This window comes from Leisingera coralii (assembly GCF_049056525.1).
GTDB classification, from domain to species: Bacteria; Pseudomonadota; Alphaproteobacteria; order Rhodobacterales; family Rhodobacteraceae; genus Leisingera; species Leisingera coralii.
This window is the reverse complement of record NZ_JBHUPT010000011.1, coordinates 56,184-107,274: the sequence shown is the minus strand read 5'-3', so window position 1 is coordinate 107,274 and position 51,091 is coordinate 56,184. Positions and strand designations below refer to the sequence as shown.

General features: G+C 64.9%; 49 protein-coding genes (1 of these 49 running past the window's edge). 29 read left to right on the top strand and 20 right to left on the bottom strand.

Translation table 11 applies throughout. The features are described from left to right. Nucleotides 1-21: 21 nt before the first annotated feature. The 8 genes from ACFMBG_RS04560 to ACFMBG_RS04525 form a co-directional block, all read right to left on the bottom strand. Complete coding sequence (locus ACFMBG_RS04560; protein WP_421053543.1) at nucleotides 22-2,385, bottom strand: xanthine dehydrogenase family protein molybdopterin-binding subunit; 2,364 nt, start codon at nucleotides 2,383-2,385, stop codon at nucleotides 22-24. Between the two features lie 99 nt (nucleotides 2,386-2,484). Continuing rightward, on the bottom strand, nucleotides 2,485-2,970 hold the full coding sequence (locus ACFMBG_RS04555) for a (2Fe-2S)-binding protein (protein ID WP_421053542.1): 486 nt from the start codon (nucleotides 2,968-2,970) through the stop codon (nucleotides 2,485-2,487). A 162-nt stretch (nucleotides 2,971-3,132) separates the two neighbouring features. Beyond that, the gene (locus ACFMBG_RS04550) at nucleotides 3,133-4,134 is read right to left on the bottom strand and encodes a molybdopterin-binding protein (RefSeq protein ID WP_421053541.1); all 1,002 of its coding nucleotides are present in this window, start codon (nucleotides 4,132-4,134) and stop codon (nucleotides 3,133-3,135) included. Continuing rightward, entirely contained in the window at nucleotides 4,131-5,111 is a 981-nt protein-coding gene (locus tag ACFMBG_RS04545) for an XdhC family protein (protein WP_421053540.1), read from the bottom strand. The genes ACFMBG_RS04550 and ACFMBG_RS04545 overlap by 4 nt, the downstream gene beginning before the upstream one ends. 148 nt (nucleotides 5,112-5,259) lie before the next feature. Beyond that, the gene (locus tag ACFMBG_RS04540) at nucleotides 5,260-5,850 is read right to left on the bottom strand and encodes a DUF6691 family protein (protein WP_421053539.1); all 591 of its coding nucleotides are present in this window, start codon (nucleotides 5,848-5,850) and stop codon (nucleotides 5,260-5,262) included. Between the two features lie 3 nt (nucleotides 5,851-5,853). Then, on the bottom strand, nucleotides 5,854-6,405 hold the full coding sequence (locus tag ACFMBG_RS04535) for a YeeE/YedE thiosulfate transporter family protein (RefSeq protein WP_421053538.1): 552 nt from the start codon (nucleotides 6,403-6,405) through the stop codon (nucleotides 5,854-5,856). Between the two features lie 110 nt (nucleotides 6,406-6,515). Further along, nucleotides 6,516-7,766, bottom strand: coding sequence for a vWA domain-containing protein (locus ACFMBG_RS04530; RefSeq protein ID WP_421053537.1), 1,251 nt, complete (start codon nucleotides 7,764-7,766; stop codon nucleotides 6,516-6,518). 61 nt (nucleotides 7,767-7,827) lie between these two features. Then, nucleotides 7,828-8,748 carry an AAA family ATPase gene (locus ACFMBG_RS04525; RefSeq protein WP_421053536.1) on the bottom strand — a complete coding sequence of 307 codons (921 nt, stop codon included), beginning with the start codon at nucleotides 8,746-8,748 and terminating at the stop codon, nucleotides 7,828-7,830. Between the two features lie 290 nt (nucleotides 8,749-9,038). Between ACFMBG_RS04525 and ACFMBG_RS04520 the strand changes: the two genes are divergently transcribed. From ACFMBG_RS04520 to pyrC, 3 genes are all read left to right on the top strand, one after another. Next, nucleotides 9,039-10,103, top strand: coding sequence for a glycosyltransferase family 2 protein (locus ACFMBG_RS04520; RefSeq protein WP_421053535.1), 1,065 nt, complete (start codon nucleotides 9,039-9,041; stop codon nucleotides 10,101-10,103). Nucleotides 10,104-10,250: 147 nt separating this feature from the next. After that, the gene (locus ACFMBG_RS04515) at nucleotides 10,251-11,207 is read left to right on the top strand and encodes a phosphoadenosine phosphosulfate reductase (RefSeq protein ID WP_421053534.1); all 957 of its coding nucleotides are present in this window, start codon (nucleotides 10,251-10,253) and stop codon (nucleotides 11,205-11,207) included. Between the two features lie 65 nt (nucleotides 11,208-11,272). Further along, on the top strand, nucleotides 11,273-12,313 hold the full coding sequence (gene pyrC / locus ACFMBG_RS04510) for a dihydroorotase (protein ID WP_421053533.1): 1,041 nt from the start codon (nucleotides 11,273-11,275) through the stop codon (nucleotides 12,311-12,313). 21 nt (nucleotides 12,314-12,334) lie between these two features. On the opposite strand, the gene ACFMBG_RS04505 is transcribed toward pyrC, so the two are convergent. Further along, entirely contained in the window at nucleotides 12,335-13,435 is a 1,101-nt protein-coding gene (locus ACFMBG_RS04505; RefSeq protein ID WP_421053532.1) for a putative phage abortive infection protein, read from the bottom strand. On the opposite strand from ACFMBG_RS04505, the gene ACFMBG_RS04500 reads away from it, so the two are divergent. The 20 genes from ACFMBG_RS04500 to ACFMBG_RS04405 all read left to right on the top strand — a co-directional run bounded on the left by ACFMBG_RS04500 (nucleotide 13,434) and on the right by ACFMBG_RS04405 (nucleotide 33,812). Further along, the gene (locus tag ACFMBG_RS04500) at nucleotides 13,434-14,111 is read left to right on the top strand and encodes an orotate phosphoribosyltransferase (RefSeq protein ID WP_421053531.1); all 678 of its coding nucleotides are present in this window, start codon (nucleotides 13,434-13,436) and stop codon (nucleotides 14,109-14,111) included. The genes ACFMBG_RS04505 and ACFMBG_RS04500 overlap by 2 nt on opposite strands. A gap of 335 nt (nucleotides 14,112-14,446) precedes the next feature. Further along, nucleotides 14,447-15,970, top strand: a complete 1,524-nt coding sequence (locus ACFMBG_RS04495) for a replicative DNA helicase (protein ID WP_421053530.1) — start codon at nucleotides 14,447-14,449, stop codon at nucleotides 15,968-15,970. A gap of 202 nt (nucleotides 15,971-16,172) precedes the next feature. Further along, a complete protein-coding gene (gene alr, locus ACFMBG_RS04490; protein WP_421053529.1) occupies nucleotides 16,173-17,210 on the top strand; it encodes an alanine racemase in 1,038 nt (345 codons plus the stop codon). Then, complete coding sequence (locus tag ACFMBG_RS04485; protein ID WP_421053528.1) at nucleotides 17,207-17,989, top strand: MlaE family ABC transporter permease; 783 nt, start codon at nucleotides 17,207-17,209, stop codon at nucleotides 17,987-17,989. Before alr ends, ACFMBG_RS04485 begins: the two co-directional genes overlap by 4 nt. Then, nucleotides 17,986-18,732, top strand: a complete 747-nt coding sequence (locus tag ACFMBG_RS04480) for an ABC transporter ATP-binding protein (RefSeq protein ID WP_421053527.1) — start codon at nucleotides 17,986-17,988, stop codon at nucleotides 18,730-18,732. Before ACFMBG_RS04485 ends, ACFMBG_RS04480 begins: the two co-directional genes overlap by 4 nt. Before the next feature lie 137 nt (nucleotides 18,733-18,869). Continuing rightward, on the top strand, nucleotides 18,870-19,322 hold the full coding sequence (locus ACFMBG_RS04475) for a paraquat-inducible protein A (protein ID WP_421053526.1): 453 nt from the start codon (nucleotides 18,870-18,872) through the stop codon (nucleotides 19,320-19,322). 151 nt (nucleotides 19,323-19,473) lie between these two features. Beyond that, complete coding sequence (locus ACFMBG_RS04470; protein ID WP_421053525.1) at nucleotides 19,474-20,256, top strand: DNA repair protein; 783 nt, start codon at nucleotides 19,474-19,476, stop codon at nucleotides 20,254-20,256. Between the two features lie 207 nt (nucleotides 20,257-20,463). Beyond that, a complete protein-coding gene (gene radA / locus ACFMBG_RS04465; protein ID WP_421053524.1) occupies nucleotides 20,464-21,825 on the top strand; it encodes a DNA repair protein RadA in 1,362 nt (453 codons plus the stop codon). Between the two features lie 42 nt (nucleotides 21,826-21,867). Continuing rightward, nucleotides 21,868-22,422 (top strand): CvpA family protein, encoded by a 555-nt coding sequence (locus ACFMBG_RS04460; RefSeq protein ID WP_421053523.1) that lies wholly within the window; start codon nucleotides 21,868-21,870, stop codon nucleotides 22,420-22,422. Between the two features lie 386 nt (nucleotides 22,423-22,808). Then, nucleotides 22,809-23,489 carry a Hint domain-containing protein gene (locus ACFMBG_RS04455; protein ID WP_421053522.1) on the top strand — a complete coding sequence of 227 codons (681 nt, stop codon included), beginning with the start codon at nucleotides 22,809-22,811 and terminating at the stop codon, nucleotides 23,487-23,489. A gap of 275 nt (nucleotides 23,490-23,764) precedes the next feature. Beyond that, nucleotides 23,765-25,165: a selenium-binding protein SBP56-related protein gene (locus tag ACFMBG_RS04450; RefSeq protein ID WP_421053521.1), complete on the top strand. Its 1,401-nt coding sequence runs from the start codon at nucleotides 23,765-23,767 to the stop codon at nucleotides 25,163-25,165. Nucleotides 25,166-25,168: 3 nt separating this feature from the next. Next, nucleotides 25,169-25,828, top strand: coding sequence for a hypothetical protein (locus ACFMBG_RS04445; protein WP_421053520.1), 660 nt, complete (start codon nucleotides 25,169-25,171; stop codon nucleotides 25,826-25,828). Nucleotides 25,829-25,977: 149 nt separating this feature from the next. Next, a complete protein-coding gene (locus tag ACFMBG_RS04440) occupies nucleotides 25,978-27,051 on the top strand; it encodes a DMT family transporter (protein WP_421053519.1) in 1,074 nt (357 codons plus the stop codon). Nucleotides 27,052-27,308: 257 nt separating this feature from the next. Then, nucleotides 27,309-28,829: an amidophosphoribosyltransferase gene (gene purF / locus ACFMBG_RS04435; RefSeq protein ID WP_421053518.1), complete on the top strand. Its 1,521-nt coding sequence runs from the start codon at nucleotides 27,309-27,311 to the stop codon at nucleotides 28,827-28,829. A 159-nt stretch (nucleotides 28,830-28,988) separates the two neighbouring features. Next, complete coding sequence (locus tag ACFMBG_RS04430) at nucleotides 28,989-29,531, top strand: DUF2199 domain-containing protein (RefSeq protein WP_421053517.1); 543 nt, start codon at nucleotides 28,989-28,991, stop codon at nucleotides 29,529-29,531. 170 nt (nucleotides 29,532-29,701) lie between these two features. Next, nucleotides 29,702-29,977: a hypothetical protein gene (locus ACFMBG_RS04425; RefSeq protein WP_421053516.1), complete on the top strand. Its 276-nt coding sequence runs from the start codon at nucleotides 29,702-29,704 to the stop codon at nucleotides 29,975-29,977. A gap of 113 nt (nucleotides 29,978-30,090) precedes the next feature. Continuing rightward, complete coding sequence (locus ACFMBG_RS04420) at nucleotides 30,091-30,738, top strand: SDR family NAD(P)-dependent oxidoreductase (protein WP_421053515.1); 648 nt, start codon at nucleotides 30,091-30,093, stop codon at nucleotides 30,736-30,738. A 226-nt stretch (nucleotides 30,739-30,964) separates the two neighbouring features. After that, the gene (gene surE / locus ACFMBG_RS04415; RefSeq protein ID WP_421053514.1) at nucleotides 30,965-31,759 is read left to right on the top strand and encodes a 5'/3'-nucleotidase SurE; all 795 of its coding nucleotides are present in this window, start codon (nucleotides 30,965-30,967) and stop codon (nucleotides 31,757-31,759) included. Then, nucleotides 31,756-32,403, top strand: a complete 648-nt coding sequence (locus tag ACFMBG_RS04410; RefSeq protein WP_421053513.1) for a protein-L-isoaspartate(D-aspartate) O-methyltransferase — start codon at nucleotides 31,756-31,758, stop codon at nucleotides 32,401-32,403. Before surE ends, ACFMBG_RS04410 begins: the two co-directional genes overlap by 4 nt. A gap of 158 nt (nucleotides 32,404-32,561) precedes the next feature. After that, complete coding sequence (locus ACFMBG_RS04405; RefSeq protein ID WP_421053512.1) at nucleotides 32,562-33,812, top strand: peptidoglycan DD-metalloendopeptidase family protein; 1,251 nt, start codon at nucleotides 32,562-32,564, stop codon at nucleotides 33,810-33,812. Nucleotides 33,813-33,993: 181 nt separating this feature from the next. Here ACFMBG_RS04405 and ACFMBG_RS04400 read toward each other — a convergent pair whose 3' ends face one another. The 5 genes from ACFMBG_RS04400 to ACFMBG_RS04380 form a co-directional block, all read right to left on the bottom strand. Further along, nucleotides 33,994-34,836, bottom strand: coding sequence for an ATP-binding protein (locus tag ACFMBG_RS04400; RefSeq protein ID WP_421053511.1), 843 nt, complete (start codon nucleotides 34,834-34,836; stop codon nucleotides 33,994-33,996). Nucleotides 34,837-34,939: 103 nt separating this feature from the next. Continuing rightward, nucleotides 34,940-36,061, bottom strand: coding sequence for an adenylate/guanylate cyclase domain-containing protein (locus ACFMBG_RS04395; RefSeq protein WP_421053510.1), 1,122 nt, complete (start codon nucleotides 36,059-36,061; stop codon nucleotides 34,940-34,942). Between the two features lie 197 nt (nucleotides 36,062-36,258). Then, nucleotides 36,259-37,161, bottom strand: a complete 903-nt coding sequence (gene tatC, locus ACFMBG_RS04390) for a twin-arginine translocase subunit TatC (RefSeq protein WP_421053509.1) — start codon at nucleotides 37,159-37,161, stop codon at nucleotides 36,259-36,261. Next, nucleotides 37,158-37,634, bottom strand: coding sequence for a Sec-independent protein translocase protein TatB (tatB, locus tag ACFMBG_RS04385; protein WP_421053508.1), 477 nt, complete (start codon nucleotides 37,632-37,634; stop codon nucleotides 37,158-37,160). The genes tatC and tatB overlap by 4 nt, the downstream gene beginning before the upstream one ends. Nucleotides 37,635-37,640: 6 nt before the next feature. Further along, the gene (locus ACFMBG_RS04380) at nucleotides 37,641-37,856 is read right to left on the bottom strand and encodes a twin-arginine translocase TatA/TatE family subunit (protein ID WP_174144998.1); all 216 of its coding nucleotides are present in this window, start codon (nucleotides 37,854-37,856) and stop codon (nucleotides 37,641-37,643) included. 226 nt (nucleotides 37,857-38,082) lie between these two features. Between ACFMBG_RS04380 and ACFMBG_RS04375 the strand changes: the two genes are divergently transcribed. Together ACFMBG_RS04375 and ACFMBG_RS04370 are read left to right on the top strand one after the other, a co-directional pair. Continuing rightward, nucleotides 38,083-38,391 carry a hypothetical protein gene (locus tag ACFMBG_RS04375; RefSeq protein WP_421053507.1) on the top strand — a complete coding sequence of 103 codons (309 nt, stop codon included), beginning with the start codon at nucleotides 38,083-38,085 and terminating at the stop codon, nucleotides 38,389-38,391. Nucleotides 38,392-38,472: 81 nt separating this feature from the next. Beyond that, a complete protein-coding gene (locus ACFMBG_RS04370) occupies nucleotides 38,473-39,147 on the top strand; it encodes a helix-turn-helix transcriptional regulator (protein ID WP_421053506.1) in 675 nt (224 codons plus the stop codon). Between the two features lie 125 nt (nucleotides 39,148-39,272). On the opposite strand, the gene ACFMBG_RS04365 is transcribed toward ACFMBG_RS04370, so the two are convergent. The 5 genes from ACFMBG_RS04365 to ACFMBG_RS04345 all read right to left on the bottom strand — a co-directional run bounded on the left by ACFMBG_RS04365 (nucleotide 39,273) and on the right by ACFMBG_RS04345 (nucleotide 44,713). Then, entirely contained in the window at nucleotides 39,273-40,124 is an 852-nt protein-coding gene (locus ACFMBG_RS04365) for a GNAT family N-acetyltransferase (RefSeq protein ID WP_421053505.1), read from the bottom strand. A gap of 42 nt (nucleotides 40,125-40,166) precedes the next feature. Further along, the gene (locus ACFMBG_RS04360; protein WP_421053504.1) at nucleotides 40,167-41,273 is read right to left on the bottom strand and encodes an ABC transporter ATP-binding protein; all 1,107 of its coding nucleotides are present in this window, start codon (nucleotides 41,271-41,273) and stop codon (nucleotides 40,167-40,169) included. 225 nt (nucleotides 41,274-41,498) lie between these two features. Then, nucleotides 41,499-42,548, bottom strand: a complete 1,050-nt coding sequence (locus ACFMBG_RS04355) for a methyltransferase domain-containing protein (RefSeq protein WP_421053503.1) — start codon at nucleotides 42,546-42,548, stop codon at nucleotides 41,499-41,501. Nucleotides 42,549-42,801: 253 nt separating this feature from the next. Further along, nucleotides 42,802-43,923, bottom strand: coding sequence for a hypothetical protein (locus ACFMBG_RS04350; protein ID WP_421053502.1), 1,122 nt, complete (start codon nucleotides 43,921-43,923; stop codon nucleotides 42,802-42,804). 10 nt (nucleotides 43,924-43,933) lie between these two features. Then, nucleotides 43,934-44,713: an SDR family oxidoreductase gene (locus ACFMBG_RS04345; RefSeq protein ID WP_421053501.1), complete on the bottom strand. Its 780-nt coding sequence runs from the start codon at nucleotides 44,711-44,713 to the stop codon at nucleotides 43,934-43,936. 186 nt (nucleotides 44,714-44,899) lie between these two features. On the opposite strand from ACFMBG_RS04345, the gene ACFMBG_RS04340 reads away from it, so the two are divergent. Together ACFMBG_RS04340 and ACFMBG_RS04335 are read left to right on the top strand one after the other, a co-directional pair. Then, complete coding sequence (locus ACFMBG_RS04340) at nucleotides 44,900-45,943, top strand: Hint domain-containing protein (RefSeq protein ID WP_421053500.1); 1,044 nt, start codon at nucleotides 44,900-44,902, stop codon at nucleotides 45,941-45,943. Between the two features lie 125 nt (nucleotides 45,944-46,068). Further along, entirely contained in the window at nucleotides 46,069-47,544 is a 1,476-nt protein-coding gene (locus ACFMBG_RS04335) for a hypothetical protein (RefSeq protein ID WP_421053499.1), read from the top strand. A 226-nt stretch (nucleotides 47,545-47,770) separates the two neighbouring features. On the opposite strand, the gene ACFMBG_RS04330 is transcribed toward ACFMBG_RS04335, so the two are convergent. Further along, entirely contained in the window at nucleotides 47,771-48,133 is a 363-nt protein-coding gene (locus ACFMBG_RS04330) for a BrnA antitoxin family protein (protein ID WP_421053498.1), read from the bottom strand. 343 nt (nucleotides 48,134-48,476) lie between these two features. Between ACFMBG_RS04330 and ACFMBG_RS04325 the strand changes: the two genes are divergently transcribed. Together ACFMBG_RS04325 and ACFMBG_RS04320 are read left to right on the top strand one after the other, a co-directional pair. Next, entirely contained in the window at nucleotides 48,477-50,084 is a 1,608-nt protein-coding gene (locus ACFMBG_RS04325) for a peptide chain release factor 3 (protein WP_421053497.1), read from the top strand. Between the two features lie 297 nt (nucleotides 50,085-50,381). Then, nucleotides 50,382-51,091, top strand: the 5' portion of a protein-coding gene (locus tag ACFMBG_RS04320) for a DEAD/DEAH box helicase (RefSeq protein ID WP_421053496.1). It continues 679 nt past the right edge of the window; the window shows 710 of its 1,389 coding nt (coding positions 1-710); the start codon lies at nucleotides 50,382-50,384; the stop codon falls past the right edge of the window.

Sequence of the window (51,091 nt, the reverse complement as noted above, 5' to 3'; positions counted from 1 at the left end):
CCCCCCCCCCCCCCGAACACCTCATCCATTCATCGCCGCCCAGACCCGCGCGGGCGACAGCGGCATGTCGATATGGGTGACATTCTTGCCGCCCGACTGCAGCGCGTCGATCACCGCGTTGACCACCGCAGGCGGCGACCCGATCGCCCCGGCCTCGCCGCAGCCCTTCACGCCCAGCGGGTTGTGGGTGCAGGGCGTCTGGCAGGAATGGTCCACCTGATAGAACGGCACGTCATCGGCCCTTGGCATGGCGTAGTCCATGTAGGAGGCCGACAGCAGCTGGCCATCCGCGTCATAGGCCGCGTTTTCCAGCAATGCCTGGCCGATGCCCTGCCCCAGCCCGCCATGAACCTGACCGTCGACGATCATCGGGTTGATGATGTTGCCGAAGTCATCGGCGGCCGAGAACCGCTCGATGGTGACCTTGCCGGTGTCCGGGTCCACCTCCACCTCGCAGGCATAGGCTCCGGCCGGATAGGTAAAGTTCGCGGGATCATAGAACGCGGTTTCCTCCAGCCCCGGCTCCAGCTCCTCCAGCGGGTAGTTGTGGGGGACATAGGCGGTCAGGCAGACATCGCCCCAGGCCACCGACTTGTCTGTGCCCGCAACGGTGAACTGGCCGTCCTTCAGCTCGATATCGGCGTCAGAGGCCTCCATCAGATGGGCGGCGATCTTCTTGGCCTTGTTGATGATCTTCTCGGTCGCGCGCACCATGGCGGAGCCGCAGACCGCGATGGAGCGCGAGCCGTAGGTGCCCATGCCGAACGGCACCCGTCCGGTGTCGCCATGCACGATGTCGACCATGCTCTCGTCGATGCCGATCATGTCGGCGACGACCTGCGGGAAGGTGGTTTCGTGCCCCTGCCCGTGCGCATGCGCCCCGACCATCACGCTGATGGAGCCGGTGGCGTTGACCCGCACCGTGGCGGCATCATACAGCCCCGCACGGGCGCCCAGCATGCCGACGATGTTGGAGGGTGCGATACCGCAGGCCTCGATATAGCAGTTGATGCCAAAGCCGCGCAGTTTGCCGTTCTTCTCGCTTTCGGCGCGGCGGGCGGCAAAGCCTGCCACGTCGGCGACCTGCTCCAGCTTGTCCATGGTCGCCACGTAATCGCCGGTGTCATAGGTCAGCGCCACCGGGGTTTCATAGGGGAACTCGGTGATGAAGTTCTGGCGGCGCAGGGCAATCGGATCGGCACCCAGCTCGCGCGCGGCCTTGTCGATCACCCGCTCCAGCTGGAAGGTCGCCTCCGGCCGTCCAGCGCCGCGGTAGGCATCGACCGGCACCGTGTTGGTGAACACCGTCTTCACGTTCACCTGCACAATCGGCGTCTTGTAGTTGCCCGCCATCAACGTGCCGTGCAGGTAGCTGGGCACAGAGGTGGAGAAGGTCGACAGATAGGCGCCCATATTGGCCATCGTGTTGGTGCGCAGCGCGGTGAAGTTGTTGTCCGCGTCCAGCGCCAGCTCGATCTTGGTCACATGGTCGCGGCCATGGGCGTCGGAGATGAAGGCTTCTGCCCGTGTCGAGGTCCATTTCACCGCCCGCCCGCAGGCCTTGGCGGCGAAGGTGCAGAAGGCCTCCTCGGCATAGTGGAAGATCTTGGAGCCGAAACCGCCGCCCACATCCGGCGCGATCACCCGCACCTTGTGCTCGGGCAGGCCCAGCACGAAGGCGCACATCAGCAGGCGGATCACATGCGGGTTCTGGCTGGTGGTGTGCAGCGTGTATTCATCGGTGGCGCGGCTGTAGTCGCCGATTGCCACGCGCGGCTCCATCGGGTTGGCAACCAGGCGGTTGTTGACCAGCTCCAGCGTCGTCACATGGGCGGCGCTGTCAAAGGCGGCCTGCACTGCGTCGTCGTCGGGATTGCCGAACACCCAGTCATAGCAGAGGTTTGAGGTCAGATCCTCATGCACCTTGGTGCTGCCTTCACCCAGCGCTGCGGCCATATTGACCACCGCGGGCTTGTCGCTCAGGTCCAGCTCGATGGCTTCTGCCGCATCGCGGGCCTGTTCCAGCGTGTCGGCGACCACCGCGGCGACGATCTCGCCCACGTGGCGGATGGTATCATGCGCGATGATCGGATGCCGCGGCTCCTGCTGCGGGTTGCCGTGGCGGTCGGTCACGCCCCAGCCGCAGGGGATGCCGCCGACCTCGGCGAAATCGGCGCCGGTGAAGATTTTCACCACGCCGGGCATTGCCTCAGCCGCGCTGATGTCGATGGAATTGATGGTTGCATGGGCCACATCCGCGCGCAGGAAATGCACATAGGCCTGGCCGTTCACGTTGATGTCGTCGGTATAGTTTCCGGCTCCTGTCAGGAACCGCACGTCCTCGCGCCGCTTGGGGCTGGCGCCGATGCCGTTATCCTTGGGCATGTCTGGTCTTTCCTCCCTGGAGGGTGCTGCCTGTGGCGCACCTCTTGGTCACTCACTCCTTGTTCAGCTCAGGCCGGGTGCCGGCCTGGGGTCTTCCGGTCATTCCGCCGCGATGGAGGAGACATCCTGGCCCGAGGCCGCCATGATCGCCTTGACGATATTGTGGTAGCCGGTGCAGCGGCACAGGTTGCCCTCGAGGTAGTCGCGGATTTCCTGCTCGCTGGGCTTGGGGTTGTCTTTCAAGAGCGCCGCCGCCGACATCACCATGCCCGGCGTGCAGAAGCCGCATTGCAGCCCGTGGTGGTCCTGGAAAGCCTGCTGTATCGTGTTCAGCGAGCCATCGGCATTGGCCTGCCCTTCGATGGTGGCAACCTCCGCCCCTTCGGCCTCGAGCGCCAGCATGGTGCAGGCCTTCACCGCCTTGCCGTCCACATGCACGACGCAGGCGCCGCACTGGCTGGTGTCGCAGCCCACATGGGTGCCGGTCAGCCCCAGTTCTTCGCGCAGGAATGAGGACAGCAGCGTGCGCCCTTCAACCTCGCCGCTGGCAGCCTTGCCATTCACGGTCATGGAGACCTTGGCCATAGTACCCTCCCTTTAGCTTGTTCTTGTCTGGCTGGAGGGAGTTAAGCACGGGGACTGCGATCCGCGAAGTGTTTTCCGGAGGGCGGAACGGGCAAATTCGCGTCAGCAGCGCTTACCTATGGTTGTAACCTTACGTCACAAATCCCGCGCTGCGCCGCGGCATCAGCCTTCTGCATCGCGGCGCGGCATCGGGCGGGTGGGAATCTCCTTCAGCAGGCCGCCGACGCCCATTGCAGCGATATCGGCGGAGCTGACAGGAATGCCGCAGATCACCCGCTCCAGAACCCAGTCGGCGCCGTTGAGGGCCGGAGAGCGGGCACAGCCCGGCAGGCCGATCACCGGCTTGTCGTGGAAAGTGCCCAGGAACAGCAGGTTGCCGGGGTCGACCGGCATCCCGAAACGGGTGACGGTGCCGCCTGCATTGCGCAGGCCCTGCGGGGCCACGTCGTGCGGGTCGGAGGTGGCGGAGCCGGTGAGCACCAGCACCAGCTGCCCCGGCGCCTGGGTGATGGCCTCGGCCAGCGCGTCCTCGCGGTGCGGCACCACCACCCGCGGCGACAGGCTGATGCCCATCCGGTGCAGCCGCCCCGCCATCGCGGCGCGGCCCTTGTCGGGGGGTGTCTCCCCGCTCACCCGGGTTTCGATCAGCGTGGCGGAAGAGACCACCGGCGGCAGCACCCGGATCGCATCCCCGGCGCCCTCGCTGGCGCGGCGGATGGCGTCGGCGGGCACGCCATAGGAGATGATCTTGATCGTTGCCAGCATCCCGTCCGCATCCGCCCGGTGGTAATCCGGCACGGTGGCAACGGTGATCATCGGGTCCACCGCGTTGACCGCCTCCAGCTTGTCCCGGTCCAGCCGCACAACCCCGGCGCCGGCGGCATAGAGGTTCACCCGCCCTGTCCCCGCAGCGGAAATCCGGATGCCCTGCGCGGACGGATCCGGCACCAGCGCCTTTGCCAGCGCTTCGGCGGCGGCGTCCTCATGCATGTCGGCAGGGTCGAGCCGCGCGACGGTCAGGGATTCATGGCCGGCGGCAGAGAGCTCTGTCAGGTCTTCACCGCTCAGCACCGTGCCCTTGGCCACCTTGCGGCTGGCGCCCTGCAGCGAGTGCGCGAGGATGGCGCCTTCGGCGTCCTTCAAGGGAACCGGGCCGAACCTCATGGCTGCTTGCCGCGCAGGACGGCGGTCATCTCGGACAGGATCGACACCGCGATTTCCGCTGGACCGGCGGCGCCGATGTCGAGGCCGATGGGGCCGTGGATGCGGTTGATCTGGTCTTCGGTGAAGCCTGCACCTCGCATCCGGGCAACGCGGGCGGCGTGGGTCTTCTTGGAGCCCAGCGCGCCGATGTAGAACACGTCTGCTGCCAGCCCCGCCTGCAGGGCCGGGTCGTCCAACTTGGGGTCGTGGGTCAGCAGCAGCAGCGCTGTGCGGGTGTCGAGGCCGAGCTTTTCCACCGCCTCGTCCGGCCAGTCGTCCAGGAGTGTTTCACCGGGGAAGCGCTCAGGCGAGGCGAAGGCCGCGCGCGGGTCGATGATCACCGGGTCATAGCCGGCAATCCGTGCCATGGGCACCAGCGCCTGGGTGATGTGCACCGCGCCGACGCAGACCAGCCGCAGCGGCGGGTTGTGAACGGCCACAAAGGTCTCGCCGTCCTCCTCCAGCCCGGAGCGGTCCATGCGCATCCGGTCCGGGTATTCCCCGCGCGTGAGACGCCGGGTGCCGGTTGCCAGGTTCACCTCATAGGCAACGGGTGTGCGGCTGGCGCGGGCCTGCACCAGATCCGCCAGCATATCCTCGGGCAGCGCGGAGCCGACCGGTTCCACCAGCACCTTGATGGTGCCGCCGCAGGCGAGGCCGACGGCAAAGGCATCCTCGTCGCTGACGCCGAACTCCAAGAGCCGGTGCTTGCCGTCCTCCAGCGCCTCCTGCGCCTCGACCACCACCGCGCCCTCGACGCAGCCGCCGGAGACCGAGCCCTCGATGCGGCCGTCCCCCGCCACCACCAGCTGCGAGCCGGTGCGGCGCGGGGCCGAACCCCAGGTCTGCACCACGGTGGCCAGGGCTGCGCCTGCGCCGGCCTTGTGCCAGTTCAGCGCGGTTTCCGGCGCGTGCTCAAATTGGGCGGTGTGCTGCATCTTGCGTCTCTCCCCGGGCCGCCTGGGCGGCGATTGCCTTTAAACCTCGGCGCTGGCACGGGAAGTTTCAAGCCGGAAGCCGCCGCCAGACACAGGAAAGCGCCCGCCATCCCCGACGGACGCTCCCCTGTTGCCCCTTGCGCCCGGTTTATTCCGCCGGTTGCGCGGCCGCTTTCTGCGGCACCAGCCGTTCTGGCAGGGCAAAGGCCAATGCGATGAATCCGAGGCCCAGGATGATCCCCAGCACATCGCCGGGCAGCGCGGTCAGACCCTCGTATTTAGCGCCCGGCACCGCGCCCAGCGTCACCTTGCCGCCTGCGATGCTGTCCAAGAGGCCGCTGGCCTTCCACGCAGGGTAAGTGACCATATAGGCAGCGGCACCCAAGAGCCCGCCCGCGATGAAGAACAGCGCGTCCTGGCGGCCCGAGGCGGCGGCGACCACGCCGGTGCCGGGGCAATAGCCCGCCAGCGCCCAGCCCGCGCCCAGCATCAGCCCGCCGATGAAGACGCCGGCATAGGCCGCCTTGACCGACATGTGGCCGACGTCAACCAGCCCCGCCATCTGGCCGCCGAACATCAGCACCGAACCGGTGCCGATCGCCAGCAGGATGGATTTCGCCAGGTTCACATTGGTGAGGTTCAGCATCTTGCCGATATAGGTGGGGTTGGAGGCTCCGATCCGGTCCAGCACCGCGCCAAAGGCGGCGCCGATCACGATTGCCAGGATAATGGTTGTCATGGCTCAGGCCTCCTTCTTGAACAGCATCAGCGAGACGGGGATCGCAGCGGCAAAGGCGCCGGCGGCAAAGATGTAGCCCGACAAAGCGGTCTGCATCATGCCGGACATCATGTGGCCGGAGGTGCAGCCGCCCGCCAGCCGCGCGCCGTAGAGCACGATGAAACCGCCAAGGAAGGCTGCGGCATAGCGTTTCGCCGTGCTGTCGCCGAAGTTGGCGCGCCACAGGGCAGGAAGGCTGCGCTCCGCGCCTGTGACGCCGCCACGCAGCCTGGCAGAGATCAGCCCGCCCAGCGCCATCGCCAGTACGAAGACAAAGCTGTAATTCAGCGGATTGGCGACGGATTTTGCGTATTTGCCATCCGATTTCGCCAGATAGGCATTGCTGGAGGTGTAACCCTCGGCGGTTTCCGTCACCAGCTGCGGGTTCACGGCGTCCGCAACGATGCCGTCGAGGATCACGAACTGGGTCGACACCCCGATGGGTTTGACCAGCAGCACCGCCAGGAAGAATACCAGCCCCAGCAAGAGCCCTCCGGCTTTCCAGTTGAGTGGCATGGGATCTCCTTTCGCACATTACATTCTGTTTTCAGAATATATCTGAGCAATAGAAGGCGGATTGATACAGGTCAAGTCACATTCTGCTTTTGGAATTCATTTGCGGCGGGCTACAGCAGCGCCATCAGCCGGGCTTTCTCGCCGGCGTCGGAGGGGCTGGAGATCACCTGCGCCAGCTCCTCCAGCGAGGCGATTGAGTGGCCTGCCCGGAAGCTGTCGGTATAGGGCAGCATGGCGCGGATGCCCTGCGCCTTGGGGGCAAAGCCGTCCCAGCGCAAGAGCGGGTTGAGCCAGATCAGGCGGCGCGACGACAGCTGCAGCCGCTGCATCTCGCGCGCCAAAGCCTCCGGGTCGCCGCGGTCCAGCCCGTCGGAGATCAAGAGCACCACCGCCCCCTGCCCCATCACCCGCCGCGACCAGTCGCGGTTGAAGGCGTGCAGGCAGTCGCCGATGCGGGTGCCGCCCTCCCAGTCCTGCGCCTCAGCCCCCGCCGCCGCCAGCGCCGCGTCCACGTCGCGCTGGTGCAGGTGGCGGGTGATATTGGTGAGGCGGGTGCCGAAGGTGAAGCCATGCACCCTGGCCCAGCCTGCACCCTTGGCGTTGGCGGCGGCGTGCAGGAAGTGCAGGATGATGCGGCTGTACTGGCTCATCGAGCCGGAGATGTCGCAGAGTACCACCAGGTTGGGCCAGCGGATGCGGCGTTTGGCGCGGGCGATGGTTTGCAGATCGCCGCCCTGGCGCGCGGCCTTGCGCAGGGTGCGGCGCCAGTCTGCCCGGCGCCCCTTGGGGGAAGCCATCAGGCGGCGCGACTGGATCGGCGTCACCGGCAGCTGCAGCTGGGCCAGGATGCGTTTGGCGGCGGCAATCTCGGCGGTGCTCATCTGCTCGAAATCGAGGGTTCTCAGGCGCTCCTCCGCCGAGGCGGTGCGGGAGGCGTCGATGTCGATTTCGGTGCCCTCCGGCTCCTCTGCCGGGATGTCCGGCTGGTCCAGCATGCCGTCCAGCAGCGCCTCTGCCGCGCGTTTTTCGGCGGGTTTGGCGGCGCGCTCCTCCTGCACGCCGCGGATGGCGGGCAGCATCGCGGCCATCATCTGCTCGAGGTAGCGCGGGTCGCGCCAGAACAGGCGGAAGACTTGGGCGAACACCACGCGCTGCTCCGGCTTGGTGACGAAACAGGCGTGCAGGGCCCAATAGAAATCCTCGCGGCTGGTGAAGCCTGCGGCGGCCACCGCCTGCACCGCATCCAGCACCCGGCCGGGGCCGATCGGCAGCCCGGCCTTGCGCAGGGCGCGGGCGAAATGGGTGATGTTGCGGACCAGCTTGGGGTCGTCCGGCAGGGAAAGCGGCGGAGTGTCGGGCACTACCGTGTTTCATGGGGGCGCTGCCCCCATACCCCCGGGATATTTTCAGCCAGAAGAAGCATCATGCCGCATCCAGGCTCGCGCGTGCCTGGTCAAGGATGCGTTTCGCTTCGGAGCCCTGCAGGCGGGCGATGTCGTCCTGATATTTGAGGATGGCGCCCAGGGTGTCGGCAATCACCTCGGGGCTGAGGGCGATCACGTCGAGCGCCAGCAGGCAATTGGCCCAGTCGATGGTTTCGGCCACCCCCGGCTTCTTGAACAGGTCCTCGGTGCGCAGGGCCTGCACGAAGGCGACGATTTCGCGGCTGAGCTGCTGGCTGGCCTCCGGGGCGCGGGCGTTCAGGATTTCCACCTCGCGGCTGAAATCCGGGTAGTCGACCCAGTGATAGAGGCAGCGGCGTTTCAGCGCGTCGTGCACCTCCCGCGTGCGGTTGGAGGTGAGCACCACGATGGGCGGCTCTGGGGCGTGGATGGTGCCGAGTTCCGGGATCGTCACCTGGAAGTCGCTGAGCGCTTCCAGCAGGAAGGCCTCGAACGGTTCGTCGGTGCGGTCGAGCTCATCGATCAGCAGCACCGGCGCGCCGCGTTCATCCGGGCGCATGGCCTGGAGCAGCGGGCGTTCGATCAGGTAATCGGCGGAGAAGAGTTCGTTTTGCAGCGCGGCGCGGCCGGCGGCGCCTGCGGCCTCGCCCGACACTTCTGCCGTGCGGATAGCGACCATCTGGGCTGCGAAGTTCCATTCGTAGACGGCGCTGGCGGCATCCAGCCCCTCGTAGCACTGCAGCCGGATCAGGCGGCGGCCCAGGCCCGCGGCCAGCGCCTTGGCGATCTCGGTCTTGCCAGTGCCGGCCTCGCCCTCCAGGAACAGCGGGCGGCCCAGTTTCAGCGACAGGAACACCACGGTGGCCAGCGCCCGGCCGCAGACATAGCCCTGGCCTGAGAGAATTTGCTGTACCTGATCGATTGACTGCGCCTGCTTCATGCTGAGCCTCCCCTTGCCCCGCCCGGTCTGATCTGCCCAACAGGCCACGCAGGGCGGCCCCGGTCAAGCCGCGCGCCGCCGCGACGCTGCGGCGGCGGCAAGCGGCGGCACCGGCCCCGGGCGGCCGGAGAGTTGTAAATCCCGTCCGGGCGGGTAAAACTTCACACCTGAGATGCGCTGACCCGGGCGCGGGTTACAAGGACCGAGAAGCACGCCATGCGCAATGCCCCGCACAAGCTGTCCTGCCAGCCTGCCCAACCCGCTGCCGCCGCCCGGGAGGCCTGAAGCAGATGCGGGTTCTGGCCATCCTCTGCGTGCGCAACGAAGCCGCCTTTCTGCTGGAATGGCTGGCCCATCACCGGGCCGTGGGATTTACCGACTTCCTGATGTTTTCCAACAACTGCCAGGACGGGACGGCCAAGATGCTGGACCGGCTGCAGGAGCTGGGGCAGCTCACCCACCTGCGCAACGAAGGGCCTTACGACAAGGGCGGCATCCAGTTCACCGCGCTGAAGCAGGCGGACCGGCATCCGCTGGTGAAACAGGCCGATTGGATCCTGGTGCTGGATATCGACGAATTTGTCTGCATCAAGACCGGCGATGGCACGGTGGCGGACCTGCTGGCGGCGCTGCCGGAGGCGGATGCGGTGACGCTGACGTGGCGGCTGTTCGGCAATGCCGGCATCGTGCGCTACGAGGATCTGCCGGTGACCGAACAGTTCACCCGCTGCGCGCCGGAGGTGATCCACTGGCCCTGGCGGGCGGTGATGTTCAAGACGCTCTACCGCAATGACGGCACCTACCGCAAATGCGGCGTGCACCGGCCCCGCGATGTCAGGGACGCGGCGCGGCTGGACAGCTTCCGCTGGTTCGACTGCGAGGGGCGCGAGCTGGGCGCGGAGTTCAAGACCAAGCGGCTGTTTTCCGATTACGGCCAGCCCAACGGGCGGCTGGCGCAGCTGAACCACTATCCGCTGGGCGCCATGGAGAGCTATGTGCTGAAGGCGGACCGCGGCCGGGTCAACCGGCAGGCGGAGCTGGGGATGGATTACTGGGTGGAGCGCAACTATTGCACGGACACCGACACCTCCATCGCCCGCTGCGGTGCGGCGCGGACAGAGCTGCAGGCCGGCCTGCTGAGCGATCCGGACCTGGCCCGGCTGCATGCCAAGGCAGTGGAATGGCGCCACGCCAGGTTTGCCGCCCTGATGAGGCAGGAACCCAGCCGGGCGCTGTTTGCCCGGCTGCTGATGACGCCGCCCTCGCGCGCGGTGAGCCCGGCGGCAGCGGAGCTGCTGCGTGAATTTGCGGTCCAGGGCCAGTCCGCAGGGCCGCGGCCGGAGAACGGGAGCTGAGCCTCTGGCGGCGCAGCTGAAGGCCGCTGAATGGACGCTGCACTGCCCGAATGAGGCATAGGTTTTTCTAAATTTAGCCTTATTTCCCTCATAACCGTAAATGCAAACAGCCCCCGGACCGGTCGGGGGCTCCAGAGGATAGCAGGCATGCAGGACGGACTTGAAAATCTGGATGAAGACCTTTCCGGGCTGAAGCCTGCCCAGTGGAAGGCCCGGATGGCGGCCCTGGCCGAAGAGCATGGCATGTTCCAGCCGCTCGGCGACCGGCATTTCGCCACCTTCATCGACCAGGGCAACACGCTGCTGGTGACGTTCGAGACCATGCAGGGCATCCACAACCTCTCCGACCTGGCGCAGCCGCTGGGGTTCGACCTGGTGAAGAACCTGGGCTGGTCGCATATGTGCGTGGTCTCCGACGGCGACACCTGGTTCCGCGAGAACCGCATCTACGGCTTTTTCGACCAGCTGATCGATGACGGGTTTTTCGACGAGTTCGACAATGTGATCTTTTACGGTGCAGGCCCTTGCGGCTATGCGGCGGCGGCCTATTCGGTGGCGGCCCCCGGGGCCGTGGTGGTGGCCGTGCAGCCGCAGGCGACGCTGGATCCGCGGATGACCGAATGGGACGACCGCTTCACCGAAATGCGCCGCCTATCGTTCACTGACCGCTACGGCTATGCGCCGGACATGCTGGATGCGGCGGACCAGGCCTATGTGATTTATGATCCGCAGGAGCGGCTGGATGCCATGCACGCCTCGCTGTTTGCCCGCAGGAACGTGACCCGGCTGCGGGCGTTTCACATGGGCGATGCGGTGCAGACCCGGCTGATCGAGATGGAGATGCTTTATCACATCCTGTCGCTGGCCGGCAGCCGCAAGCTGACCGGGGGGGCGTTTTACAAGCTGTTCCGCAGCCGCCGCAACAACTCCTTCTTCCTGCGCAACCTGCTGGGACGGCTGGAACGGGAGGACCGCCCGTTCCTGATGGCACTGTTGTGCCGCAATGTGACGGAGCGGATGCGGGCACCGCGGTTCCGCCGCCGCCTGCAGGAGATGGAGAAGCGCGCGGAAGCCGGCGAGTTCACCTTCCCCTCCAAGCGCTGAAGCGGACCGCAGCCCCGGGCAATCCGCCGCTTTGTTTCCCCGCGGTCATGTGCTAACGCGGGCGCATGACCCAGACGCTGACCATCCCCCGCCCCGACGACTGGCACCTGCATCTGCGCGACGGCGCGATGCTGCAGGCCGTGCTGCCCGAAACCGCCCGCCATTTCGGCCGTGCCATCATCATGCCGAACCTGGTGCCGCCGGTGGTGACCGGGGACCAGGCCGCCGCCTACCGCGACCGCATCCTGGCGGCGCTGCCCGAAGGCATGGCGTTTGAGCCGCTGATGACGCTTTACCTGACCGAGGACACCGATCCGGAAGACGTCGCCGCGGCCCATGCCAGCGGGCTGGTCACGGCGGTGAAGCTGTACCCGGCGGGGGCGACCACCAATTCGGCCTCCGGCGTGCGTGATTTCGACAAGGTGCGCGCTGTGCTGGAGAAGATGGCGGAGATCGGCCTGCCGCTCTGCACCCATGGCGAGGTTACCGACCACGACATCGACATCTTCGACCGCGAGGCGGTGTTCATCGACCGGGTGCTGGACCCGATCCGCAAGGCCACCCCCGGCCTGCGGGTGGTGATGGAGCATATCACCACCAAAAACGCTGCCGAGTATGTGGCCAGCCAGGACAAGGACCTGGGCGCGACGATCACCACGCACCACCTGATCATCAACCGCAACCACATCCTGGTCGGCGGCATCAAGCCGCATTACTACTGCCTGCCGGTGGCCAAGCGCGAAGAGCACCGGCAGGCGCTGCGCGCCGCCGCGACCTCGGGCGACAAGCGTTATTTCCTGGGCACCGACTCGGCGCCGCACACCGACCCGAACAAGGAAAGCGCCTGCGGCTGCGCCGGCTGTTTCACCGCCACCAACACCATGTCCCTGCTGGCGCATGTGTTCGAGGAAGAAGGCGCGCTGGACAAGCTGGCGGGCTTCGCCTCCGAGTACGGGCCCGCGTTCTACGACTTGCCGGTCAGCAGCGAGAGCCTGACGCTGACCAAGGGTGACGCGCCGGTGGTGTTCCCGGAGAAGATCGAAACCGGCGACGGGCCTGTCACCGTGTTCGATCCGGGCTTCCCGGTTTTTTGGAATGTAGCCTGACCTAGAAGAGACGGCTTACTGTCAAATTTCTGGCAGTAAGCCGTCGCGATACATTTCCGAGATATACTCTGTTATCATTGTTAATGGCACTTCATCAAAATGCTCAGGAAGGTGCTTCAAGAGATCATATTTGTGTGCCAAGGCCTTCATCTTCGCACCAGTTGGAGTAGCACAAGTCAGTGCAATCAACCCACATTCACTGTCTGAGAGTTGTGCACGTAGTATGTTAATGTACAGCTTTGCATTCTGCGGTGCCTGTCGATCCACAAACTTTAGAGTGTTGTACAAGAGCCTAAAGTAGCTATTCAGGTCGTCGGCATGTTTTGGGTATCTGCGAATGAACTCATTGGCAGCATAGGCAACTCGGTTGAGATCTGAAGCTCCATCTTGATCCCAAAAGCTCACTCGTAGCAAATCGATGTAAATTTGCCCCAACTGATCTCGTCCTGAATATGGCGCCTTTCCATTATTTTGGCTAGGGCCAGTCAGATCGTCGATGTAGCCGTTAAAAATGGCCAACATATTGAAAAACGTCTGCTCGAACATCTGCTGCTGCAATCTCTGATTTTGCAGCGCCATCTGTTTCTTCTGCCCCTCCAGTTCAGCACGAGCCGCTTTCATTTCATCCCGTTGCATTTTCAAATCCTGCCGCTGCATTCGGATTTCGCGCTGCTGTTGCATCAGCGTGGCGATCAACCCGACAAAGGCGGCACCAGTAAAGAGCGAAGTCAGGGCACCGAATGAGTCGCCAACGGGTCCGGCGTTAGCAAACCCTTCAGCCGCCCATTTCATTAAAAACGGGTTGAAGAGCCAAAAACCAAACACCAAACCCGCAATCGCCAAAAAGAATTCGAACGGATAGCGCCGTGTCCAGACCGTCAGGTAACCTTTCGCCCTTTTGCGCTTCTCTTTGCGCAATGGGTTGAGAACCGCCCGCCCGATTTTTGCGCAAAGCTCCTCGAGCCGGGCAAGATGGCGTCTCCAGTTCATATAAAATTCCTCAATCAAACTACTTGGGCAAACTATCGAACCAAGCAATAGCTGCAAGAGCTCTCGACATCTGCCCTCGCTGTCAGCTATCAGCGCGCGGAACCGTCGTCTGCTCAACCAAGGTGCCGCCATGATCCCCACCTCCTACCCGTCCAAAGAAGAAATCGCCCGCCTGTCGGCCCGGATGCTGCTGGAAATCGGCGCGGTGAACTTCAACACGGATGAACCCTATACGCTGGCCTCCGGCCTGCCCTCGCCCAGCTACATCGACTGCCGCAAGCTGATCTCCTTTCCGCGCATCCGCTCCACCCTGATGGATTTCATGGCCGTCACCGTGATGCGCAACGCAGGGTTCGAGGCGTTCGACAACATCGCCGGCGGCGAGACCGCGGGCATCCCGTTTGCCGCGCTGGTCGCCGAGCGGCTGGCGCTGCCGATGACCTACGTGCGCAAGAAGCCCAAAGGCTATGGCAAGAATGCCCGCATCGAAGGGGTGATGACCGAGGATCAGCGCGTGCTGCTGGTGGAAGACATGACCACCGACGGCGGTTCCAAGCTGTCCTTTGTGGATGCAATCCGCGAGACCGGCGCCTCCTGCGGCCACACCGCGGTGATCTTCTATTACGACATCTTCCCCGAAACCACCAAACGCCTGGGCGACCACGGTGTTGAGCTGCACTACCTGTGCACCTGGTGGGATGTCCTGGCCGAAGCCAAAGCGCAGAAGAGCTTCAGCGGCGAGACGCTGGATGAGGTGGAGAAATTCCTGAAGGATCCGCGCGCCTGGCAGGAAGCCCACAAGGCGTAAAATTGGCTGAGGACGCGCACCGGCGGGCAATTTGCCCGCCATTTCCACGCCATAGGCAGGATGCGCGCAAAACCGCTTAACGCAAGGTTAAGTGTTACAGGGCGGTCTGTGGAAAAGCCCGCCTCGAATCATTTCCCGCACAGGCTGAAGCGCAGATATAGGGGTCTTTTCAGGTCCCGCCGCATCATGTAGCTTCAAAGGGACAGGCTTGCTGGCCCATTGCGGTAAACAGCCCACAGGCCCGGCGCGGATATCCACAAGGAATCCCCAGAGATTCCCAGATAGGCGAACAGCCCCGCGCGCCGTATAAGGCGGCCCGAAAGACGAGAGCAGTGATGAACGAGATTACCCCTTTCGACGGCGACATGCCCCCTCCTGCCCCGATGCCCGAACCCGCCGCGGCACCGGAGGCCGCGATGCCGGACAATGAGCTGCCCCATTCGGTGGAGGCCGAACAGCAGCTCCTGGGTGCGATCCTGACCAACAACGAGGTCTACGACAAGATCGCGCTGATCATCGACTCGTCGCATTTCTACGACCCGGTCCATGCCCGCATCTACGAGGTTGCGGCGGCGCGGATCTCCAAGAACGCGCTGGCCTCGCCGGTGACGCTGAAGGCGTTCCTGGAGGACCACGAGGGGCTGAAGGAACTGGGCGGGCCGGCCTATCTGGCCAAGCTCGCAGGCGCGTCGATCTCCGCCTTTGCGGTGCGGGACTACGCGCAGATGATCTACGACCTGGCGATCCGGCGCGAGCTGATCGCCCTGGGCCAATCGATTTCAGACAAGGCACGCCGCGTTGACGTGGCATCAGAACCTAAAGAGCAGATCGTTGAGGCAGAGCAGGCGCTTTACCAGCTGGCAGAGCAGGGCCAGACGGAAAGCGGCTTCAAATCATTCCTGAAGGCCGTCACAGAAGCGGTCAATGTGACCAACGAGGCGTATCAGCGGGGTGGCGGCATGGCCGGCATCTCGACGGGCCTGGTAGACCTCGACAAGCAACTTGGCGGCCTGCATCCCTCGGACCTCCTAATCCTCGCAGGCCGCCCCTCTATGGGTAAGACGTCGCTGGCGACCAACATCGCCTTCAACGTCGCCAAGGCATACAAACGCGGGGTGAAACCCGACGGCACCGAAGGCGCCATCGACGGCGGCGTGGTCGGCTTCTTCTCGCTCGAGATGAGCGCCGAGCAGCTGGCGGGCCGGATCCTGGCGGAAGCGTCGGAGATCTCCTCGCACAAGATCCGCCAGGGCGACATGACCGAAAGCGAATTCCGCCGCTTTGTGCAGGCGGCCAAGGACCTGGAAAGCTGCCCGCTGTTCATCGACGACACGCCGGCGATCCCGATCTCGCAGCTGGCCGCGCGCGCACGGCGCCTGAAGCGGACGCACGGGCTGGACCTCTTGGTGGTCGACTACCTGCAGCTCTGCCGCGGCATGTCCGACAACCGGGTGAACGAAATCGCCGAAATCTCGATGGGGATGAAGGCGATTGCCAAGGAATTGAACATCCCGGTGATCGCGCTGTCGCAGCTGTCGCGTCAGGTGGAAAACCGCGAGGACAAACGCCCGCAGCTGTCGGACCTCCGGGAATCGGGCTCGATCGAACAGGACGCCGACGTGGTGATGTTCGTGTTCCGCGAGGAATACTACAAGGAGCGGGAAAAGCCCGGCGATCACGAGCTGGAGAAGATGGAAGAGTGGAAGCAGGCGATGGAGCGGCTGCACGCCAAGGCCGAGGTCATCGTCGGCAAGCAGCGTCACGGTCCCATAGGCACGGTGGAGCTGAGCTTTGAAGCGCAGTTCACCCGCTTCGGCAACCTCGCCAAGCCCTGGCAGCAGGGCCAGGAGGAATACTGATCCCGGCCAGCCGTGGCCGGATCGCGGATTTGCGGATTTTCAGTGCTGCTGCCTGCCGGACCCATTGACCGTCAGGCCATCAGCGCCAGCCCGGCCCGGCTCCCCCGCCGGACCGGGCTTATTTATTGCCCGAAGGCAAACCTCCGCCGGCATTCCGGTTTTTCCCCCTTGACCTGCGCACCGCCCATGTCATGAACACCGCATGAGCACGGCAAGATTGACAATCAACCTGGATGCGCTGGTCACCAACTGGCGGAATCTGGATGCGCTGACCGGCTGCGAGACTGCCGCGGTGGTCAAGGCGAACGGGTATGGCCTGGATGCAGGCCGCGTGGGCAAGGCGCTGGCCAAGGCCGGCGCGCGCAATTTCTTTGTGGCCGCGGCCGAGGAAGGCGGCGCGCTGCGCCGTGCGCTGGGGCCGGGTCCCGGCATCTCGGTGTTTTCCGGCCATATGGAAGGCGACGCCAAGCTGCTGAAGGATTTCCAGCTGACGCCGATGCTGAACTCGCTGGACCAGATGCTGCGCCATTTCGAGACCCTGCCGGGCCACCCGTTCGGGGTGCAGCTGGACAGCGGCATGAACCGGCTGGGGATGGAGCCTGGCGAATGGGCCGCGGTGGCGGAGATCGCCCTGGGCCAGAACCCTGTGCTGCTGATGTCGCACCTCGCCTGCGCCGATGAGCCTGGCCACGGGATGAACGCCCGCCAGTTGCAAGCCTTCCGCGAGATGACCGACGGGCTCGACATCCCCCGCTCGCTGGCCGCCACCGGCGGCATGCTGCTGGGCCCCGATTACCATTTCGACCTCTGCCGCCCCGGCGTCGGCCTCTATGGCGGGCTGCCGTTCAAGGATGCGGTGCCGGTGGTGCATCTTGACCTGCCGGTCATTCAGGTGCGCGATCTGGAGCCGGGCGAAAGCGCCGGTTACGGCAATGCCTGGGTTGCCAAACGCCCCAGCCGCATCGCCACCGTGGCCGCAGGTTACGCCGATGGCTTGCACCGGGCGATGGGCAACGGCGGCATTCAGGTCTTTGCCGGGGACACCCCCTGCCCCGTCGTGGGCCGGATCTCGATGGATCTGATCACCGTCGACGTGACGGAGCTGGCGGAGGTGCCGGAGGCGCTGGCCATCCTCAACGAGCACCAGACCGTCGACATGCTGGCCGAAGCCGCCGGAACCATCGGCTACGAGATCCTGACCTCCACCGGACACCGCTACGCACGGACCTATCAGGAATGAATCCCGTCAGCCTCCTGGCCCGGCTGGGCCGCGCCGCGCTGACCGGGATGTCCGCGGTCGGCCGCGCGGCGCTGTTTGCGCTGGGTGCCTTCAGCCACATGGTCCGCCCGCCCTATTACCCGCGCGAATTCCTGCAGGCGCTGTTGAACATCGGCTGGCTGTCGCTGCCGGTTGTCGGCCTGACCGCGATCTTCACCGGCGGCGCACTGGCGCTGCAGATCTACGCCGGCGGCGCCCGTTTCAACGCCGAAGCCGTGGTGCCGCAGATCGTCGCCATCGGCATGGTGCGCGAGCTGGGCCCGGTGCTGGTCGGCCTGATGATCGCGGCGCGCGTGACCTCGTCCATCGCGGCCGAGATCGCCACTATGAAGGTGACCGAGCAAATTGACGCGCTGGTGACGCTGTCGACCCATCCGATGAAATACCTGGTCGCGCCGCGGGTTCTGGCAGCGCTGATCACCGTGCCGGTGCTGGTCGGCACCGGCGACATCATCGGCATCATGGGCGGCTACACGGTGGCGGTGCAGAACCTCGGCTTCAACGCGGCGGCCTACCTCAAGAACACGGTCGACTTCCTGGAACCGCTGGACATCATCTCCTCGCTGGTCAAGGGCGCGGCCTTTGGCACCATCGCGGCAATGATGGGCTGCTACTACGGTATGCAGTCGGGCCGCGGCGCCCAGGGCGTGGGCCGCGCCACCAAAGGCTCGGTGGAATCCGCGGCCGTGCTGATCCTGGCCGCCAACTTTGTCCTGACAGGGGTGTTCTTCTCTCTATGATCCGCATGGAAAACGTCCACAAGGCCTTTGGCGACAACCAGGTGCTGAACGGCATGAGCCTGGAGATCGCCAAGGGCACCTCGATGGTGATCATCGGCGGCTCCGGCACCGGCAAATCGGTGGCGCTGAAAAGCATCCTGGGCCTGATCCAGCCCGACTCCGGCGAAATTTATGTCGATGGCAAGCCGTCAGGCTCCGGCGACCGCGACAAGTTCCTGGCGCGGTTCGGCATGCTGTTCCAGGGCGGCGCGCTGTTTGACAGCTTGCCGGTCTGGCAGAATGTGGCCTTCCGGCTGCTGCGCGGCGCGCTGAAGCGTCCGGTGGACGAGGCCCGCGAGATCGCCATCGAAAAGCTGCGCCGCGTGGGCCTGCGCGCCAAGGTGGCCGACCTCTACCCCTCGGAACTGTCGGGCGGGATGCAGAAACGCGTCGGCCTTGCCCGCGCGATCGCGGCAGAGCCCGAGATCATCTTTTTCGATGAGCCGACCACCGGCCTGGACCCGATCATGTCCGGCGTGATCAATGACCTGATCCGCGAGATCGTGGTGGAGATGGGCGCCACCGCGATGACCATCACCCACGACATGACCTCGGTGCGCGCCATTGCTGACAATGTGGCGATGCTGCACGACGGGATCATCCAATGGACCGGCCCCGTCGCTGAGATGGACCATTCAGGCGATCCCTATGTGGAGCAGTTCATCCACGGCCGCGCCGAGGGGCCGATCGAGGCGGTGCGGTAACAGCTCGCATTGCACGGGCTTGATCCTCTTCATCTGGCCGCAAATATCCCGGGGGAGCCGCGCGCCCCGCGCGGCGGGGGCAGCGCCCCATCCCGGACCTGCCTCGTCCCGGGCCGCTGCCAGTATTGGAGACACAAATGACCCTCCGCCTTCTCACCCTGTCACTGCTGATCCTCTACCCCGTCGCCTGGTTTGCGCCGCTGATGCGGGCGGGGCTCTTGCCTATCTTCGGCCTCAGCGAGATCTCGGTGATCACCGGCTTGCAGAGCCTGTGGGGCAGCGACGCGGCGCTGGCGCTGATCGTCACCTTCTTTGCGATCTTCGCCCCCTACCTCAAGACCATCGGCCTGGCGCTTGTGCAGTGGGACCTGCTCGATGCCAAGGTGCAGCCGGTGCTGCATGTGCTGGGCAAGCTGGCGATGGCCGATGTCTTCCTGATCGCGCTTTACATCACCCTGGCCAAGGGGATCGGGCTCGCCACCATTGAGACCGCCTGGGGGCTTTACATGTTCACCGCCTGCATCCTGGCCTCGATCGTGCTGGGAATGGTGACGGAACGCAGCCTCACGAAACCGCGAGAGAGCGCATAAGCCCTTGATCCCGGGGCAAACCGCACCAGATCAAGGGAGATAACTGTCCGGGATCCTGATCCCGGGACCGGTAAGCTGCGCCCTGATCAGGCTCCCCCCTCCTGCCCGCCAGCTCCGGATCCGTTGATGTTGCTGCTTGAAAGGGGGAGCAATGGCCGGCTTTCAATCATTCCTGTTCACCGCGCGGGCCGTGATGATGCGGCTGGCCTTCTTCACGATCTGCCTGGCAGCCCTGGCGGCGCTGGCCGCGACCCTGCTGGCAGCCCTTGGCATCTGGCCGTGGCTCAGCCTGCAGGCCGGGATCGGTGGGGAAGTGCATCCAAACGCCGGGATGGCGGCGCAGATCATGCTGACGGTTCTGGCCCTGATGCTGGTGTTCTTTCTGCCCGCCAGCGGACGCATCCTGGCGCTGGAGACCTCGCACCGGCGGTTTGCGCTGAACATGGAAGACGTGCTGCGCGCCTATCAGCTGGCCCATGCCGCCGACCGGGCGGGGCTGTTCACGCTGGCCTCCGAATTCGACGCGGTGAAGGAACGGATCGCCTATCTGCGCGACCACCCGGATCTGGCCGGCCTGGAACCGGATGTGCTGGAAGCCGCGGCGCAGATGAGCCAGATCAGCGGCGAGCTGGCCAAGACCTATTCCGACGAGAAGGTCGCCCGCGCCCGGCAGTTCCTGAAACAGCGGCAGGAGGAGATCGAGGCCTTCAAGGCGCGGCTGGAGGATGCCAAGGTCATCACCCAGGAGCTGCGCCAGTGGACCCGCGACGTGGAGGTCGAGGAAAGCATCGCCAAGTCGCACCTGGCGCGGCTGCGCGGCGAGCTGTTCGAGCTGCTGCCGGAACTGTCGGCGCAGCTGCAGACGCCGCCGGACGGCTCCGGCCCCGAGGCGGGCAGCGTGGTGCCGATCCAGCCGCCGCGGCGCGCCGACTGAGGTGCTGTGCCTGCTGCAGCGGCGCTGAGACGGGGCTCTGCCCCCGGCCCTGACGGGCCTCCCCCGGGATACTTTCAGCCAGAAGAAGACCGGATCCGCTCTTCTTCTGGCCTCAAATATCCCGGAGCGCGAGGCAGAGCCTCGCATCGCACGGTACAGCACGCGCAACCCCTTGAACAAAACAGAAACATCTGCCACTGATCCAGCATGGCAAAAACATCTTTCTCCTGCTCGGCCTGCGGCGCGGGCTTTTCCAAATGGTCGGGCCGCTGCGAAGGCTGCGGCGAGTGGAACACCATCAGCGAGGATCAGGGGCTGTCTTCTGGCCCCGCCAAGAAATCGCTGGGCGTCAAGCGCGGGCGCACCATCCAGCTGACGGATCTGTCGGCCCGTGAAACCCCGCCGCCGCGCACCTGCTGCGGCGTGGGTGAGCTGGACCGGGTGCTGGGCGGCGGGCTGGTGCCGGCCTCGGCGATCCTGGTCGGCGGCGATCCCGGCATCGGCAAATCCACCCTCCTGCTGCAGGCGGCGGCACGGTTTGCCCATGCGGGCCTCAAGACCGTCTATGTCAGCGGCGAGGAGGCCAGCGCCCAGGTGCGGATGCGGGCGCAGCGGCTGGGGCTGGCGGATGCGCCGGTGCAGCTGGCCGCCGAGACCAACCTGCGCGATATCCTCACCACGCTGGAGGCGGAGAGACCGCAGCTGGCGATCATCGACTCGATCCAGACCATGTGGGCCGATCACGTGGACAGCGCGCCCGGTTCCGTCAGCCAGGTGCGGGCGGCAGCGCATGAGCTGACCACCTTTGCCAAGCGGCACGGGATTTCGGTGATCATGGTCGGCCATGTCACCAAGGAAGGCCAGATCGCCGGCCCCCGGGTGGTTGAGCATATGGTCGACACCGTCCTGTATTTCGAAGGCGAGCGCGGCCACCAGTTCCGCATCCTGCGGGCGGTCAAGAACCGCTTTGGCCCGGCGGATGAGATCGGCGTTTTCGAGATGACCGGCGGCGGCCTCAGCGAGGTTGTGAACCCCTCTGCCCTGTTCCTGTCCGAACGAGGCGAGCCTTCGCCCGGCTCGGTGGTGTTTGCAGGCATCGAGGGCACAAGACCGGTGCTGGTGGAGATGCAGGCGCTGATCGCGCCCTCGCCGCATTCGCAGCCGCGCCGTGCGGTGGTCGGCTGGGACTCCTCGCGGCTGGCGATGATCCTGGCAGTTCTGGAGGCGCGCTGCGGCATCCCCTTTGCCGGGCTGGATGTCTATCTGAACGTGGCCGGCGGCATGAAGATCTCGGAACCTGCCGCCGACCTGGCGGTGGCGGCGGCGCTGCTCAGTGCGCGGGAAGACGTCGCTTTGCCCGCCGATACCGCGGTTTTCGGAGAAATTTCGCTATCCGGCGCCCTGCGCCCGGCGCCGCAGACCGAAAACCGGTTGAAAGAGGCGCAAAAACTTGGTTTCACGGCGGCGATCGCCCCTGGCGGCAGCAAAACTGTGTCCGTGAACGGCCTGAACTTGCGAAAGTCCAGCGACCTGGCCGGTTTTGTTGGCGAATTCTTCGGGGCCGGCTAGAGTCGCAAAAAATTTGAAATCGCAGGTAAACGGGCGAGGCATATGGAAGGTTTCACAATCATCGACGGGGTCGTGGCCCTGGTCATCGTTGTATCGGCGCTGCTGGCCTATTCGCGCGGCTTTGTGCGCGAAGCCATGGCCATTGCCGGCTGGATCGCCGCCGGTGTGCTCGCCTTCATCTTCGCCCCGCAGGCCGAGCCGCTGATGGCGGAGATCCCGGTGGTGGGCGAATTCATCGCCGACAGCTGCGAATTGTCGATCATCGCCGCCTTTGCCGCGGTGTTTGCACTGGCGCTGATCGTGGTCTCCTTCTTCACGCCGCTGTTCTCCACCCTGGTGCAGCGCTCGGCGCTTGGCGGGCTGGACCAGGGCGCGGGCTTCTTCTTCGGGGTGCTGCGCGGCATCCTTCTGGTCGCGATTGCCTTCTTCCTCTATGCCGTGGTGATGACCGGGCAGAGCTTCTCAATCGTTGACGAAAGCCGCTCGGCAGTGGTGTTCGAGCGCATGATCGGCAAGATCGAGGAGCGCAATCCGGAGCAGGCCCTGGGCTGGGTCACCGAGCAGTATGAAGCGCTGATCGGCAGCTGCGGCCAGTAATTCCAAAGAATTACCCCCAAAGGATTGACACGCGGGCGCCCCTGGGGCGCCCGTTTTGCTTTGGTTTCAATATGTTCACATGGTTATCCACAGGACGGCCGCAAAGCGGTTAACACCGCAAATACACATTAACGCTTTGTTAACCATAGAGAATCGGGCGCTGGGAGGCCCGTTGGGGCGTCTCAAAAATCGCGTTAAATCTTAACAAATCCTCAGCCTGCACCGTAAAAAAGTTAACAATCCCCCTGAAAAAGCAGTTTTTGTCCCGGAAAAATCGCCTCATCCCGAAATGGGACGCAAGCCCGCCCCAATTTGGTCCCAATTCGGGGGCCACATGGCTTCAACGGCAAAACGCCGGGACGAAGACGCTCAGAAGGGACACCAAAATGCAGCTGGATCACACCACAGATTTCGCCGACTACCTGCCGGTTGATGTGCTGCTGCTGACCAATCCCCTGCCGCAGTCCGTGAAACCGGCACCCAAGCGCGCCCGCATCCGCAGCGGCGGCTTCCTGCCCGATACGCTGGTGGAAACCGGAGAGGGCTTCAAACAGGCCCGCGACGTCAAGCCCGGCGACATGGTGTTCACCTTCGACGGCGGCGCCCAGGAAGTGAAAGCGGTCCGCCACGCCGTGCCGCGCCTGACCACCCTGATGCATGTCCCCGCCGGCGCCCTGGGCAATGACACCGACCTGATGCTGCCCTCCGACCAGAAAGTGGCGCTGGAGATGGACACCGCCGAGCGCCTGTTCGGCCTGCCGGTTGTCGTCACCAAGCTGATCGCGCTGGCCGGCTACAAGGGCATTGCCGCAGCAGCGCCCGAGCGCCTGGGCCGCATCCATTTCGAATTCGAGGAAGAAGAGCTGGTCTGGGCCGAAAGCGGCATGCTGATGCCCGCCGGCAATGACACCGAAGGCTCCGCCTTCCACCAGCTGTCGCTGACCGAGACCCGCCAGGTTCTGGCCAGCGACGAGGGCCGCGCCCTCGCGGACACCGGCATGGGCGAGGAAGACGCCCGCCTGCCCGCGCCGCTGGACAACCTGCTGGACCGCATCCTGGCGGCCTGATCCCGAAACGTTTTTCCCTCCCCCACCTCCGGCCCGCCCTCGTGCGGGCCTTTCCTTTTGCGCAGGGGCGCTTGGCGCCGCAAGAACACAGGTCCGCCGCGTGCCCCGAAAGGGGCCGGAAAGCGCGCATTACGGCCACCCGGGCGGAACAAATGTTCCGCCAGGAAGCCTGTTTTCAAAAAAATTTGCCCGAACTCCGGATGTGTGCAAGCATCGGGCCGGGCGCAGCAAGAAGACCAAAATTTCAGGCGCCTGTTTCCAGGGAGGATTTGACTATGAACTTGAGGCCTGACCCCACTTTTCATGCCACCCCCAAGCTTGCCATGGAGGCCCCGGCGGAAACGCTGGCCTTTACCCTGATGCTTAGTCCCGACGGCTCGCAGCCCGACGGGCTGGCGGTGGTCGATGTCGACCCGAAGTCCAAAAGCTACGGCGAGATCGTGCATCAGCTGATCATGCCCAACAAGGGCGACGAGTTTCACCACTTCGGCTGGAACGCCTGTTCTTCGTCGCTGTCGCCGCTGTCCGGCCACGCGTTTCTGGAGCGGCGTTACCTGATCATTCCCGGCATCCGTTCCAGCCGGATCTACGTGGTGGACGTCAAGGAGCCCCTGAAGGCCAAGATCCACAAGATCATCGAACCCGAGGAAGTGTTTGCCAAGACCGGCTATTCTCGCCCGCACACCATCCATTGCGGCCCGGAGGGCATCTATGTCTCCACCCTGGGCGGCGGCGGCAAAGACGGCACCGACGGCCCGCCGGGCATCTTCATCATGGATTGCGAAACCTTCGAGATCCTGGGCCGCTACGAGATGGACCGCGGCAAGCAGGACAAGCATTATGACTTCTGGTGGAACCTGCCGCGCGACTACATGGTGAGCTCCGAATGGGCGTTGCCGCCGCAGTTCGAGAACGGCATCGTGCCGGAGGATCTGCTGAGCAACAAATACGGCCATTCGATCCATTTCTGGAACCTGCGCCAGCGCAAGAACGTGCAGACCATCGACCTGGGCGAAAACCACCAGATGGCGCTGGAGATCCGGCCCGCGCATGATCCCTCACGCGATTACGGCTTCTGCGGCGTGGTGGTCGACACCACCAACCTGCAGGGCGCGATCTTCACCTGGTGGCAGAAGGACGACGGCACCTTCGAGGCCAAGAAGACCATCACCATCGACCCGCGGCCCGAGAAGCCGGAAAACCTGCCGCCGCTCTTGCAGGGGTTCGAGGCGGTGCCGCCCCTGGTCACAGATATCGACCTCAGCCTGGATGACAGGTTCCTTTACGTGGCCTGCTGGGGCCTGGGCGAGATGCATCAGTATGATGTCTCCGACCCGATGAACCCCAAGCTGGCCGGCAAGGTCGAGATCGGCGGCATCGCGCGCGGCGCCAAGCACCCCAACGGCAAGGATTTTGCCTATGGCCCGCAGATGGTCGAGATCAGCCGCGACGGCAAGCGGGTCTACTGGACCAACTCGCTCTATTCCACCTGGGATGACCAGTTCTATCCGGACTCCGGGGGCGGCCAGATGGTGATGGCCAACGCAGGCGAAAACGGCGGGCTGGAGCTGGACAAGGACTTCTATGTGGAGTTCCCCAAGGGCTACCGCAGCCACCAGATCCGGCTGGAAGGGGGCGACTGCTCCACCGACAGCTTCTGCTACCCCTCCGTCTGACGCGTGGCAGACATCAGCACGGCGGCGGCCCTGTGGTGGGCCGTTGCCGCCTCGGGCGTGTATCACGGGGTGAACCCCGGCATGGGCTGGCCGCTGGCGGTTTCGGCCGCGCTGATGGACCGGTCGCGGGGCAGCCTGCTGAAGGCGCTGCTGGCGCTGGCGGCTGGGCACCTGCTGGCCATGGCCGCGATCCTGTTTCCGTTCTCGGCGCTCATGGTGCTGGCGGAGTGGCAGCGCGAGATCCAGATCGGCGCCGCCTGCCTGGTGATCGCTCTGGGCCTCTACCTGCTGGTGAACCGCCGCCACCCCCGGTTTCTGGCCCGCGTCCCGCCGTCGCGGCTGGCGCTGTGGTCGTTCCTGGCGGCGATGGCGCATGGCGCGGGGCTGATGCTGGTGCCGATCTACCTCGGCATCTGCCGCACCGTCGAAACAGACGCCGGCCACGCCGCCGCCGGCGCGCTGATCACCGGCAACGCGGGCATCGCCGCGCTGGTGGCCGTGCTTCATACCCTGGCGATGACCGCTGCGGGCGGTGTGCTGGCGGTGGGGATCTATTTCTGGCTGGGGCTCAAGTTCCTGTCCAAAGGCTGGTTCAACCTGGACCTGGTCTGGGCGCTCAGCCTGGTGCTGGTCGGCGCCATCTCGCTGCTGACGCTGCACTGATGGAACAACCCGCAAATCCGCATCCGCAGCCCCCGGGCCCGCCTGAGTGCGGGTCCAATCCGTTCAAGGCCGGTTCCAGACCCGGCCAGGTCGCTTCCCGGCCCGCAATTCCGGTGTTTCCTGCCTAGCGTGCCGAGCTGCAGACAGCCTTGGCGCGCGGGATTTCGCATCCCCCAAGCCCCACACATGGGATAAACACGTTGGGCAACAGCTCTCACACCGGTGACGACACCACACTCAAAGGGATCCTTTTGCTGGTCCTCGGGCTGACCGTTTTCTCCCTTCAGGATGTCATCATGAAGGTCTTCAGCAGCCAGATGGCGGTACAGGAGGTGATCTTCCTGCGCGGGCTGGTGACGCTGATCCCGGTCAGCCTGGGGCTGTACCTGACAGGGGGCCCGGGGGCCTTTGCGACCCGCAAGCTGTTCCTGAGCTGCCTGCGCGGCGCCGCCGGGTTCATCTGCTTCACCACATTCTCGATGGCGCTGGCGGTGCTGCCGCTGGCCGACGCCATGCCGCTTTACTACACCGCGCCGCTGTTTGTGGTGATCTTCTCCATCCCTCTGCTGGGCGAACAGGTCGGCTGGCGCAGCTGGCTGGCCATCGTCGCGGGCTTTCTGGGCGTGGTGTTTGTCGCCCAGCCCAGCGCGGACGGCATTGAGCCGGCGATGATCCTGGCCATCGTCTCCGCCTGCGCCTACAGCGCCCAAAGCCTGCTGGCGCGGCTGCTGGGGCCGACCGAAAGCGCCCTGCGGATGACATTCTATTCGATGCTGACCTTTGTGGCCCTGAGCGGCGCCATGGGGCTGGCCTTCGGCTCCGGCTGGCTGGACCGGTTCAGCCACCCCAGCGCCCAGTACCTGTTCCGCGCCTGGAGCGTGCCGGACCTGGCGCAAACCGGTTTGATCGTGGCCGTCGGCCTGATCGCTGCCGCAGGCTTCTATTGCATCAGCCAGGCCTACCGCCTGGGCGAGGCCAACAGCATCGCGCCGTTTGAATACAGCTCGCTCCCGGTGGCGGTTCTGTGGGGCTGGCTGTTTTGGGGCGATATCCCGGGCAGCACCACCATCACCGGCAGCATGCTGATTGTCGGAAGCGGGCTGTTCATCCTCTACCGCGAGGTCGTCAAGCGCCGCGAACGCCGCCGCGCCGCTGCCATCCGCCGCAGCGCAGCGGGGATTTGTGATCCTTTGATGACAGCAGGAAAGAAAGCCACTATGTGAGGGCGCGAACAGGAAACGGATTCGGAGCCTCACCGCCTTGCCGCCGCTGACCGCCTGCCTTTGTGGACATGACCTGACGCGCCTGGCGCCGGGGTCCGCTGACGCAATCGGCCCTCAGGCCGGCGCCCGGGCACCGGGCCGGACTGCGGCCAGGGCAGCCGGATTGGCGCCCCGGTGCACAAATGCGCTAGACTGCCGCCAGCACCGCTTCCATCAGCCATCGAACAGCAAAGCCTAATCGGGATTGGAGCCAGCCAATGTGCGGGATTTTGGGGATCGCAAGCCGGGACACGGAAGTCTTTGCGGAGATATATGACGGGCTTCTGATGCTGCAGCACCGCGGCCAGGACGCCTCCGGCATCGTGACCTACACCGGCGAGTTCTTCCGCGAGCGCAAGGAAAACGGCCTGGTCAAGGATGTGTTCGGGCCGTCCGATGCCGAAACCCTGACCGGCCGCGTCGGCATGGGCCACGTGCGCTACCCCACCGCAGGCTCGCTCAGCGCGACCGAGGCGCAGCCGTTCTTCGTCAACGCGCCCTACGGCATCTACCTGGTCCACAACGGCAACATCACCAACACCGCCGAGCAGCGCGAGAAGGTGACCGGCAAATACAGCCGCCACCTGCGCACCACCTCGGATTCGGAGATCCTGCTGAACGTGCTGGCCGACAAGGTGGCCGATGCGATCAAGGTGAACGGCAACGCCGAGCCGATCCGCAACATCTTTGCCGGCGTCAAAATGACCATGGAACGGGTGCAGGGCGCCTATTCGGTGCTGTGCATGATTGCCGGTGTCGGCATGCTGGCGTTCCGCGACCCGCACGGCATCCGGCCGCTGTCGCTGGGCAAGCGCCCGGCGCAGGGCGCGGGCGATGATTACTGCATTGCCTCCGAGGACGTGGCCTTTGGCATCAACGGCTTCGAGAAGGTCCGCGACGTCAAGGCCGGAGAGGCGGTGCTGATCGATCTGGACGGCAACCTGCATGAGTTCCAGGCGGTCGAGGGCAAGCTGACCCCCTGCATCTTCGAATATGTCTACCTGGCACGTCCCGACTCGATGATGGACGGCGTCTCCGTCTACAAGACCCAGCTGCGCATGGGCCAGGCGCTGGCCAAGCAGATCCAGGAATCCGGGCTGGAAATCGACAGCATCATCCCGGTGCCCGATTCGGCCCGCCCCGTGGCGCTGGAAGTCGCCAACTCCACCGGCATCCGCTACCGCGAGGGGCTGGTCAAGAACCGCTACGTCGGCCGCACCTTCATCATGCCGGGCCAGGCGGAGCGGCAGAAATCGGTGCGCCGCAAACTGAACGCGATCCCGCTGGAGTTCAAGGACCGCAACGTGCTGCTGATCGACGACTCCATCGTGCGCGGCAACACCATCAAGAAGATCGTGCAGATGTGCCGCGAGGCCGGCGCCAAGAAGGTCTATATCGCCTCCGCCTCGCCGCCGGTGAAATACCCGAACGTCTATGGCATCGACATGCCCACCAAGCACGAGCTGATTGCAAACGGCCTCAGCATCGAGGAAATCCGCCAGGAGCTGGGCGCCGACGCGCTGTTCTACCAGAAGCTCGACGACCTGATCTGGGCGGCACAGGAAGGCAACCCGGATATCCAGGGCTTTGACTGCTCCTGCTTTGACGGCAACTACGTCACCGGCGTCACCAGCGAGTATCTGGATGCGCTGGAAAGCAGCAGCCGGGTCAGCGCCAAGATCAAGGACATGCCGGTGCCCGGCGCCTCCTGGAACGCCTCCAAGCTGGCCTCCGGCTGAGCCGGCCCTGCCCCGTTCCCATAACGGGGGTTTGAACTTCCGGCCGCATCCGCGTATGAGGGCGGCGAACACTGCATAGACAAGGCGCTGGCCGTGACGGCCCGCGCCTTTTTATGCTTCCAGACGAAAGGCCGCCCCTTGGACGCGCATCTTGCCCGCATGCTGACCTCTCCGCGCCAGTGCCGCTGCTGCGGCGCCACCTTTGCGCAACTGCTGAGCCTCAGCTGCGACCGGCCCGACATCTGCTCCGAGGACATGGAGGTGGAGGACAACTCCGCCGTCCTCGCCACCCGCGGCGATATCCTGACCGAGGATTTCTGCCGTCTGGGCGACCTGCGCTTTGTCCGCGCGGTGCTGGCGATCCCGCTGTCCGGCACCCGAGGCGAGGAGTTCATCCTGGGCACCTGGGCCAGCCTCAGCCGCGATGACTTCGACGCCTATCTCGACCTGTTCGAGATGCGCGAAACGGAAAAGCTGGGCGACCGCCCGGCCTGGCTGGCCAATGCGATCCCGCCGGATATGCCGGTGCCCGCGGGCTGCGTGCTGGAGATGCGCCCGGAAGGCCAGTACCCCGAGCTCAAGGTCACCGAGCAGAACCACCCGCTCTACCCGCTGCAGAAGGACGGCGCCGCGCTGGAGGAGCTCCTGGAGCTGCTCTATGCCTACGGCCACGACCTGCCCTCGCTGGTTTTTGACGCCTGATTTTTGGCACCTGATTTTTGGCACCGCCCGGGCACCCGGGCAGGCGCGGCGGCAGGCTTTCACTCATCGCGCTCCGGCGGTCCGCGGCTTCCCGCCGAGCCCTGCAGAGACCGGTTGAAGCGGCCCTCCGGATTGGCCAGATACTCCCGGACAAACTGGGGATGGATGACATGGCAAATGCAGAATCGGCGGGCCAAACACCCGCCAAGGTGGCCGGGCTGGCCACCCAGGACAATGCAGTGAACCGCAACAAGCTGAACCTCCTGGGCGTCTACGGCCCCGAGGACAGCCTGACCGCGCTGGTGCGCCTGCCCAACGGCCGCACCAAAACCGTGTCGCGCGGCACCCGCCTGTCCTCCCTGGGCCGGGTGGTGGCGATCGATGCCCACGGGCTGATCCTCAGCGCCAACGGCGAGACCAAACGCCTGTCGATGCCCGGCAGCTGAACCGCGGCAGCCGCGCAAATTTCTTCGAGGAAATTTGCCAGGAATTTTCGAAAATTCCTGCCCCGGGCCGCTGGCTCTTGACCTGCCTGCGCCCGCGGCCCAAGAAGGCGGCCATGACAGAAAAGCTCGCTCTCATCACCGGCGCATCGCGCGGCCTTGGCAACGCCCTGGCCGAGGCGCTTGCGCCCACCCATCACATCGTCGCCGTCGCCCGCACCACCGGTGCGCTGGAAGAGCTCGACGACCGTATCAAGGCGGCGGGCGGCAGTGCCACCCTGGCGCCCATGGACATCACCGTGCCGGAGGCGATGGCGGCGCTCTGCCGCGGCATCCACGACCGCTGGGGCAAACTGGACCTGTGGCTGCACACCGCGATCCACGCCACCGCGCTGTGCCCGGTGCCGTCGGTGGCCGCCAAGGACTGGACCAAGGCCGTTGCCATCAACGCCACTGCAACCTCGGTGCTGATCCCCTATGTGGCGCCCTTGCTGGGCCAGACCGGGCGCGCGGTGTTCTTTGACGACCCCAAGGCGGGCGAAAAGTTCTACGGCACCTATGGCGCCACCAAGGCCGCGCAGATGGCGCTGGCCCGCAGCTGGCAGGCGGAAACCGAACGCACCGGCCCGCAGGTGCGGATCCTTGAGCCGCAGCCGATGGCCACCGCCCTGCGTGCCCGCTTCCACCCGGGCGAGGACCGCGGCGCGCTGACCCCGATTCAGGACGAGGCCGCGCGCCTGCTGCCGCAGATCCTGGCAGACTGACACCTGCAGCCTGCCCGCGCCGCGCATCGCGCGGCGCCCGGCCCAACGCCTGGACCGGCATCTTTGATGCGGGTCCAGGGGGCGGGAGCGCGCCCTGGCGCTCCGCCTGTTGCCTCCCTGCCCCGCTTTGCGGCGGATGCCGCTTCCCTCCGCGAAAACCTTGCCCCGTTCCGGCACAGGTCCTATTCAATCGAAAACCCGGTTGAAGACGGCAGGCAGACACCCCATGCGCATTCTGATCACCAATGACGACGGCATCAGCGCCGAAGGGCTCACCATCCTGGAATCCATCGCCCATGCAGTCGCGGGCCCCGATGGCGAGGTCTGGACCGTGGCGCCGGCCTTTGAACAATCCGGCGTCGCCCATTGCATCAGCTATACCCGCCCCACCATGCTCAGCCAGCTGAGCGAACGCCGCTTTGCCGCCGAAGGCTCGCCTGCCGACTGCGTGCTGGCCGGCCTGCATGTGGTGATGCACGGCCAAAGGCCCGACCTGGTGCTGTCCGGCGTGAACCGCGGCAACAACTCGGCGGAAAACGCGCTTTATTCCGGCACTCTCGGCGGTGCCATGGAGGCAGCGCTGCAAGGCATCCCGGCCATGGCGCTGTCGCAGTATTACGGCCCCGCCAACCGGGAGACGGACAATCCTTTCGAAGCCTCCGCCGTGCACGGAGCCGCGCTGATCAAGAAGGTCCTGGCCGCCCAGCCGCAGGATGCGCAGGATTACCGCCTGTTTTACAACATCAATTTCCCGCCGGTCCCGGCGGCGGACGTCAAGGGCACCCGCATTGCGCCCCAGGGCTACCGCCACGGCTGCCACTTCTCGGCCGAGGAGCAGCTGTCGCCCACCGGACGCCGCTACCTGTGGATCCGCGGCGGCAACCAGCATGTCGAGGCCACCCCCGGCTCCGACGCTGCGGTCAACCTGGACGGCTATATCTCCGTCACCCCGATGCGCGCCGATCTGACCGCGCGCGACGCAATGGATGCGCTGAAAGCGATTGAGAGAGCCGGCGCATGAGCGGACCCGATCCGGAAACCAAGATGCAGTTCCTGTTCTCCGTGCGCTCGCGCGGGGTGACGGACCAGCAGGTGCTGGAGGCGATCGAGGAGATCGACCGCGGCCTGTTCGTGCGCGGCATCTTTGCCGAGCGCGCCTATGAGGACGTGCCGCTGCCGATTGCCTGCGGCCAGACCATCTCGCAACCCTCGGTGGTGGGCATGATGACCCAGGCACTGCAGATCTCGCCGCGCGATACGGTGCTGGAGGTCGGCACCGGCTCCGGCTACCAGGCGGCGATCCTGTCGAAACTGGCGCGCCGGGTCTACACCATCGACCGCCACGCCCGCCTGGTGCGCGAGGCGCGCTCGGTGTTCGAAAAGCTGCGGCTTGCCAATGTGACCTCGCTGGTGGGCGATGGCAGCCACGGGCTGCCGGACCAGGCGCCGTTCGACCGCATCATCGTGACCGCCGCCGCCGAGGACCCGCCCGGGCCGCTCCTGGCGCAGCTCAAGACCGGCGGCATCATGGTGCTGCCGGTGGGCCAGTCGGACCACGTGCAGACCCTGATCCGGGTGCGCAAGACCGAGGACGGGCTGGAGTATGACGAGTTGCGCCCGGTGCGCTTCGTGCCGCTGCTCGAAGGCCTCGGCAAGGACAGCTAGGGCAGCTGCCGCAAATCTCAAGCGGCGGTTTGATCTTCCTGCCTTGCCCCCGTAAACTGGCAGCGGAATTCAGCCGCCGGCTGGATTGCATGGGCTATAGTGATTGACGCGAGAGAATCCCCGCGAAAAAGGGGGAAGCGTGTTTTGAGGAGAGCAAGATGACCCGGACCACCTCCACCCGGACCGCATCCCGCGGGCTGCCCCGTTTTGTGCGGCCCCGCGCACGGCTGCTGGCCCTGCTGCCGCTGGCCGGGGTGCTGGCGGCCTGCCAAAGCCCGCTGGACTACGACCTGCGCGGCCAGCTCGGCGCCTTCAACACCGCCACTGCCGCCCAGTCGGCGACCTCCAGCCGCCCCTCGCCGGACGCCCGCGGCCTGATCACCTACCCCTCCTACCAGGTGGCGGTGGCGCAGCGCGGCGACACCGTCTCGGACGTGGCCGCCCGCATCGGCCTGCCTCCGGAGGAGGTCGCCCGCTTCAACGGCATGGAGACCGGCGACAAGATGCGCCAGGGCGAAGTTCTGGCGCTGCCGCGCCGGGCGCCCGCCAGCCTGCCCCCGGGCGGCAGCGCCACTCCGGGCTCGGTGGATATCGCCACCCTGGCCGGCCAGGCGATCGAGACTGCGCCGCTCACCTCCCCCAACCCGGGTTCGGTAACCACCACCACGATCCAGCCCACCCCCAAGCCGCAGCCCGCCAAGGTGCAGCGCGGCCCGGAGCCGGTGCGCCACAAGGTGAAACGCGGCGAGACCGCCTATACCATCTCGCGGCTCTACCAGGTGCCGGTGAAATCGCTGGCGGAATGGAACGGCCTGGGCAGCGACTTTGCCGTGCGCGAGGGCCAGTTCCTGCTGATCCCGCTGAAAGAGGAACCAGCGGCCGAGCTGACCCCGGCCGTAGCCCCCGTTGCGGTCACCGAACCGGGTGAAGGCAGCCAGACGCCGGTACCGCCGAGCGCCAGCCAGCCGCTGCCGGAGGAAAAGGTCGAGCCCGCAGCGGTCAAACCCGCGGCAGAGACCCTGCCCAAGCCGGAACTGCCCAAGCCGACCCGCGCCAGTACCGCGGCGATGTCCTATCCGGTGCAGGGCAAGATCATCAAGACCTACTCCAAGGGCCGCAATGACGGCATCGACATCGCCGCGGCACCGGGCGCGCCGGTCAATGCCGCCGAAGCGGGCACCGTGGCCGCGATCACCAAGGATTCCAACAACGTGCCGATCGTGGTGATCCGCCACAGCCAGAAGCTGCTGACGGTTTACCAGAACGTCGCCAACATCACGGTGAACAAGGGCGAGAGCGTCGCCCGCGGCCAGCGCATCGCCTCGCTGCGCGGCGGCGATGATGCCTACGTGCATTTCGAGGTCCGAGACGGGTTCGAAAGCATCGACCCGCTGAGCTACCTGAACTGATGGCAGTAACAGACTGTTAACACACAAAAGCCCGGCTGTTTGGCCGGGCTTTTTATTGCGCGTTGCACATCCGGGCCCGGAACAAGGCGAAGCCGCCGGGCCAGCGCCTGCCCGCCCCACCGGGCAGGCGCCGGCCCGGCTTCCGCTTGCAGCTCGCAGCTCGCAGCGGCGTCTCAGAGCCTCAGCGCAGCGCCACCCCGTGCCGCCCGGCCAGTTCGGTAAAGAACTGCCACGCTACCCGGCCCGAGCGCGCGCCGCGGGTGGCCTGCCATTCGACCGCCTCGGCCCGCAGGGTGTCCGCGTCCGCCTCGACGCCATAGGCCGCGCAATAGCCCTCGATCATCATCAGGTATTCGTCCTGATCGCAGGGGTGGAATCCCAGCCACAGGCCAAAGCGGTCGGACAGGGAAACCTTCTCCTCGACCGCCTCCGACGGGTTGATGGCGGTGGATCGCTCATTCTCGATCATATCCCGCGGCATCAGGTGGCGGCGGTTGGAGGTGGCATAGAACACCACGTTCTCCGGCCGCCCCTCGATGCCGCCGTCCAGCACCGCCTTGAGGCTCTTGTAGTGCTGGTCGTCATGGCTGAACGACAGGTCATCGCAGAACAGGATGAACCGGTGCTCCGAGCCGCGCAGATGGTTCAGCAGCCGCGCCACCGAGGGCAGATCCTCGCGCTGCAGCTCCACCAGCTTCAGATCCGGGTGGTCCGCAAGCAGCGCCCCGTGCACCGCCTTCACGAGGCTCGACTTGCCCATGCCGCGCGCGCCCCACAACAGCGCGTTGTTGGCGGCAAAGCCCTGGGCAAAGCGGCGGGTGTTCTCCAAGAGCGTATCGCGGGAGCGGTTGATACCGACCAGCAGGTCCAGATCCACCCGGTTGATCTCAGCCACAGGTTCCAGCCGCTCCGGCCCCACATGCCAGACAAAGGCGCTGGCCGCGTTGAAATCTGGTGTTTCCAAAGGCGCGGGCGACATCCGCTCCAGCGCCTCGGCAATGCGGGTCAATGCGATCTGGTCCATGGGCTGCCTCCGTCCGTCAGTTGCCGGATTTCAAAGCATGTTAGGCGCGGGCCGGCAAGGGGCTGAGTGGAAGCCAGACCCGAACTGCCGGGGGATGCCAGTCCTAATTGGTGAGAATCTCCGTCTCCCCGATGTTCTTCGCCTGCACCAGGAACCGGTTCCTGAAAACCCGCTGCTTTGCACCGCTCAGCTCGCTCCAGAACTCCCGGCTCATCCGGACCGCGCCCAAGGGCCCCTCCCCTTCGACGATGTCCGCGGCCTGGACCTGCTCCAGCCGGGCCGCCTTGTTGACCTCCGGCCCGATCAGGGTGAACTGGTGCCGCGTGGCCGATCCGAAATCACCGCTCACCACCAGCCCGATGTGCAGCCCCACTCTCAGCGACAAGGGCTCGGCACCGATCTTGATACCGGCAACGTTGGCCGTGGACTGCTCAGCGGCCTGCACGGCATCCATGCAGGCCTGACCCGCGTCCTGGTCACTGCGCGGCAAGACCCAGAACGCCATCAGCCCGTCACCGATGAATTTGTCGATATGGCCGCCGTGTTCGAGGATGGGTTCCGTCTGCGCATTGAAGAACCGCTGCACGATGTCTGCAACCCGCTCCGGTGCGGTCTGCAGCGTATACCTGCTGAAATTCACCACGTCGGAAAACCAGATCACCGCGCGCTCCACCAGGTATTCCGCCTGGTGCTCCCCCCCGGACTGCAGCCGCCGGGTCAGCGCATAGGGGTTCGTATAGGCGTGCAGGATACGGGTGTCATCGGCCAGCTGGCGGCCAAGCGATGCGGTCTTGCGGCTGGCATCCCGCAGCTTCAGCGAGATGATCTTCGCGATATTGCGCCAGATTGTCCCGGCCTCCGGATGCGAAGATATCTTGTCCTTTTCGATGATGAGCACTTCCACGGTGCTTTCATTCGCAACAAGGCCGTAAATGCGCTGATACCCGTTGCCGGCCAGATGCTGTTCGCCAATCACCTCGTTGCGCCGCCGGACAAACAGGGTTTGCTCGCCGAGCTTCACGGCAACGGACCCGTTCACGATGATCCAGAGGCAATGGGCCGGATCGCCGGGGCGGCAGATGTATTCGCCTTCCGCAAACCGGTACGGGCGGGCCTCCAGCAGATGCGGTGCCTGCACATCATCGACCAAGCCGCACAGCGACAGGGCTTCTTCGTACTCGGAACCGCAGGAATTGCCGCTTGATATCGGAAGTTTGCCCGCCACCCGGCCCCCTGTTGAACATATTCAAAACAAAACCAGCACGCTCACTGTAGCAGATTACAGCCAGCGCCGGGTTGATCCGGGGAAACCCTGTCCTTGCAGGCATTGCACCCTGCGTGAACCGGTCCTTTTTCCGGGCCACAGACAAGAAAAAGGCGCGCCATCCCTGGCGCGCCTTTCCGTTTCAAACCGTCAGCGGTTTACTTGTCCTTGCCGTCCTCGGCCTCGAACTCGGCCATCAGCGGATCGTCGGGATGCGCATCCATTACGTCCTCGTCGTCATAGTAGCCGTCCGCGCGCAGCTGCGCCTCGCGCTTCTTCTCGACACGGCCCACCAGGAAAATCGAGATCTCATACAGCCCGTAAACCACCACAAACAGGATGATCTGGGTGATCACATCCGGCGGCGTCACCAGCGCGGCCAGCACCAGGATCGCCACCACCGCATATTTGCGGACCGACCCCAGGCCCTCGGCGCTCACCAGCCCGGCCTTGCCCATCAGCGTCAGCAGCACCGGCAGCTGGAAGCAGAGGCCAAAGGCCACGATGAACTTGATCGTGAGGTTCAGATACTCCTGGGCCGAGCCCTGGAACACCACGCTGAGGCCCTGATTGACCTCTTCGCCGACAACCGCCTCGCCGCCGGATCCGAACTGCTGGAAGCCCAGGAAGAAGTCATAGGCCAGCGGCGTCACCACATAGAAGGCAAAGCTCGCACCCAGCAGGAACATGAAGGGCGAGGCGATCAGGAAGGGCAGGAACGCCCCCTTCTCGCTCTTGTACAGCCCCGGCGCCACAAACCGCCACATCTGGAAGCCGATATAGGGAAACGCCAGGATAAAGCCGCCCAGGAAGGAGATCTTGATCGCGACAAAGAACCCCTCCTGCGGGCTGATGAAGATCAGCGCACAGTCCTGGCCGCCCTCGGCCAGCACCTGGCACAGCGGCGCGGTCAGGAAGTTGAACACCGGCGTCGCCACGGTGAAACAGATCACCATGCCGACGATGAAGGCCGCAACCGAATGGATCAGCCGGTTGCGCAGTTCGGCCAGATGCTCGATCAGCGGCGCGGTTGAGTCGTCGATCTCATCCGTCTTGCTCATGACTTGGCCTCTTCTTCCTTCGGCGCCGCAGGCTTCAGTGCCGCCTCGGCAGCTTCTGCCTTGGCCAGCGCCTCCTCCGCTTCGCGCGCCTTGCGCTCGGCTGCGGCACGGGCGGTCGATGCCTGGATCTTCTTGGCATCTTCCGCGCGCTGCGCCGCCAGCTTGCCGGTCTCGCTGTTCGGGTCGAATTTGGTCGGGTCGATCGACGAGGCCATCTCCTGCGCGGCCTGCTTGACCCCGTCCATGGCAGTGCCGACGGGGTTCGTTGCAGCCTTCAGTCCCTTGGCGACCTCATTGACCCCGGCCTCATCCGCCGCGTCATGCATCGCCCGGCTGAACTCGCGCGCCATCCCCTTGGCCTTGCCCACGAACCGCCCGATGTTACGGAACAGCACCGGCAGGTCCTTGGGGCCGACGACGATCAGCGCGACAACGCCGATGACCAGCAGTTCGGTCCACCCAAGATCGAACATGGCCGCTTAGGCCTTGTCTTTTTCGGTCTCGGGGGTGACGTCCTTGGCCACGTCTGCGGCGTCCTGCTCCAGCTCCTTGCTGCCTTCGTTGATGCCCTTCTTGAACGAGGTGATGCCCTTGCCGACTTCGCCCATCAGCGACGAAATCTTGCCGCGGCCGAACAGGACCAGAACCACAACGGCGATGAGCAGCAGGCCAGGCAGGCCGATGTTGTTGAGCATGAGAGTCTCTCCTTACGTGATCCGGCGCAGATTGGCAGCGCCGGTGGAATTGTTCGCTACGGGTTTAGCGCGCGGGCCGCTTTGAGCGAAAGCAACAAGCCCGGCAGAAAAGCCCCGCAAAAGCCGGATTCCGCAGTTTTTGCCGCCCGCCCGCATCCAACTGACAGGTTTATGTCAGTTGCAGGGCGGTAAATCCACCCCATCACATCATTCAAGGAGAAACGTGATGAGCAAACATGTCGCCGAAATCGTGACCTTCAAATTGGCCGATGGCGTGAGCGCTGCGGATTTCACCGCCCTGATGCAGCGCACCGAAGGGTTCGTCCGCGCCCAGGACGGCTTTGTCACCCGTCAGCTGAGCCAGGGCGAGGACGGCAAATGGACCGACTACGTGGTCTGGAAGGACATGGCGACGGCGAAAAAGGTGGCGCAGACCTTCATGCAGCAGGATTTCGCGCCCGAGGTGGTGGCGGCGCTTGCACCGGACAGCGCAGCCATGCGCCATGAAGAGGTGCTGTGGCAGATGGCGCCGTAACACCCCGGAGCTGCGCCCGCAGGTCCCCGGGGCCGGGCGCAGCCCTTGACCTCCTCCCTCCCCCGCGCAAAGGCTAGGCCCATGCGCCGCACCGACCGCCTTTTCGAAATCATCCAGATCCTGCGCGACGGGAAGCTGCACCGCGCCCAGGACATTGCCGACCGGCTGGAAGTCTCCACCCGCACCATCTACCGCGACATGGACACGCTGGTGGCCTCCGGCGTGCCGGTGGAGGGAGAGCGCGGCGTCGGCTACATGGTGCGCGAGCAAATCAGCCTGCCGCCCCTCACCCTGACACCAGAGGAACTGGAGGCGCTGAACCTCGGCATGGCCATCGTGGCAGAGGCCGCTGACCCGGACCTCAAGGCCGCCGCCCAGTCGCTGGCGGCCAAGGTGGACGCGGTGCTGCCGGAGCAGACCATCGCCGAGGCCGACGCCTGGAAATTCGCGGTCTACCCCTTTGCCGATGCCGCCCGCGGCTTTGCCCATATGCCCGCGCTGCGGGCCGCGATCAAAGCCCGGCAAAAGCTGCAACTGACATACCGCCGCATCGACGGCACCCTGACCGAGCGCAGGATCCGGCCGTTGCACATGGAATACTGGGGCCGGGTCTGGACCCTCACCGCCTGGTGCGAAACCCGGGACGCCTTCCGCGTCTTCCGGGTGGACCTGATCGAGGACGCGCAGGCCCTGCCAGAGCTGTTCGTGGACGAGCCTGGCAAGCGCCTGCAGGACTACGACCCGTACGGCTCCTAAGATCCTAAATTCATCTGGCTGAAAATATCCCGGGGGGTGAACCCCGTCTTGGAAACCGTCCGGGGGACGGTTTCAGGGCTGAACGGGGCGGAGCCCCTATCCAACAGGGCCGGGGGCAGAGCCCCCTACCCGAGTTCGAAACTGGTGACGCCGAAAATCAGATCCGTCTCCAGCTGCGGCGCAGGCCCGCGGTACATCCGCGCGGTCTCAAACACCGGCGCCAGCCCCAGCGCGCGCGCCAGGTCCACCGCCGCCGAATGCGGCTCAGGCACATCCAGGAACACCTCCTGCCCGGGTGGCAGCTCTTGCAGCAGCCGCGCCAGCACCGCCTCGGCCGCCCCGCGCGACGTGGCCACCAGCGGCCCGATCTTGCAGCCGCTGCCGCAGGGCCGAAGGGTGCCGAACCCCGCCAGGCTTCCGCCCTGATACGCGGCAAAGGAGTGATGCCCCTCCGCCCCCAGCCATTGCTGCCAGAACACCCGCCGCGGCGCCGGGAAGACGCGGGCGTCCAGCGCCTCCAGCTCCGCCGCCGGTGCGCTCAGCGGCGACAGCTCGAAACCCGCGGCCGCCTCCAGCCCGCCCGCGGGCACCCCGCCAAAGCGGATATTGCGGTACGCCAGCTCAAAGCCCGAGCGGCGGTAGTTCGCTTGCTGATCCACCACCCCGTCAAGGCCGACAACCCGCCCCCCGGCGTGCTCCAGCGCCTTCTGCCACAGCGCATACCCATAGCCCTGCCCGCGCTGCTCCGGCGCCACGATGTAGAAGCCGAGGAAGGAGAACGCCTGCCCGTAGTTCACCACCGAGATACAGGCAACCATCTGCCCGTCCAGAAACCCGCCCCAGAATCCCTCAGGATCAACGCTCGCAAAGCACGCTGCATCGCTGCGGCCGGGGTTCCAGCCTTCGCGCGCGGCCCAGTCCACGGCGGTGCGGATTTCCGCTGGCGCCAGCGCCCGGATCTGATAACTGCCCTGCATCTGCACCTCCTGTTTCACCGGGTGCAGAATGCCTCTTAAGCCTCAAGCGGGAAAGACAAAACAGCGGTTGCGGCGCACCGTCAGCCACATCACCCGGCCCTTTTCCGGCAGGAAGACATTCGGCACCGTCGCCTTGAGGATCGAGCCGTCAAAGTCCATCCGGAACTCCACCAGGCTCTCGCTGCCCAGAAACCGCGCGCGCTCCACCACCGCGCGGGCGGCGACGCCGTCGCTGGGGGTCGGCAGCGGCCCCTGGCCGCCGCGGTCGAAGTCGATGCGCAGATGCTGCGGGCGGAACACGATCTCCACCGCGGTGCCGTCGGCGACCCCCGGCGCCAGGAACTCGCCAAAGGCGGTGCGCGCCAGGGCGCCGTTCACTTCGGCCTTCAGCACGTTCACATCGCTGAAGAACGCCACCGCCGCCTTGTCCACCGGGTGGGTGTAGACGTTGTAGGGCGCGCCCTGCTGCACGATCCGCCCGCCGCGCATCAGCGCAATCTCGTCGGCCATCCGCATCGCCTCTTCCGGCTCATGCGTCACCAGCAGGACGGCGGCGTCCTCTTCCTTCAGGAGGCTCAGCGTCTCATCCCGGATGCCATCGCGCAGCCGGTTGTCGAGCCCCGAGAACGGCTCATCCATCAGCATGATCCGCGGCCTGGGCGCAATCGCGCGCGCCAGCGCCACCCGCTGCTGCTCGCCGCCCGACAGCTGATGCGGATAGCCGTCGATAAAGCGTTTCAGCGAGACCCGGTTCAGCAGCTCCTCGACCCGCGCGCGCTTCTCGTCCTTGCTGCCCTTCAGGCCAAAGCCCACATTGTCCGCCACACTCAGGTGCGGAAACAGGGCAAAGTCCTGGAACATCAGCCCGATCTCGCGCCGTTCCGGCGGCACCCGGAACACGGTGTCGCAGATCAGCTTGCCATCGACATAGATCTCGCCGCTGTCCTGCATCTCCACCCCGGCAATCATCCGCAGGGTGGTGGACTTGCCGCAGCCCGACGGCCCCAGCAGGCAGGTCACCTGCCCCGCCTGGATCTGCAGCGAGACATCGTCGACCACCGCGCGGCCTTCGAAGAACCGCTTGATGTTGCGGATCTCCAGCCGCGGCGGGGCCATGGTGCTGTGCATCTCGGCGGGGGCTTTGTTCATGAGGCCTCGGGGCTGTTTCCGATGAAAACGCTTGGGTTCACGCCGGGATAGCAACCCTGCTCAGCCGCCGCAAGCGGTCAGCACTGCGTGAAAAACTTACCGCCCGGCCTATAGGCCGGGCAGCGCCCGTCCCGCCCCCCACGGGGCGGGCGCTTCTCGCCCTCCCCGCCGGGCCGGGCGCTGCCCTCTGTTTGAGCTTTCAGGCCGCGTTTTACGGCCTTTGTTCTAACAGCACCCCGGCGCGGCACCGTCCTGCTCCAGCCCGTTGAAAGGGGAATTGCCGCCGCAACCCGTGAAAATCCCGTAGTGGGTCTCAAACGAGCCGATGAATTCGAAATGCGGTGCCAGGCGGGTGTCCTGCAGCATCATCCAGGTGTTGCCGCAGACCGGAAACACCTTGCCCGCCTCGATCACATGGTGGTCGTCCAGCGCAAACACATGCGGCGCGTGCGGGATCGTCCCCTTGTAGATCACCGCCTGGCCGTAATCCTCGCAAGCCGGCTCCAGCGCTGGCAGCTTGAACAGCCGGTAGGTGGCAGACAGGAACTTCAGCGGCTGCACCCGCTTCTCCAGCACCGGGTTCTCGATCGTCAGCAAGCGCGAGGTCACTATCCGCGGGTCCTTGAACCCGGACTCCTTGGCAATCGACAGGAAATCATTCCAATACAGCGCCCCGGACAGGCATTCGCCATAGAGCACCTCATCCTCCGCCATCGCCTGCGGCACCCGGCGGTCGGCATAGACGTCGGAGAAGTACATCTCCCCGCCCTCTTTCAGCAGGTGATGCGCCCCGCGCAGCACCGCGCCCTTGTCGGTGGCTAGGTTGATTACGCAGTTGGAGACGATGATGTCAAAGGAGCCCGGCTCCAGGTCCAGCTCCTCCAGCTGTTCGATATAGCCGTGGTGAAACTCCACATTGGAATGGGCATAGCCAAAGGTCTCGGCGTGGTAGTCCTGATGGCGCCGCGCCACCTCCAGCTGCGCAGGCGTCATATCAACACCCACCACCTTGCCATGCTCCCCAACCAGCGCCGACAGCGCATAGACATCGCGGCCCGCACCGCAGCCGAGGTCGAGGATGCGCGCGCCTTCCAGCGCCTCCGGCGCAATCAGCCCGCAGCCGTAATAGCGGGTCAGCACCTCGTCATGGATCTTGGACAGCACCGCCTTCACATGGTCCGGCATGTCGTCCGGCGTGCAGCAGGCGTTGGTCTGGAGATCGCCGCTGCCCTGCAGCACCTCGCCGTAATAGGTCTGCACGTTTTCATGTTTCATGGGGGCGCCTTTCCTGATGGTTCCGGACCATCGGGATAGCGGCACCCGGGCACCCGGGCAATCGGGCTGGCGGGAGGCCTGACGCAAGTGTGATGGAGTGTGGGGGAACTATCGAAAGACTATGGACTCCCGCCCGGCCGAGAGGCCGGGCAGCGCCCGACCCTCCCCACGGGAGGGCGCTTCGCACCCGCCCAGGGTCGGGCGCTGCCCTCAGCTCACTATTCCGCGCCAGCAAGACTGCGGTTCAAAGGACCTACCCCTCGGGCAGCAGCTCAAACGCCGCCTCGGCCCGCACCTTGCCGTTCACCATCAGCTCGATCCGGTGCGGCCCCGGCACCAGCTTGAAGGTCGTCGCATCCCCCTTCAGCTTGTGCTTCTTGCCCAGCTCCAGCCTGCCGCCGGTGATCCTGGCCTGCTTCAGCTTGAACACCTTGGCTGAAGCCTTTCCGCCAGGACGCTGAAAATGCAGGATATAATCCACCAGCACCGGCGCTCCCGCAGCCCCCTCCAAACGGCAGGAGAGATCCAGCGCCTCGCCGATGCGCACAGCCTCGGGAACAGTGACAAACGCGTCCAAGGTCAGATCCGGATCATAGCCCAGCATTGCCATCGCCCGCGGATGGCCCGCCTTCACCAGCCCGCGCAGGGCGTGGGAAGTCATCCAGTCCAGCTCCTTGCGGTCCTGCGCCCCGGCCTCGCGCCAGCCCTGCAGCCGGTCCATCACCAGGTCCGGATCCTTCTTGGCAATGTCATTCAGATGGTTGGCAACCGAGCGGGTGACATAGCGGGTGCCATCGCCGTGCAGCCGGTCCAAGAGCGGCAGCGGATCCGCCAGCTGCAGCCCGACCGCCTCGCCCCAGGGCAGCCGCGGGCGGGTGCCTTCGCTCACCAGCCGCCGCACGTGATAGCTGCTGTGCCCAGCCCAGCCGTCCATCCGTTCCAGCACCTCCGCGGGCCAGCGGTTCAGGAAGGGGCGGATGGCCCATTCCATCGAAAACCGCTGGGTGATTTCCTCCAGCATGTCCAGCGCCAGATCCCGGTGCGCCTCAAGGCCCCGCGCGGCGGCATACTCCCCCAACGGGGCAAAGATGAAATCGCCGAAATCGTCATCCGTCTTGTCCGGGTCCAGCGGCGGCGGCAGCGCCTTCAGCACGATCGGCGCGGCCTCGGGCAAGGCTTCGGGCAGATGCCCCGCCAGCACCTCCGCAATCAGCGTGATCCGCTGCTTCAGCTCCAGCGCCGGCAGCTCCGCCATCACCTGGGCCTCAAAGGCCTCAGCATCAAACCCAGCCTCAGCCGCGGAAAAAAGGCCCGCCAGATAGCGGACCTTGCCGCGGTTGAACAGCTGGTCCTTCAGGGAAAACCCGCTGGCCATACAGCACTCCTTACATCGTCGTGTTGGTGGCGCCGCCGTCCAGCAGGATGTTCTGCCCGACCATGAAGCCCGCGTGCTGCGAGCACATGAAGGCACAGGTGGCGCCGAATTCCTGCCGGGTGCCATAGCGGCCCGCCGGAATGGTCGCACAGCGCTGTTGCTTGGCCTCCTCAGGTGTGATGCCCTGCGCCTTGGCCGCGCCGCCATCCAGCGAGACCGCCCGGTCGGTGGCATGAATGCCCGGCTGCAGGTTGTTCATGATGACGCCCTTGCCCGCCACCTGCCGCGCGGTGCCCGCGACATAGCCGGTCAGCCCCGCCCGCGCCGCGTTCGACAGCCCCAGCACCGGGATCGGCGACTTGACCGAGACCGAGGTGATGTTGACCACCCGCCCCCAGCCGCGCTCCATCATCCCCGGCACCAGCGCCTTGATCAGCGCAATCGGGGTCAGCATGTTGGCATCCAGCGCCTTGATGAAATCCTCGCGGTCCCAGTCGGTCCACATGCCCGGCGGCGGCCCGCCCGCGTTGGTGACCAGGATGTCCACGCCCTCAGCTGCCTCCAGCACCTTCTGCTGGCCCTCCGGCGAGGTCACATCGGCGGCCACAGTCACCACATCCACGCCATGGGCATCGCGGATCGCCTGCGCCGACGCCTCCAGCGCCTCCGCCCCGCGGGCGTTCATCACCAGGTTCACACCGGCCTCCGCCAGCGCCTCGGCACAGCCCAGACCCAGCCCCTTGCTGCTGGCGCAAACCAGCGCGCGCTTGCCCGAAATACCCAGATCCATTGTTGTCCTCCCTCGGGAATCTTCACCGTTCGCGCAGAGCTTGCACCGCCCGCACCCCGAAGGCCAGCCCTGCGCGTCCCGCCCCAAACGTCAATCCGCCGGAAAATCTGCCCCTTCCGGACCCCTTTCCGCCACATTCCTGCAGCAAACCTACTGGACAGAGCCCCGCAGGGGGCCACATTGGGGATGAAACACCAGCCGCGCATGGGACAGACCTTGACCGCCAGCCTCACCTCCGTCCAGGCCCACCTGGCCGAGCATTTCCGCGTCGAATACGGCGCCAACATGGGCGACCCCCTTGGCGTGCTCGAGGATCTGGTGCTCGACGACATCTACATGCTCGACGCCGCCTCCGCCCCGCGGCGGCTGGGCATCGCTGCCCATCACGACGGCAGCCTCTCCGTCGCGGACAACTCCGCGCTTGGCACCCCCGGCGCCGCGCTGCACCTCGATTGCCTGCTCACCCTGATGCCCGACAGCGGCCCCAACACCGAAACCCTGGTCATGGTCGAGGCCGACGCCGAGGGCTATATCGCCGCCATCTACCTGGTGCCGCTCGCCCCCCTGCAGCCGCAGATGCCCTACACCCTGGTCAAGGCCGCGCGCGAGCCCGCCCGCCGCAAGCTGGCGCAATCGGCCTGCGTCTCCTTCACCCGCGGCACCCGCATCACGCTCTCGACCGGCGAACAGCGCCCGATCGAAGACATGCGCCCAGGCGACCGCGTCCTCACCCGCGACGACGGCATCCAGGAGGTCCGCTGGGTCGGCCAGTCCACCCTGCGCGCGGTCGGCGATCTGGCCCCGATCCTGATCCGCAAGGGCGCCCTCAACAACGCCAACGACCTGATCGTCAGCCCCGCCCACCGGCTGATGGTCTACCAGCGCAGCGACGAGATCGGCGCCGGCGCGCCCGAGATCCTGGTCCGCGCCCGCGACCTGGTGAACGGCGATACCGTGGTGGTGCTGGACGGCGGCTTTGCCGATTACTTCCAGATCCTGTTCGACCGCCACCACATCATCTACGCCGAGGGCATCGCCGCCGAGAGCACCTTCCTCGACCCGGTCACCCGCCCCGCGCTGCCGGAGGATGTTTTCACCGCCCGCGCAGGCAACGGGCCCGGCGCCCTGCCCGCCGCCCACAAGAGCGGCGCCCACGGGCTGGACGTGAGCCGGTCGCTCTTGGACCGGCCGGATGCGGTGGGGCTGCTGAAGCGGGCGTCGCTGCGGTAGGGAGAGTACAGCTATTTTTTTATGGATTCTCATTCAAAATTCACGCTTGAGATACAGCTCAAATTTTGGCCAGCCTGCCTACAACAAAAACTGAGTCGCTTAGGCTGCTCCACCAGGCAAACACTATGAATTCCGACGACAAAAACCAAAATACGCCGCACCAAGACACTGCATTCAGCCACTCATCAATTGTCTACTTTCACGGAATCGGAAACCCAAACCTTCACGTATCCATGTCAAGTTTTCTGGATGCGCTCGATCAGCAAGGAGCGAACGAATCCTATGAAGACTTAGGGAAACTTAGAGACTTTAAATACAAAATTGAAATACATGGCTCGTCAGACAAGGAGTTCATTCAATTCAGACAGATTCGAAAGAAAAAAGGAAAACATATATCAAAAAAAATTATTAGAGCTTACGAAGGCTATTGGGGCAACGATGTTGACAAGCCCGCCTCGCTACTTCAGTTGCTACAGTGGGTTTTTCTAACCTTTTACCTGTCTCTTTCGGCTCTCTTGTCGCGGTGGCGGAAGTACCCCACCCTAAAGCTTCGGTACCTACAATCACTTGAAGCCAAGGTCGCAACAGCGGCGGACAAAGAGAAACTGTCGAAGATTTATAGAAATTTTGAAAATTGGGAGAACCGCAAGAGATACCCAAAGGGAAGCTTTGAGAATTTCAAAGCACTACTAGAAGAAAGCAACACCAAAACCCAATTTGGCGACTACACCGAGGCTTCACTCAAATGGAAACGGGGTTACACTTACAATCTTTTGAGAAGGTTGATGCGGCAAGTTGCATTTTTGGTAGTTTCCCTAGCAAGCCTTACCTTACTGATATTTATCCTGAGCTTTTCGACAAACCATCTTGTTCTTTATCTATTTCCCGATGCAGGTTACGAAGTTAGTTGGATTGCCAAAGGGTTAGTCATAATTCTATTCATCAAAGTTACCTGGCTGTCAGTACGACGACGCTTTTCTGATGTTATCACCTGGACCTTGGACTCTGAAAGTGACGAGAGGTATGAAGTGCGGGAGCGTCGCGTTAAACAGGCGATGAATCTGATCCGAGACGTAGTAAGTGACCCTCGTTGCAATGAGTGCTTTATTGTTGGCCACAGCCTAGGTTCCGCGATTGCGTTGGAGGCTGTAATTCGCGAGGGTAGACGTTGCGATGCAATCAACATCTGCGAATCCGAAAAGAAAAAGATGGCGGACGATATCGAAAAGATTAAGTTCATCTTCACGGCAGGAAGCCCCGTAGACCACATTCTCTCCCTGTTCGAGAAAGATAGAACTTTCTCCCATAGGTTCAGCAGGCTCTCGCAACAAAAAAGCCTTTCCCTGTCAAGTCGACCGTTTGTTACAAGAAATAACCAACCTGGAGCCCGAGTTGTTAACTTTTGGTCAAAATACGACCCAATCAGTGGGAAAATTTTATCCCTTCCCGAACCTTCGAACCTCAAAGAAAAACTGCTCCAAAACATCGAAGTTACGCCACAAGGCGCACCAAACCCTTTGAAAGCCCACTCAGGTTTCTTTTTCTCACCGAGAGCAATTCGGAAGATTTACCGCGGCATAATGACTGGCAGATTGAACTAGCACATCTGCCTGGTTTGCCAGAACAGCCAACAACAGGAACCTTCATGTAGGTACACCTCAGCCCGAATTCCTCTTGACGACTCACATTGATGTGTGTTCACTCCGAAATCGGAGATGGGTGTCAAGTACACCCTCATACGGGGTCGGCACCTTCGGGGGTCGGCCCCACATTAATTTTGCACTCTCCAAAGTCGGTCGTTTTCTTGAAGCACTTCGACTGCTTTCCTCACTCCCCCACCCCGCGCTCCCGCAGGTCCCGCTGCAGCTCCCGCGCCCGCACGGCAATGCGCAGGATGGTGTTGTCCTTGTCATGGGCTTGGATATGCCCTGCCAGCAGCGCCAGCCAGTAGATCCGCAGGACCGAGTTGATGCGGCGGCTGTAGTTCGGGCCCAGCTTGCGGAACCATCGCACCATGTCTTCGTCCAGCCGGATCGTGACCCGCGTCTTGGGCTTGTCGATCCGCTCCCAGCTCAGGATGCCGTCCCAGTCGTCGGGCAGGCTCTTGTCCAGCCAGTCGCGGCGCAAGTTTTGCTGCAACTCATCAAGTTCCAGCTGCATTTCATTGTCGTAATATCGCTTGCTGGGCATCCCGTGGCGTTCCCTTGATGGCGGCGGTTCGCGGCGGGGCGGCACTCCCGCGCTGATCCCCACCCAGCCCCAGCCCCGTTAAATCCCGGCAAGCGGGGCGTGCGCAGCAAGTGCAACACCTCCTCAGAGGGCAGCGCCCGGCCCGGCGGGGCGGGAAGCGAAGCGCCCGCCCCGTGGGGGGCGGGACGGGCGCTGCCCGGCGGTGCCCGCCGGGCTGGGGCGGGATACAGCCTCCCGGTGCACAGGGGGTGCACAGGGGGTGTACGGGGGGTGTACGGGGGGTGCACGCGTGTCACCCCCTGTTTTTCTTGCCTCGCGCGGCATTCCTGCTATACGCGCGCTCATGCTGGATTCCGTCACAAACCGCCCCGAACTGCCGCCCGAAATTGCCCGCCGCCGGACCTTTGCGATCATCTCGCACCCGGACGCCGGCAAGACCACGCTGACTGAAAAGTTCCTGCTTTACGGCGGCGCGATTCAGATGGCCGGCCAGGTGCGCGCCAAGGGCGAGGCGCGGCGCACGCGTTCGGACTTCATGCAGATGGAAAAGGACCGCGGGATCTCCGTCTCCGCCTCGGCAATGTCCTTTGATTTCAGCGGCTTCCGCTTCAACCTGGTGGACACGCCGGGCCACTCGGACTTCTCCGAGGACACCTACCGCACGCTGACGGCGGTGGATGCGGCGGTGATGGTGATCGACGGCGCCAAGGGTGTGGAGAGCCAGACCCAGAAGCTGTTCGAGGTCTGCCGCCTGCGCGACCTGCCGATCCTGACCTTCTGTAACAAGATGGACCGCGAGAGCCGCGACACCTTTGAAATCATTGACGAAATCCAGGAGATGCTGGCGATTGACGTGACCCCTGCCAGCTGGCCCATCGGGGTGGGCCGCGATTTCATCGGCTGCTACGACATGCTGCGCGACCGGCTGGAGCTGATGGACCGCGCCGACCGCAACAAGGTGGCGGAAAGCATTGAAATCAAGGGGTTGGACGACCCCAAGCTGGCCGAACACGTGCCCGCGCATCTGCTGGAGAAGCTGCTGGAAGAGGTCGAAATGGCCCGCGAGCTGCTGCCCGCCCTGGACCCGCAGTCGGTGCTGGAAGGCCACATGACCCCGATCTGGTTCGGCTCCGCCATCAACTCCTTCGGCGTCAAGGAGCTGATGGACGGCATCGGCAAATACGGCCCCGAGCCCCAGCCCCAGTCCGCCGAGCCCCGCCAGGTGAGCCCGGAGGAAAAGAAGGTCGCCGGATTTGTCTTTAAGGTTCAAGCCAATATGGACCCCAAGCACCGCGACCGGGTGGCATTCGTGCGGATGGCCTCGGGCCATTTCAAGCGCGGCATGAAGCTGACCCATGTGCGCACCAAGAAGCCGATGGCGGTCTCCAACCCGGTGCTGTTCCTGGCCTCCGACCGCGAGCTGGCGGAGGAAGCCTGGGCCGGCGATATCATCGGCATCCCGAACCACGGCCAGCTGCGCATCGGCGACACGCTGACCGAGGGCGAGGCGATCCGGGTGACCGGCATCCCGTCGTTTGCCCCGGAACTCTTGCAGGGCGTGCGCGCAGGCGATCCGATGAAGGCCAAGCACCTGGAAAAGGCGCTGATGCAGTTCGCCGAGGAAGGCGCCGCCAAGGTGTTCAAACCCTCGATCGGCTCCGGCTTCATCGTCGGCGTGGTCGGCCAGCTGCAATTCGAGGTTCTGGCCTCCCGGATCGAGATGGAATACGGCCTGCCAGTGCGGTTCGAGGCGAGCCAGTTCACCTCGGCCCGCTGGGTCAGCGGCGCCAAGGCGGCGGTGGACAAGTTCATCAACGCCAACAAGCAGCACATCGCCCATGACCATGACGGCGACATCGTCTATCTGACGCGGCTGCAGTGGGACATCGACCGGGTGGTGCGCGACTATCCCGACCTGAAACTGACCGCGACCAAGGAAATGATGGTCTGATGGAAACGCCCGGCCCTCCGGGCGTTTTTCCTTCCGTCCTTCTGCAGCCGGCAACAGATTCGCCGGCCCGGATTCACGACCGCACCGCCTGAACACTTGCCGGATTTCCGCTGGTTTGTTTCCTTTCTGCATGGCTCGGAGGCGAAAATACTGTAAAATCCGGCATTAATTGACGATCGCGCGGGATTTTGATATGCCCCGCATCGAGCCGGAAGCTGCCATCCCGCATGACCATTTGCGGATCCGGCTGGAACAAACACGCGCGGGCCAGGTCAGTGTCCGCAATGACGGACACAGATGACAAAATTTACCGATCTGAACCTGAATCCCAAGGTCCTCAAAGCTATTGAGGAAGCTGGTTATGAAACCCCCACCCCGATCCAGGCCGGTGCGATTCCGCCCGCGCTGGAAGGGCGGGATGTCCTGGGAATCGCCCAGACCGGCACCGGCAAGACCGCGTCCTTCACGCTGCCGATGATTACCCTCTTGGCCCGCGGCCGCGCCCGCGCCCGGATGCCGCGCAGCCTGGTGCTGTGCCCCACCCGCGAGCTGGCCGCCCAGGTGGCGGAAAACTTCGACACTTACGCCAAGCATGTGAAGCTCACCAAGGCGCTGCTGATCGGCGGCGTCTCCTTCAAGGAGCAGGATGCGCTGATCGACAAGGGCGTCGACGTGCTGATCGCCACCCCGGGCCGCCTGCTGGACCATTTCGAGCGCGGCAAGCTGCTGCTCACCGGCGTGCAGATCATGGTGGTGGACGAGGCTGACCGGATGCTCGACATGGGCTTCATCCCGGACATCGAGCGCATCTTCTCGCTGACGCCGTTCACCCGCCAGACGCTGTTCTTCTCTGCCACCATGGCGCCGGAGATCGAGCGGATCACCAACACCTTCCTGTCGGCCCCGGCCCGTATCGAAGTGGCCCGCCAGGCCACCGCGTCGGAGACCATCGAGCAGGGCGTGGTGATGTTCAAGGCGTCGCGCCGCGACCGCGAGGGCAGCGAGAA

Bases quoted from the DNA above. Each gene is read 5' to 3' on its own strand.
- tatC (WP_421053509.1), bottom strand. From the start codon at position 37,161: ATGAGCAAGACGGATGAGATCGACGACTCAACCGCGCCGCTGATCGAG.
- ACFMBG_RS04430 (WP_421053517.1), top strand. From the start codon at position 28,989: ATGCTGACCTCTCCGCGCCAGTGCCGCTGCTGCGGCGCCACCTTTGCG.
- ACFMBG_RS04335 (WP_421053499.1), top strand. From the start codon at position 46,069: ATGAATTCCGACGACAAAAACCAAAATACGCCGCACCAAGACACTGCA.
- ACFMBG_RS04515 (WP_421053534.1), top strand. From the start codon at position 10,251: ATGCAGGACGGACTTGAAAATCTGGATGAAGACCTTTCCGGGCTGAAG.
- ACFMBG_RS04355 (WP_421053503.1), bottom strand. From the start codon at position 42,548: ATGAAACATGAAAACGTGCAGACCTATTACGGCGAGGTGCTGCAGGGC.
- ACFMBG_RS04540 (WP_421053539.1), bottom strand. From the start codon at position 5,850: ATGACAACCATTATCCTGGCAATCGTGATCGGCGCCGCCTTTGGCGCG.
- ACFMBG_RS04495 (WP_421053530.1), top strand. From the start codon at position 14,447: ATGAACGAGATTACCCCTTTCGACGGCGACATGCCCCCTCCTGCCCCG.
- surE (WP_421053514.1), top strand. From the start codon at position 30,965: ATGCGCATTCTGATCACCAATGACGACGGCATCAGCGCCGAAGGGCTC.
- ACFMBG_RS04380 (WP_174144998.1), bottom strand. From the start codon at position 37,856: ATGCTCAACAACATCGGCCTGCCTGGCCTGCTGCTCATCGCCGTTGTG.
- alr (WP_421053529.1), top strand. From the start codon at position 16,173: ATGAGCACGGCAAGATTGACAATCAACCTGGATGCGCTGGTCACCAAC.
- ACFMBG_RS04535 (WP_421053538.1), bottom strand. From the start codon at position 6,405: ATGCCACTCAACTGGAAAGCCGGAGGGCTCTTGCTGGGGCTGGTATTC.
- ACFMBG_RS04470 (WP_421053525.1), top strand. From the start codon at position 19,474: ATGGCCGGCTTTCAATCATTCCTGTTCACCGCGCGGGCCGTGATGATG.
- ACFMBG_RS04410 (WP_421053513.1), top strand. From the start codon at position 31,756: ATGAGCGGACCCGATCCGGAAACCAAGATGCAGTTCCTGTTCTCCGTG.
- radA (WP_421053524.1), top strand. From the start codon at position 20,464: ATGGCAAAAACATCTTTCTCCTGCTCGGCCTGCGGCGCGGGCTTTTCC.
- ACFMBG_RS04525 (WP_421053536.1), bottom strand. From the start codon at position 8,748: ATGAAGCAGGCGCAGTCAATCGATCAGGTACAGCAAATTCTCTCAGGC.
- ACFMBG_RS04420 (WP_421053515.1), top strand. From the start codon at position 30,091: ATGACAGAAAAGCTCGCTCTCATCACCGGCGCATCGCGCGGCCTTGGC.
- ACFMBG_RS04345 (WP_421053501.1), bottom strand. From the start codon at position 44,713: ATGGATCTGGGTATTTCGGGCAAGCGCGCGCTGGTTTGCGCCAGCAGC.
- ACFMBG_RS04400 (WP_421053511.1), bottom strand. From the start codon at position 34,836: ATGGACCAGATCGCATTGACCCGCATTGCCGAGGCGCTGGAGCGGATG.
- purF (WP_421053518.1), top strand. From the start codon at position 27,309: ATGTGCGGGATTTTGGGGATCGCAAGCCGGGACACGGAAGTCTTTGCG.
- pyrC (WP_421053533.1), top strand. From the start codon at position 11,273: ATGACCCAGACGCTGACCATCCCCCGCCCCGACGACTGGCACCTGCAT.
- ACFMBG_RS04450 (WP_421053521.1), top strand. From the start codon at position 23,765: ATGAACTTGAGGCCTGACCCCACTTTTCATGCCACCCCCAAGCTTGCC.
- ACFMBG_RS04460 (WP_421053523.1), top strand. From the start codon at position 21,868: ATGGAAGGTTTCACAATCATCGACGGGGTCGTGGCCCTGGTCATCGTT.
- ACFMBG_RS04475 (WP_421053526.1), top strand. From the start codon at position 18,870: ATGACCCTCCGCCTTCTCACCCTGTCACTGCTGATCCTCTACCCCGTC.
- ACFMBG_RS04370 (WP_421053506.1), top strand. From the start codon at position 38,473: ATGCGCCGCACCGACCGCCTTTTCGAAATCATCCAGATCCTGCGCGAC.
- ACFMBG_RS04480 (WP_421053527.1), top strand. From the start codon at position 17,986: ATGATCCGCATGGAAAACGTCCACAAGGCCTTTGGCGACAACCAGGTG.
- ACFMBG_RS04520 (WP_421053535.1), top strand. From the start codon at position 9,039: ATGCGGGTTCTGGCCATCCTCTGCGTGCGCAACGAAGCCGCCTTTCTG.
- ACFMBG_RS04455 (WP_421053522.1), top strand. From the start codon at position 22,809: ATGCAGCTGGATCACACCACAGATTTCGCCGACTACCTGCCGGTTGAT.
- ACFMBG_RS04340 (WP_421053500.1), top strand. From the start codon at position 44,900: ATGAAACACCAGCCGCGCATGGGACAGACCTTGACCGCCAGCCTCACC.
- ACFMBG_RS04365 (WP_421053505.1), bottom strand. From the start codon at position 40,124: ATGCAGGGCAGTTATCAGATCCGGGCGCTGGCGCCAGCGGAAATCCGC.
- ACFMBG_RS04555 (WP_421053542.1), bottom strand. From the start codon at position 2,970: ATGGCCAAGGTCTCCATGACCGTGAATGGCAAGGCTGCCAGCGGCGAG.
- ACFMBG_RS04550 (WP_421053541.1), bottom strand. From the start codon at position 4,134: ATGAGGTTCGGCCCGGTTCCCTTGAAGGACGCCGAAGGCGCCATCCTC.
- ACFMBG_RS04545 (WP_421053540.1), bottom strand. From the start codon at position 5,111: ATGCAGCACACCGCCCAATTTGAGCACGCGCCGGAAACCGCGCTGAAC.
- ACFMBG_RS04505 (WP_421053532.1), bottom strand. From the start codon at position 13,435: ATGGCGGCACCTTGGTTGAGCAGACGACGGTTCCGCGCGCTGATAGCT.
- ACFMBG_RS04350 (WP_421053502.1), bottom strand. From the start codon at position 43,923: ATGGCCAGCGGGTTTTCCCTGAAGGACCAGCTGTTCAACCGCGGCAAG.
- ACFMBG_RS04375 (WP_421053507.1), top strand. From the start codon at position 38,083: ATGAGCAAACATGTCGCCGAAATCGTGACCTTCAAATTGGCCGATGGC.
- ACFMBG_RS04425 (WP_421053516.1), top strand. From the start codon at position 29,702: ATGGCAAATGCAGAATCGGCGGGCCAAACACCCGCCAAGGTGGCCGGG.
- ACFMBG_RS04325 (WP_421053497.1), top strand. From the start codon at position 48,477: ATGCTGGATTCCGTCACAAACCGCCCCGAACTGCCGCCCGAAATTGCC.
- ACFMBG_RS04405 (WP_421053512.1), top strand. From the start codon at position 32,562: ATGACCCGGACCACCTCCACCCGGACCGCATCCCGCGGGCTGCCCCGT.
- ACFMBG_RS04360 (WP_421053504.1), bottom strand. From the start codon at position 41,273: ATGAACAAAGCCCCCGCCGAGATGCACAGCACCATGGCCCCGCCGCGG.
- ACFMBG_RS04485 (WP_421053528.1), top strand. From the start codon at position 17,207: ATGAATCCCGTCAGCCTCCTGGCCCGGCTGGGCCGCGCCGCGCTGACC.
- ACFMBG_RS04560 (WP_421053543.1), bottom strand. From the start codon at position 2,385: ATGCCCAAGGATAACGGCATCGGCGCCAGCCCCAAGCGGCGCGAGGAC.
- tatB (WP_421053508.1), bottom strand. From the start codon at position 37,634: ATGTTCGATCTTGGGTGGACCGAACTGCTGGTCATCGGCGTTGTCGCG.
- ACFMBG_RS04500 (WP_421053531.1), top strand. From the start codon at position 13,434: ATGATCCCCACCTCCTACCCGTCCAAAGAAGAAATCGCCCGCCTGTCG.
- ACFMBG_RS04330 (WP_421053498.1), bottom strand. From the start codon at position 48,133: ATGCCCAGCAAGCGATATTACGACAATGAAATGCAGCTGGAACTTGAT.